The following is a 55,589-nucleotide window of genomic DNA, read 5'->3' as shown; positions in this document are numbered from 1 at the left end:
GCCGCGGAGTCCGGCGGCGCGCCGGGCCCCTGGTCGCCCTACGCGGTCCGCCTCGGCGGCGGCGACCCCGGCCGGCTGCCGTCGGTGCGCTCGGGTGCCGCGGCGGTGCAGGACGAGGGCTCTCAGCTCGCGGCGCTGCTGCTGACCCGCGCGCCGCTCGAGGGGCCCGACGGTGCGTGGCTGGACATGTGCGCCGGCCCCGGCGGCAAGTCCGGGCTGCTGGCTGCCGTCCGCCCGGCCGGGGTGCGGCTGACCGCCGCCGACCGGGCGCCGCACCGCGCCGAGCTGGTGCGCCAGGCGCTGCGCGGCGAGGACGACGTCGAGGTGCTCGTGGCCGACGGCCGCGAGCCGCCGTGGGCCGCGGGCTCGTTCGACCGGGTGCTGCTGGACGCGCCGTGCACCGGGCTGGGCGCCCTGCGCCGCCGGCCGGAGGTGCGCTGGCGGCGCGGGCCGGAGGACGTCGCCCCGCTGGCCGACCTGCAGCGGCAGCTGCTCGCGTCGGCTCTCGCGTCGGTGCGCCCCGGGGGAGTGGTCGCCTACGTGACGTGCTCGCCCCACACGGCGGAGACGGTCGACGTCGTGGCCGACGCGGCGGCGCGCGACGACGTCGAGGTGCTGCCGGTCGCGCCCCTGTTCCCCGGCGTCCCCGGCGTCGAGCGCGGGCAGTTCGGGCAGCTGTGGCCGCACCGGCACGGCACCGACGCGATGTTCCTGTCGCTGCTGCGCCGCACCCCCTGACGCTTGCGCGTCGGGTTCGAGCTGTGGCGCGCGGGTCTCCTGCGCTCCTACGGTCCTTGACGCACGCCGTCTGCCCCCGCGGACGGTGTCCGTGGGGGTGGGCGGCGGTGCTGTCGGGGTGCCCGGTCCGGCTCCAGGGTCAGACGGGGGTGAGGAGGTCGTCCGCGGCCAGGAGGGGGTCGCGGTCGAGGAGGATCTCGGTGCCGTCGGGGCGGTAGGTGTGCCAGCGCCCGTCGGCGTCGCGTTCGATGCGGTAGCCGTGATGGACCTTGCCGTGATGGCGCTCGCAGAGCAGGCCCAGATTCTCCGGGGTGGTCTCTCCGCCGAAGGCCCAGTGGATGCGGTGGTGGGCCTCGCACCACCAGTGCGGGGCGTCGCAGCCGGCGAACACGCAGCCCCGGTCCCGCAGGTCCAGCAGCTGGCGGAGCGGGGCGGGCACGATGCGGACCTCGCGGCCGCGGTGGATCGGTTCCCCGTCCGGGCCCATGATCACGCGGGCCACCACCGAGTCGCAGGCCAGCCAGCGGGCGCGGGCGGCGGAGATGGTGGCGCCGAAGCCCAGCTCCGCGGCGGTCTTGCCGATCGCGGGGTCGACCAGGTCGTCCAGGTCCAGCACGGCGGCGATGCCGGGCCGGCGGGTGCGCTGGATGGGCACCGCTCCGGCGGCGAGGGTGTTGTCGGCCCACTGCACCAGCACGTCCCCGCGGAGCTGGGCGGGGGTGCGCTCGTCCCCGGCGCAGCGGGAGGTCGCCGCCATCGGCTCGATCACGGCCTTCACCTTCTCCCCGCCCACCGCGTCCAGCTCCGCGATCACGGTGACCGTGCCGTCGGGATGCGTGATCATCCGCAGCGACCGCTGGGTGATCGGCTCCGGTTCGGGTCCGTCGGGATCCAGCCGGGTCAGGTACTGCTGAACGGCCTCGGCGAGGGTCTGGAAGGTCTGCCCGACGGCGATCGTGGCCAGCGCCTGGTCGACCTGGGCCAGGTCGATGCCCTGCTCGGCCGCCATCACCGCGTGCCTGGGCGCCACCACCGTGCTGATCTCGGTGACGTGCTCGACCCCGATCGCGCCCGAGCTGAACGCCGCGGCGGTGGCCGGCAGCAGCTGCAGCGCCCGCCCGCGGTGCACCAGCGCCGCGGCGGCGGTGCCCTTCATCCCGGTGTGGGTGCGCAGCCAGGACTGCATCGTCTTCACCCCGTCGTGCTCACACGCCAGCCGCGCATCGGCGACCCGCACCGCGGCGGTCAACCGGGCCGCCACCCGGTTCTGCTCTGCCACCAGTTCAGCGACCTCGGTGAGCAGCTCGCCGTCGTCCATCGCGTGCAGCCGGTCTGAGTCGACGGCCACATCAGTGGTCGAACACATGTACGGATCCTACCGGCTCGGCACCTCGCGGGCCGAATGAATCCCCAGGTCAGAAGCCTGTCCACAGATGGGGCTGGCCCGTTGTGCATCACCGCCGGAGACGTCCGCCGACCATGCGGCCACCGCCCGTGGGCCGCCGCCACTACGGTGCCGCCCGTGTCCTGGCTCCCCGACGACTTCGTCCACCCGCTGCGCGCCGACCTGCCCACCGGGCAGCACCTGCGCCCCATCCGCGAGGCCGACACCGCGATCGACTTCCCGGCCGTGATGGCCGACCAGGAGCGCCTGTGGGCGGTCTACGGCGAGGCGTGGGGGTGGCCGCCGGCCACCATGACCGAGGAGCAGGACCGCGCGGACCTCGCGCGGCACGAGCGCGAGATCGAGGCGCACGAGAGCTTCAACTACGCGCTGTTCGACGACGACGAGGCCGAGCTGCTCGGCTGCGTGTACGTCGACCCGCCGGAGAAGGCCGGCGACGCCGACGCCGAGGTCTCGTGGTGGGTGGTCGAGCGGCTCGCCGGCACCGAGGTGGAGGCGGCGCTGGACGCGTTCGTGCCGCGGTGGCTGGCCGAGCGGTGGCCGCTGCGCCGTCCCCGCTTCGTCGGCCGCGACCTGAGCTGGGCCGACTGGATCGCCCTGCCCGGCCGCCACTGAGTCAGCCCGGGCCGATCGTGTCCCCGGTCCGCAGTACGGAGGCCTGCGAGCGGTACCGCCAGTAGGTGGCGGTCACGCAGGCGTCGGCCCGGCCGAGGTCCCGCGGCGGCAGGTCCGGCATGCGGGACCGGTCGGCCCACGTCGTGTCCTCGGCCGAGTCGGCGTACCGGTCCAGCCGCAACGCCAGCCGCCGCCGGTGCCACCGGCCCGAGGCCACGTTCGCCCGGACGACGTCGTGGAGGGTGAGCCGGCGGTCGTGCAGCCAGCTGTCCAGCGGGCGGTCGGTCTCGGCGAGGACCGTGGCCAGCAGCTCGTCGGCGGGGGCGAAGCCGGTGGGCGTGGCGTCGAGCTCGACCGCGCTCGCCGTCTGGGTGATCCGGCCGGCGAGGGCGAGGTCGAGCAGCAGCCGCGCGGGCACCGCGGCGGAGCAGATGAGCAGCGGCGAGGGCCGGCCCCGGCTGTCCAGGCACAGCGCGGGGACCCGGACGGCCACCCCGCCGGCCAGGTCGTCGGACCACATCCCCGCAGGTTGGGGAACCGGGGCGGCTCGCGTCGCCGGAGATCGCCCGGAAGTGGCACCGCGCCGCTGCCTAGACTCGACCCCCGTGCCCCGGACGCCGCTGATAGCCCCGAGCCTGCTCTCGGCCGACTTCGCCCGCCTCGGCGAGGAGGCCCGGCGGGTGGCCGACGCCGACTGGCTGCACGTCGACGTCATGGACGCCCACTTCGTGCCGAACCTGACCCTCGGCCGGCCGGTGGTCGAGGCGATCCAGGCGGTGAGCCCGATCCCGCTGGACTGCCACCTCATGATCGAGGCGCCGGAGCGCTGGGCTCCCGGCTACGCCGAGCTCGGCGCCCGCAACGTCACCGTGCACGCCGAGGCCTGCACCGGCGACCCCCGCGCCGTCGCCCGCGACCTGCGCGCCGCCGGGGCGCTGGCCGGCCTCGCGATCAAGCCCGGCACCCCGCTGGACGACTACGTCGAGGTCCTCCGCGACTTCGACACCCTGCTGGTCATGACGGTCGAGCCGGGCTTCGGGGGGCAGGCGTTCATCGCCGAGGTGCTGCCCAAGGTCCGCCGCGCCCGTGAGCTGGTCGACACCGGCCACCTGCAGGTGCTCGTCGAGGTCGACGGCGGGATCAACGCCGACACCATCGAGCAGGCCGCGGCGGCCGGCGCCGACGTCTTCGTGGCCGGCTCGGCGGTCTACGGCGCCGACGACCCGGCGCGCGCCATCGCCGCCCTGCGCGCCCAGGCCGCCGCGGCGCTGTCCGGGTGACCGCCCCGACTGCCGTGACCAGCCCCTGGGCCGAGCGCATCGCGATGGCGCGGGCACTCGCCCTCGGCGCGTCGGTCCTCGGCGCGACCAGCCCCAACCCGCCGGTCGGGGCCGTCGTCCTCTCCGCCGACGGCACGCCGGTGGGGGAGGGCGCCACCGCCCCGCCCGGGGGCCCGCACGCCGAGGTCGCCGCGCTCACCGAGGCCGGCGAGCGCGCCCGCGGCGGCACCGCCGTGGTCACCCTCGAGCCGTGCGCGCACACCGGCCGCACCGGGCCGTGCGCCGACGCGCTGATCGCGGCCGGGATCGCCCGCGTCGTCGTCGCCGTCCCCGAGCCGACCACGCTGGCCGCCGGGGGCGCGCAGCGGCTGCGCGACGCCGGTGTCGACGTGGAGATCGGCCTGGAGCGGGCGGCCGCCGAGCAGGGCGCGCTCGCGTCGTGGCTGACCGCCGCCCGCGAGCGCCGTCCGCACGTGGTGTGGAAGGTGGCCGCCACCCTCGACGGCCGGGTCGCCGCCGCCGACGGCAGCAGCCGGTGGATCACCGGCGCCGAGGCCCGCGAGGCGGTGCACCGGCTGCGCGCGACGTGTGACGCGGTCGTCATCGGCTCCGGCACCGCCCTCGCCGACGACCCCCAGCTGACCGTCCGCCGCCCCGACGGGACGGACGCCGAGCGGCAGCCGCTGCGGGTCGTGGTCGACCGGCGCGGCCGGCTGCCCGGCACCGCCCGGGTGCTCGACGACGCCGCTCCCACCCTGGTCAGCGTCGCGCCCACCGCCGCGGGCCTGCTGGCGGAGCTGTACGACCGCGACGTCCGCAGGCTGCTGCTCGAGGGCGGCCCCACCCTCGCCGCGGCCTTCCTCCGGGAGGGTCTGGTCGACGAGGCGGTGCTGCACCTGGCGCCCCGGCTGCTCGGCGCGGGCGCCCCGCTGGTGGGCGACCTGGGAATCACCTCCCTCGGCGGGGCGCTGTCCCTCGCGGTCACCGACGTCACCCGCCGGGGACAGGACGTCGAGATCCGGCTGCGCCCGGACGGGAGGAGCTGACCGTGTTCACCGGCATCGTCGAGGAGGTCGGCACGCTCGTCGCCCGCGACGAGCAGAACGACGCCGCGACCCTGGCCATCCGCGCCCGCACCGTGCTCGGCGGGGTCGCCCTCGGCGACTCGATCGCCGTCAACGGCGTCTGCCTCACCGTCACCGGCGTCGACCCCGCGGACGACGGCACCGGCGTCTGGCACACCGACGTCATGGCCGAGACGCTGCGCCGCAGCAGCCTCGGCGGCCTGGCCGCCGGCGACCCGGTCAACCTGGAGCGCGCCGTCACCCCGCAGACCCGCCTCGGGGGGCACCTCGTGCAGGGCCACGTCGACGGGGTCGGCTCGGTGCTGCACCGCACGCCGGGGGAACACTGGGAGGTCGTGCGGATCGCCCTGCCGGCGGCGCTGGCCCCCTACGTGGTGGAGAAGGGGTCGGTCGCCGTCGACGGCGTCTCGCTGACCGTCAGCGCGGTGAGCGGGGTGCGCGACCCCGAGCCGTGGTTCGAGGTCAGCCTCATCCCGACCACCCTGCGCGAGACGACGCTGGGCACCCGAGCCGTGGGCAGCCCGGTCAACCTGGAGGTCGACGTGGTCGCCAAGTACGTGGAGCGGCTGCTGGAGGCGCGACGATGAGCGAGCAGGACCGGGTGCGGCTGGACGGCGTCGAGGACGCCATCGCCGCGATCAAGGCAGGCAGGGCGGTCGTCGTGGTGGACGACGAGGACCGCGAGAACGAGGGCGACCTGATCTTCGCCGCGGAGCTGGCGACGCCGGAGCTGGTGGCGTTCATGGTCCGCTGGACGTCCGGCTACGTCTGCGTCGCCGTCACCGAGGACGACGCCGACCGGCTGGACCTCCCCCCGATGTACCGGGTCAACCAAGACCGGCACGGCACCGCCTACGCCGTCACCGTCGACGCCCGCGAGGGGGTGGGCACCGGCATCTCCGCCGCCGACCGGGCGCACACCATCCGGCTGCTGGCCGACCGGTCGACCACTCCCACCGAGCTGTCCCGGCCCGGGCACGTCGTCCCGCTGCGGGCCAAGGACGGCGGCGTGCTGCGCCGGCCCGGGCACACCGAGGCCGCCGTCGACCTCGCGCTGCTGGCCGGGCTGCGGCCGGCCGGCGTGCTCTGCGAGCTGGTCAGCGAGGCCGAGCCGACCCGGATGGCGCGTGCCGGCGAGCTGCGCGCCTTCGCCGACACCCACGACCTGGTCATGGTGTCGATCGCCGACCTCATCGCCTACCGCAAGCGCTTCGACAAGCTGGTCGAGCGCGTCGCCGAGGCCGTCGTCCCGCTGCCGCCGGGCACCTTCACCGCCGTCGGCTACCGCAGCTCCTACGACGAGCGCGAGCACGTCGCGTTCGTGACGGGCGACATCGGCGACGGTCACGACGTGCTGGTCCGGGTGCACTCCGAGTGCCTGACCGGCGACGTCTTCGGCTCGCTGCGCTGCGACTGCGGCCCCCAGCTGCAGGCCGCGCTCGCGGCGGTGGCCGAGGAGGGCCGCGGCGTCGTGCTCTACATCCGCGGGCACGAGGGCCGGGGGATCGGCCTGCTGCACAAGCTGCAGGCCTACCAGCTGCAGGACGCCGGCGCCGACACCGTCGACGCCAACCTCGACCTCGGCCTGCCGGCCGACGCCCGCGACTACGGCACCGGCGCGCAGATCCTGGTCGACCTCGGCATCCGCACCATGCGGCTGCTCACCAACAACCCGGCCAAGCGCGCCGGCCTGGAGGGCTACGGGCTCAAGGTGCTCGGCCGGGTGTCGCTGCCCAGCCACGTCACCGCCGAGAACCTCGCCTACCTGCGCACCAAGCGCGACCGGATGGGCCACCTGCTGGACATCCTGGAGCCCGAGACCGAGTCCGGCCCCGACGACGTCCCCACGGTGCCGGGCACCGACGTGCCCCTCGGGCAGACGGAGCAGCGGCTGTGAGCGGGCGGGGGGCGCCGGAGGCGGCGCCGGTGGACGCCGCCGGGCTCTCCCTCGGCGTCGTCGCGACGACCTGGCACGAGGAGATCACCGGCGCGCTGCTCGAGCGGGCCGTCGCGGCCGCCGCGGCCTGCGGGATCCCGCAGCCGACCGTCGTCCGGGTGCCCGGGGCGGTGGAGCTGCCGGTGGTCGCCCAGGCGCTGGCCGAGCGGCACGACGCCGTCGTGGCCCTCGGCGTGGTCATCCGCGGCGGGACCCCGCACTTCGAGTACGTCTGCGACGCGGTGACCGCCGGGCTCACCCGGGTGTCGCTCGATGCCGGCCGGCCCGTCGGCAACGGCGTCCTCACCTGTGACACCGAGGAGCAGGCCCGCGACCGGGCCGGGCTGCCCGGCTCCGCCGAGGACAAGGGCTGGGAGGCCGCGGTCGCGGCGCTGGCCACGGCACTGACCCTGCGCGCCCTGCGCGCACCGCAGCGCACCACCGGGTTCACCGCGAGCCCGGCACCGGGAGGACGAGCGTGAAGACCTTCGACCAGCTGTTCGCCGAGCTCTCGGACAAGGTCGCCGCCGGCGACCCGGCGTCCGGCACGGTCGCGGCCGTGCGCGACGGCGTGCACGCGGCCGGCAAGAAGGTGGTCGAGGAGGCCGCCGAGTCGTGGATGGCCGCCGAGCACGAGGACGAGCAGCGGACCGCGGAGGAGATCAGCCAGCTCCTCTACCGGGTGCAGGTCCTCATGCTGGCGCGGGGGTTGTCGCTGGACGACGTCTACGCTCACCTGTGATCACCGCCGTGATCGCCCCCGTGACCGAGGAGTCCTGACCGTGCTGCGCGTCGCCGTCCCGAACAAGGGAGCCCTGAGCGAACCGGCCGCCGAGATGCTGGCCGAGAGCGGCTACCGGCAGCGGCGCACCACCAAGGACCTCGCCGTCTACGACCCCGACAGCGACACCGAGTTCTTCTACCTGCGGCCCCGCGACATCGCGGTCTACGTGGCCGCCGGCACCCTCGACGTCGGCATCACCGGCCGCGACATGCTGCTGGAGACCGCGCCGGCCGAGGGCGACGGGCACTCCGCCGTGGAGGTCATGCCGCTGGGCTTCGGGCGCTCGTCGTTCCGCTTCGCCAGCCCGGTGGAGTCCGGCATCGAGAAGCCCGAGCAGCTGGCCGGCAAGCGGATCGCCACCGCCTACCCCGTGCTGCTGCAGCGCTACCTGGACGACAACGGCATCGACGCCGGCGTGGTGAAGCTCGACGGCGCGGTGGAGACCGCCTGCCGGCTGGGCGTGGCCGACGCCGTCTGCGACGTCGTGGAGACCGGGACGACGCTGCGGGCCGCGGGCCTGCACATCATCGGCGAGCCGGTGCTGGCCAGCGAGGCCGTGCTCGTGCGGCGGGGCGGCGCCGAGGAGAACCCGGCCATCGAGCAGCTGCGCCGGCGGCTGCGCGGGGTGCTGGTGGCCCGGCAGTACGTGCTGCTCGACTACGACTGCCCCAACTCGCTGCTCGACCGGGCCACCGCGATCACGCCGGGGCTCGAGGGGCCCACGGTCAGCCCGCTGCAGACCGAGGGCTGGTCGGCCGTCCGGGCCATGGTCCGCCAGACCGAGACCAACCGGCTGATGGACGAGCTGTGGGAGCTCGGCGCCCGCGCCATCCTCGTCACCAGCATCCACGCCTGCCGGATCTGAGCGAGGACCCCCGTGCCCCCCGTCGCTCGCAGGCTCGCGGCGGGTCCCTGCACGAGGGCCAGGCAGCTGGTGGTGCTCGTCGCGCTGGCGGCGCTGGCCGGCTGCGCCGACCGGCCGGACGGCGGCGACGCCGGCTCCCCGGCGACCGGTGCCGCGCCCGCCGACGAGCTCACCGTCGCGATCGACCGCGGTGACGGCAGCCCGGCCGAGGAGTACACGCTGAGTTGCGCCGGCGGCCCCCGGGGGACGCTGCCCGACCCGCGGGCCGCCTGCGAGCACCTCGCGGCGCTGGACGCCCCGTTCGCGCCGCTGCCCGCCGACGTCGTCTGCACCGAGCAGTACGGCGGCCCGCAGACCGCGCGGGTCACCGGCCGGTGGGCGGGGGAGGACGTCGACCTGGCGCTGTCCCGCACCGACGGCTGCCGGATCGCCCAGTGGGACTCGCTGGGGCCGCTGCTGCCCGGCCCGGTCGGCGTCCTCGACTGACTCAGGCCGGCTTGGTCGCCCGGCCGTCCAGCCAGAGGGTGGCGGACTCGTCGCGGTGCGGGCCGCTGCTGCCGACGTGCTTGCCGCTGATCCCCGGCCCGTTCTTGATCACGTGGACGAGCGCCATGCCGTGCCCGCGTCCGAGCCCGTGCTCCTCGGCCAGCCAGGCCAGCACCGGGCCCGCCTTGGTCGCGGGGCCGTCGAACCCGCGCTCGCGGGCCTGGTCGACCAGCTGGCGGGGGGTGAGCCCGGTCTTCTCCTCGATCGCGTCGAGGTAGGCCTGGAAGGACATCGCGGCTCCTGGGGGTCGTGGTCCGGGGCGGGCGGCCGGACGTCGTCGGCAGGGGAGACGCCGGGGCGTCGCCGGACTCATCGGTGGGTGCTCGAGCCCGGGCCGCGCGGCCGACCGATGTCCCCCCGGCGGCCACGTCCGGGACCCGGGTGGCCGCACCCGGGGCGACGCCCGGCCCGGGCGGCGCCCGGACGCGCCGCGAGCCCCCACCCGGGCCGGGTGGGGGCTCGCGGCGACGGGATCAGCGCGGGCGCGTGGTGCGGTCGACCAGGTCGATCGCGGTGCACAGGCCCAGGGCGAGGGCGCGGCCGCTGGTGGAGCCGGTGGCCATCAGCCCGGCGATCGCCGGGCCGAGCGGGCGCTCGCCGACCAGGCCGTGCAGGACGGCGGCGTACTCCCCGCTGACCCGGCCGGCCGTGGCGTGCCGCAGCAGCGCCCGGGACAGCTCCGTGGTGCGGCCGGCGGCCAGGGCGTAGACGCCCGCGGCGAATCGGTCGGCGGCCGGGTGGCCGAGCAGCACGAGGCCGGCCATCGTGCCGGCCATGACGTCGTCGCCGGCCGGGGTGAGGCCGGGGCCGAGGCCGATCAGCCGGGTGGCCGTGCGGAGGGCGGCGTCGAGGTCGGCGCGGCGGACCGCGCCCCGCAGCGCGGCGAGCGGACCGCCGGGGCCGCCGGGCAGCCCCGGCAGGTTGAACGCGCTGTGCGGGCCGTCGCCGTAGAGCGCGGTGCGCAGCTGGCGGACCCCCTCGGGCAGCAGGGCCGGGCGGGCGCTGGGCAGCTTGGGCCGCGGGTCCCACCACGCCGCGGCGCTGACGGCGAGGTCGCCGACGACGATGCGGCCGCCGCCGACCTCGGCCGGCGCGCCGGCGGGCAGCGCGACCAGCGGGCGGCCGTTGCTGGGGCGGAAGAGGACGCAGCCCAGCGGCAGCCGGGCGGCGTCGCTGGTGAGCACGCCGACGACGTCGGTCCCGCGCTCGGTGGACACCTGCAGGTAGACCGCGGCGGGGAGGCTGGTGAGCACCCGCGCCTGGCGCACCGGGCCGCGCAGCAGCTCGGCGACGCCGGTGCTGGCCGACGCCGGGACCGCGGAGGCGGCGCGGGAGACGGGGGCGGTGCGCGCAGCGGCCTGCGCGGACTCGCGGGGGAGCGGGATGGTCGGCACACCGGCGCGTGCTGCCTGACCCCGGGTGGTGGCGGAGCCGGTCCCGGCCGGCGTGGTGTGGTCGATGGTTCTCATCGGAGGAGGCCCTTCCCCGTAGATCAGCGGGAACGCCCTGGCCGGTGCTCCCACCCGTCGCCTCCTCGCCCGCCGGGGGGCCGGGGCACCGGGGGAGCGGTGGCGCCTACCATCCAGCGAGCGGGGTGGATCCGGACTTCGAACCTATTCGGCGCGTCGCGGGCCGAAATATGGCGGATGTCGCCAAGAATGACCCCGGGCGGACGGGGACTCCTGACAGAATGACGCTATTGCTGGAGCAGCCACAGCAACAGCGAGCCAGTGAGCACTCACGTACGGTCAGGACACGCAGGGGAGGGCCACGCAACGTGATGACACGGCCGCGAACCGTGAGGGCAACGACGACGTCTGCCCCGGGCGGCGAGCAGTCAAACACGGCGCGCCGGAACGCGCGCGGGGGGACCCGGTGACCGACGTCCGGCGGCAGGAGACCAGCTGGCACGAGCGGTCCGGGCTCACCCTCGACGAGGCCCTGGAGCTCCCGGGCCTGGCGGGAACCGAGGTCGTCGCGGGCGCCGGGGGCCGGCAGCGGATGGTGCGGCACATGGTGGTCGACGACCCCGCCGACCCGCTGTCGGTGGCCGGCCCCGACGTCCTCGTCGTCCTCGGCGCCCGGCTGCCCCCGGCGGACGCGGCCAACTGCCGCGCCCTGGTGGAGCGGCTGGTCTCGATGGGCACCGCGGGCCTGGCGTTCCGCCACACCGAGGGCCCCGCGCCCGTGCCGCCGGAGGTGCTCGCCGAGGCCGATCGGCGCGACTTCCCCGTGCTGGCGGTGCCGGCGACCGCGCGGATGGACGAGGTCGTCTCCGACGTCCTGGGCGCCGTCGTCGCCAAGCAGGGCGAGGCGCTGGCGCTCTCGCTGCGCATGCACGACCAGTTCATCGACGTGGCGCTCAGCGGCGGCGGGCTGGCCGAGGTCACCGACCAGCTCGCCAACTACCTGGAGGGCGCCGCCGTCCTCGGCCTGGGCCCCGACCGCGAGATCGTCACCAGCGCCGGCCCGCCCGACGACGTCACCGAGATCAGCGACTGGCTGTGGCTGCTCGATGCCGCCGCCGACGACCTCATGGCCGAGATGGCCCCCGCGCGGCGCATCTCCGGCCAGCGCGCCGTGCAGGCCGTGGTCACCCCGGCCGAGGTGCTCGCCGACGCCGACCTCTCCCCGGCCGACGGCATCCTGCTCGTCCCCGGCCACCACCAGCTGCCCGGCGGGATCGGGGAGTACGCGGTCGCGCCGATCGTCGCCGGCGAGCAGCGGCAGGGCTGGCTGGTCGCGGTGCACCGCACCGGACCGCTGCTGTGGGGTGCCGGCGGCGTGCTCGAGCGCGCCGCCGTCGTCGCGGCCCTGTCGGTCATCCGGCAGCAGGCCGTGCACTCGGTCGAGCTGCGTTTCCAGGGCGACCTGGTCCGCCGGCTGGTCGCCGGGTCGCTGCGGCACACCGAGCGGGTGCTGGCCCAGACCCGCTCCTTCGGCTGGCGGCTGGACGGCCCGGTCGTCGTCCTGGTGACCGCGACCGAGACCGCCGCCGACCCCGCGGCCGACCCGACCCGGGCCCTCGACGTCCTCGACCGGCTCGCCGACGGCTGGCGGTCGGCGCTGGAGGGCGAGGTGGCCGGCGCGGCCGTGGCCGGGCTCTCCACCGAGATCGTCACCGTGCTGCCGCTGGACGGGCGCAACCCCGAGGAGATCAGCGCCCTGGTCGCCGCGGTCACGTCGCGGGTCAACGCCCGCGTGCGCCGGGTCGGCCGGGTGCTGGCCACCGGCATCGGCCGGCCGGCCGGGTCGCTGTCGGCCCTCGGCGAGGCCTACCAGCAGGCGCAGCGGGCCCTCGGCGTCGGCCAGGAGATCCACGGGCCCTCGGCGGTCACCCACTTCGACCAGCTCGGGGTGTTCCGGCTGCTGTCGCTGATCCCCGACAGCACGGAGCTGCGGTCCTACGTCGACGAGGTGCTCGGCGCGCTGGCCGACGCGACCGACCCCGACTCGGCGGACCTGCGCGAGACGCTGCGGGTGCTCCTGGAGACCAACCTCAACGTCGCCGAGTCCGCCCGCCGGCTGCACTTCCACTACAACACGATGCGCTACCGGATCGGCAAGCTCGAGCGCCTGCTCGGCCCGTTCACCACCGACCCGACGCTGCGGCTGAACCTGCTCCTGGCCCTGCACGCGGCGCGCATGCGGGGGCTGGACCAGCCGCACCGCCCACCGGTGGACGCCGGGCTGCTGCCGCCGGACGACGGCCTGGACGCCCTCATCTGAGCCGGAACGCCACTCGATGACCGAGGCCGTCGACGCGCTCGTGGCGCGGATGGAGGACCTGCTCGCGCCGATGGAGGCCGCCGGCGACCCGGCGCGCCACTTCCTCGGCACCTACCTGCGCACCACGCGGGCGGTCGGCGCGGCCATCGACGCCGGGGCGTTCGAGGACCCGGCGTGGGTCAGCGCCTGGGACGTCGACTTCGCCGGGCTCTACCTCGACGCGCTCGAGGCGCACCGCCGCGACCCCGCGACCGCGCCCGAGCCGTGGCGGCAGGCGTTCGGCACCCGCGCCGGCGCGCGCCCGGAGGCCCACGTGCTGCTCGGGATGAACGCGCACATCAACTGCGACCTGCCGCAGTCGCTGGTCCGGGTCATCCCGCCCGAGGAGTTCGCCGACCCCGCGCTGCTGGCGAGCCGGGAGCGCGACCACGAGCGGATCGACGCCGTCCTCGCCGGGCGGGTCGCCGCCGAGGACCTCGCGCTGCAGGCCGCCGGCAGCCGCCGCACGCTGGTCGACCGGCTGGCCGTCGGGCTCAACCGCGGCGCCGCGCGGGTGCTGCTGCGCGAGTCGCGGCGCAAGGTGTGGGCCAACGCGACCGCGCTGCACGCCGCCCGGCTGCGCGGCCCGCAGGCCCTGGCGGCCCGGGTCGCCGAGCTGGAGGCGCTGAGCGCGGCCCGGGTCGCCGACCTGCGCCGTCCCGGGCCGGTGCTGCTGCGCCTGGCGGTGTCCGGCTTCGGCGTCAGCCTCCCGCCGGGCTGACCGCTGCCGGCGCGGCCGGCCACGCGGCGATGCCCGCGTGCAGCCGGGCCCGCGTGGCCGCCGGCGCGAACGAGGCGTCGACCGCGGCGCGGGCCAGGTCGGCCAGGACGGCGTCGTCCCACCCGAAGGCCCTGCGCACCGCCGCGTACTCGCCGAGCAGGGCTGTCAGATCTCGCCGAGCCGGCTCAGTCGTGGAAGACCTCGATCGAGGCGCCCATCTCGACCAGCCGCTCGTAGAGGTGCTCGTAGCCGCGGGCGATGATGTCGACGTTGCGCAGCACCGACGTCCCCTTGGCCGCGAGCATGCCGAGCAGCAGGCAGACCGCGGGGCGCAGCGCCGGCGGGCAGACGACCTCCGCCCCGCGCCAGCGGGTGGGGCCGGAGACGAGCACCCGGTGCGGGTCCATCAGCCGGACGTCGGCGCCCAGGCGGGTCAGGTCGGACAGGTGGATGGCCCGGTTGTCGTAGACCCAGTCGTGGATCAGCGTCGAGCCCTCCGCGGCGGCCGCGATCACCGCGAAGAAGGGCAGGTGGTCGATGTTCAGCCCGGGGAAGGGCATCGGGTGGATCTTGTCGATCGGCGCCCGCAGGTCCGAGGGGTGGATCGTGACGTCGGCGAGCCGGGTGTGGCCGTTGGCCGCCCGGTACTCCGGCGACAGCGTGTAGCGCAGCCCCATCTCGGCGAGGACGGCGAGCTCGATCTCGAGGAACTCGACCGGCGCGCGGCGGACGGTGAGCTCCGAGCGGGTGACGATCCCGGCGGTGAGCAGGCTCATCGCCTCGACCGGGTCCTCGCTGATCGTGTAGTCGACGTCGGCGTCGAGCACCGGGCGGCCGCGGACGACGAGCGTCGTCGTCCCGAGGCCCTGGATCTCCACGCCGAGCAGCTGCAGGTACAGGACCAGGTCCTGGACCATGTAGTTCGAGCTGGCGTTGCGGATGGTCGTCGTGCCGTCGGTGCGCGCGGCGGCCAGCAGCGCGTTCTCGGTGACGGTGTCGCCGCGCTCGGTCAGCACGATGGTGCGGTCGGCGGTGCCGGCCGCCGTCACCGTGGCGTGGTACTCCCCGGCGTGCGCCTCCACCTCGAGCCCGAAGCGGCGCAGCGCGATCATGTGCGGCTCGACGGTCCGGGTGCCGAGGTCGCAGCCCCCGGCGTAGGGCAGCTGGAAGGTCTGGGCGCGGTGCAGCAGCGGCCCGAGGAACATGATGATGCTGCGGGTCCGGCGGGCGGCGTCGGCGTCGATGCCGGCCAGGTCCAGCTCGTCGGGGACGACCAGGGTGAGGTCGTGGCCGGCGGCGTCCCACACCGCGGAGACGCCGATGGACCGCAGCACGTCGAGGATCCGCTCCACCTCGACGATGCGGGCGACGTTGCGCAGCGTGGTGCGGCCGCGGTTGAGCAGGGCGGCGCACAGCAGCGCGACCGCGGCGTTCTTCGAGGACTTCACCGTCGCGCTGCCCTGCAGCGGGGTGCCGCCGGTGACCCGCAGGTGGGTCGGGCCGGTCGGGCCCAGGGTGATGAGCTCGCTGTCCAGCGCCTCGGAGAGCCGGCCCAGCAGCTCGAGGGTCAGGTTCTGCCCGCCCTGCTCGATGCGCGCGATCGCGCTCTGGCTGGTGCCCAGCCGCTCGGCCAGCTGGGCCTGGGTGAGGCCGCGGTGGCGCCGGGCGTCGCGGACCAGGGTCCCGACGCGGCGCATGGCGATGTCGAGGGGGAGCTCGGTGACCGTCACCCGGCCACGCTATCTCGCATGTGAGATAGCGCCGCGGCGGCGCGCCGGTGTACCGGACGGAACGGTCCGGCCAGACTGGCGCCGTGGACGTTCTCGTGACCGGGGCCACCGGACGGCTCGGCCCCTCCCTGGTGCAGGCGCTGCAGGACGGCGGGGACCGGCTGCGGCTGATGTCCCGCCGCGGCACCGGCCCCGGCGGCGTGCGCGGCGACCTCGCCACCGGCTTCGACCTGCCGCAGGCCGTGGCCGGCGCCGAGGTCGTCGTGCACGCGGCCACCGATCCGCGCAAGGCCTGGGAGGTCGACGTCGCCGGGACCCGCCGCCTGGTGCAGGCCGTCGACCGCGACCGCCTGCGGCACGTGGTGTTGGTGTCGTGCGTCGGCGTCGACCGGATCCCCTACGGCTACTACCGCGCCAAGTACGCCGCCGAGCAGGTGCTGCTCGCCTCGGGCCTGCCGGTGACCCTGGTGCGCGTCACCCCGTTCCACGGCTACGTCGACGAGTTGCTCGCCGGCGCCCGCAAGGGCCCGGTCCTGCCGGTGCCCATGGGCTGGCGGGTGCAGCCGGTCGACGTGGCCGACGTGGCCGGGTTCCTGGCGCGGGTGGCCCGGCAGGCCCCGACCGGCGGCGTCGTCGAGTACGGCGGGCCGGAGGAGCTGGCGGTGGCCGACATCGCCCGGGCGTGGGCCGCCGCCCGCGAACCCGGCGCGCACGTGGTCTCCACGCCCGTCCCCGGCCGGCTCAGCAGCGCCTTCCGGGACGGCGCGGCCCTGCCCGGCGGCGGCGAGCGCGGACGGCGGAGCTACGCCGACCACCTGCGCGGCTGACGGGGCACGCGGCGTCCGGGAACCGCCAGAGGGGTGTCCGGGCCGCCGTCTAGGGTCCGCGTCGTGCCAGGTCCCGCGGCGTCGGCCGCCCGTGCGTCCGCCGTCCCCGCCGCCGTCGTCGTCACGGTGTTCGCCTGGGCGTCGGCGTTCGTCGGCATCCGGGCCGTGGGGGAGGACCTCTCGCCCGGCGCGCTGGCGCTGGGCCGGCTGCTGGTCGGTACCGCCGTCCTCGCGCTGCTCGCCCTCGGCCGTGGCTGGGTGCGGCCGACCCGCCGCGAGTGGGGGCTGCTCGCCGTGTGCGGGGTCGGCTGGTTCGCCGTCTACAACGTGGCCCTCAACGCCGCCGAGCAGCACCTGGACGCCGGGACGACGTCGCTGCTGGCCAACGTCGGGCCCATCCTCATCGCCGTCTTCGCCGGGCTGTGGCTGGGCGAGGGGTTCCCGCGCTGGCTGCTGGCCGGCATCGCGGTCGCCTTCGCCGGGGTGCTGCTGATCGGGCTGTCCACCGGCAGCGGCGACGCCGACGTCGTCGGGGTGCTGTTCTGCCTGGTCGCGGCGGTCGGCTACGCGATCGGTGTGGTCGCGCAGAAAGTCGTGCTCCGCCGGCTGCCGGCGCTGCAGGTCACGCTGACCGCCTGCGCGATCGGGGCGGTGTGCTGCCTGCCGTGGGCGGGGGTGCTGGCCGGGGAGGTCACCGAGGCGCCGGTGTCCTCGGTGCTGGGCATGGTCTACCTCGGCGCGGTGCCGACGGCGATCGCGTTCAGCACCTGGGCCTACGCGCTGGCCCGCACCGACGCCGGCCGGCTGGGCGTGACCACCTACCTCGTGCCGCCGCTGGTCATCGGCTTCGCCTGGGTGCTGCTCGACGAGGTCCCGCCGGTGCTCGCCGTCGTCGGCGGCGTGGTGTGCCTGGCGGGTGTCGCCGTCTCCCGGCGCCGGGACCGGCGGCCCCCCGCGGTCGCGCCGCAGGAGGCCGCCGTCCCGGGGTGATCCCGGCGGGGCTCAGTCCTCCCGGCCGTGCGGCACGACGAGCACGGGCCGGTGGGCGCAGTGCAGCACCTCGCGGGCGACGCTGCCCAGCAGCAGCTCACGGCCGGTCGAGTGGCCGCGGCTGCCCACGGCCAGCACGCCGGCGCCGCGCTCGGCGGCGAACTGGGCCAGCGCGGCGGCGGTCGCCCGCTCGCTGCCCGGCCGGCCGTGCCGGGAGACGGTGATCAGCTCGGCGCCGTCGGGCGCCGTGGGGCCGGGGCCCTCCCCGGGCTCCTCCACGGCCACCAGCAGCCGCTCGCGGCCGGGGAACAGCCGGGTGACGGCCTCGGCGGTCCGCGCCGCCGCGGCCGACCCGTCGGTGCCGACGACGACCGGGCCGGACGCGGCCGCCGTCCACTCGACCGTGGTCAGCGGGTGGGGCACGACGAGTACCGGCACGGGGCTCACGTGCACGACCAGCTCCGAGACGCTGCCCAGCGCCGCCTTGAGCCCGGCCAGCCCCCGCGAGCCGACGACGACCAGGTCCATGCCCTTCTCCTCGGCGGTGCGCGCGAACTGGTACCCGTCGCCGCCGAAGGCGCGCAGCACCAGCGGCTCGGCGTCCCAGCCGGCCGCCCGGGCGAGCGCGACGCCGTTGCCGGCCAGCCGCTCGGCCTCGGCGCGGCCCTCCTGCTCGAGCAGCTCGCCGAGCTGCTCGAGGCCGGCGGCCCGGCCGGCCAGCCGCTGGCGCAGCGCCGGTGAGGTGAACGGCGGCTCCCACAGGTGCACGACCGTCGCCGTGGCGGAGGGGACCAGGCGCGCGGCCGCCTCGATGGCGGCCACCGCGCTCGGCGACCCGTCGTAGCCGACCAGCACCCGCAGCGTTCCCGGAGTCGTCATGGCGACATCCTCGCCGGTCGCCCGCACCCCGCGCGCGATGCCCCCCTGTGACGCCCCCCGCGAGGGGGTGCTCCTCAGAGGTAGGCGCGCGGGTCGACTGCGGGCGGGAGCTCGCCCGGCACGATCCGCCGCCCGGTGACCTCCTGCGGGATGAGCCGCAGCCAGTGGCCGTGCTCGCCGGGCGCCCACGGCTGCACGCCGGAGGCCACGGTGCGGGCGACGAGGTCCGCGCGGTGCTGCTCGCCGACCTCCTCGGCCAGCGCCCGCACCAGCACGCTCCACCCGCTGCGGGTGCGCCGGTCGACCTCGTCCACCTCGAAGGCGACGTTGGTGTGCTGCGCGGCGGCGAGCTTGCTGCCGGGCTGGGTGCGGATGACGATCGTCGTCCCGTCCATGGCGTAGTTGACCGGCACGATCATCGGGAAGTGCTCGGCGTTGACGCCCAGCCGGCCGAACTCGTGGCCGGCGAGCAGGCGGTAGCACTCGTCGACGGGGATGACGTGCATCGTCGCGGCGGACTCGTCGGCGCTCATGGGGTCATCCTGGCCGCGGCCGGGGGAGTGCCGCGACCGGCCGCTCAGGCGTCGCGCTGCCGCCGCGGGGTCGCCCAGGGGTCGTCGGGGTCGAAGTCGTCGGTGTCGCCGTCGGAGTCGGCGCCGCTGTCGGCGCGGCCGGCGGCGTGGCTGTCGGCGTCCGGCGCGCGCCCCTCGCCGACGGCGCGGGCCGCGGCGGCCGCCGCGGCCGCCTCGAGGGCGTCGTCGCGCTCCCGGGCCCGGCGGGCGCGCTCGGCGCGCTCGCGCTCCCGCTCCGCCCGCCGGCCGGTCGGTTCCCCGCCGTCGGCCGCGGGCCGGTCGGGGCGGTCGACCAGGCGCAGCAGGCCCGCGGCCGTGATCGCCAGGCCGATGGGCAGCGGGTAGGCCGCGGCGCGCTCGGTGCCGCCCTCGCCGAGGTAGCCGGTGACCGCGGCCAGGGAGAAGACGGTCATGGCGGTGGCGACGAGGCCGAGCAGCGCGAGCGCCGTCCCCAGCGCCTCCGAGCGGGCCCGCACCGAGTAGGCCAGGCCGACGAGCCCGATCCCGCCGCCGAGCAGGAAGAGGGCAACGCCGAACCGGTGCCAGGTCTCGTCGTCGCCGAGGGGGAGCAGGCCGACGATCACCACCCCGGCCGCGGCGGCGGCCAGCATCGCGGTCGCCACCTGGGCGCCGCGGCCGCGCAGCGCCGGCCGCAGCAGGACGAGCCCGCCGACGATCAGCAGCCCCTGGACCACGAACGAGGCGTTCATCAGCACACGGCCGGGGGAGACCGACGAGCCGAGCAGGCTGATGGTGTCGTCGACGCGCGAGTAACCGAGCTCGTACTGCGCCTGGACGACGGTCTCGACGACGAAGAACTGCAGGGTCAGCAGCCAGAGGAGGGCGCCGAGGCGCAGCCGGGCGGGTGTCACGCCGCCCATGGTCCCAGCCCCGGCCGGGCGGACGGCGGGAGCGCCAGCCGCGCCCGGACGACGGCGAGCTGTGCCGTGGACAGCCACGACGGGTTGCTGCCGGCCGGCATCCGCAGCACCTCCGCGCCGGAGGCGACGGGGTCGGCGAGCAGGTCGGCGCGCGGGACCGGCTCGGCCAGCAGCGTCAGGTCGAGCGCGACCTCGGGGCCGCCGGCGTCCTCGGTGACCTCGCCGGCCACGACGCCCACCGCGTGCACGCCCGGCGCGGTCCGGCCGCTCACCCACAGCAGGCAGGCCTGGCCGGGTCGCAGGAGGTCCAGCCGGTAGGAGCGGCGCAGGCACCGCGGGAGCCGGCGGGTCTCCCCGGCCGACCAGCCGGGCGCGAGCTCGCCGGGCGCGCGGCTGCTCTTGACCACCCAGCAGGCCACGTCGCCGGGCGAGAGGCGGGTCACCCGCCCAGCCAACCAGGCGGCCCCGGCCGCGGGGGACGATGGGGCCCGTGCCCGCCGCCGTCCCCGCACCCGGTCCCCGGGCCGCGGCGGCACCGGCCGGCGGGTTGCCGGAGGGGCACCGCGCCGGGTCGCGCGGCCAGCGCCGGGCGTCGCTCGCGGTCTTCCTCGCCGGGCTCGCCGTCTTCGCGATGCTCTACGAGCCGCAGGTGCTCCTCCCGGAGCTCACCCGCTCGTTCGGGGTGACCCCGGGCGCCGCCACGCTGGCGGTCTCGATCTCCACCGCCGGGCTGGCCCTGGGCCTGCTGGTGCTCGGGCCGCTGTCGGACCGGCGCGGCCGCACCACCATCCTGCGGGCCAGCCTCGCCGTCTCGGTGGCGCTCGCCGGGGTGCTGGCGGTCGTGCCGAGCTGGGAGTTGCTGCTCGTCGTCCGGGCGCTGCAGGGGTTCGCGCTCGCCGGGCTGCCGGCCGTGGGCGTCGCCTACCTGCGGGAGGAGCTGCACGCGTCGGTCGCCTCGCGGGGCATCAGCCTGTACGTCGGCGGCACGGCCATCGGCGGGCTGTCCGGCCGGGTGCTCGGCGGGCTGCTCGCCGACCTGGGCGGCTGGCGGACGACGATGGCCGGCATCGCGGTGCTCTCGGCCGCCTGCGCCGCCGCGGTGTGGGTGCTGCTGCCGCCGTCCCGCCGGTTCCGGCCGGTGCCGCGCACCGGGCGGCCGGTCCGGCAGCTGGCCGCGGCCTTCACCGACCCGGTGCTGGTGGGCCTGTACGCGGTGGCGGCGCTGCTGATGGGCGGGTTCGTGGCGGTCTACAACGCCGCGACCTTCCGGCTGGAGGACCCGCCGTACGCGCTGGCCCCGTCGGTCGCCGGGCTGGTCTTCCTCGCCTACCTGCTGGGCTCGGCCAGCTCGCCGGCCGCGGGCGCGCTGGCCGACCGGTGGAGCCCGCGGCTGGTGGTCCCGCTCGCCGCGGTCGTGATGCTCGGCGGGGTGCTGCTGACCCTGGCCGCGCCGCTGGCCCTGTTCGTCGTCGGGCTCTGCGTGCTCACGACGGGGTTCTTCGCCGCGCACGGGGTGGCCAGCTCGTGGGTGGCGACCCGCGCCGCCTACGGGGAGCGGGCGGTCGGCCAGGCCGCCTCGCTGTACTCGTTCTGGTACTACGTCGGCTCGTCGGTCGGCGGCACGCTGGCCGGGCGGGCCTGGTCGACCGGCGGGTGGCCGGCGGTGGTGTGGCTGGCCGGCGGGACGAGCGCCGCCGCGGTGGTGCTGACCGCGGTCCTGGGGCGCACCCGGGCGCTCGTCCCGCCGCCCGACCCCGCCGCCGGGGCCGGGCGCGAGCCCTAGTCGGTCGCGGAGTGGATCTGGTCGCCGGCCGGGTCCGCGTCGTCGGAGCCGACGGCCTGCCGCTCCTGCTCGGTGCGGTGCTGCAGTGCGTCGTCGTTGGGTCGGTCGTACCCGCCGGCGTGCTGGCTGCGGTCGCGCGGCGCCGACTCCTGGGTGTCCATGACGTCGTCGAGCGTCGGCTCGTCGGGCGTGCTCATGTCAGTCCTCCGCTCTCTCTGGTGGTGTCCGCTCCGGCCATAGCCCGGTGCCGCCCGCGGTAACCCCCGCAGCGGGGCGGCCGTCGTCTCAGCGCTGCTCGAGCGCCGCCGCGGGCAGCCAGGCCTCCATCAGCACCGAGCCCGCCGGCCCGGCGACGGTGAACGCCACCCGGCCGTGCCAGCCGTCGTCGGTCTGCCGCCACTCCACGAGCAGCCCCGGCCACACGCCGGGCGCCCCGGGCGGGTCGTGCACCCAGCAGTGCCGCCCCCGCCCGTCGGCCCGGCGGGTCACCGGCGGCGGGGCGGGCAGGTCCCGGACGTCGGGCGGCGGGGCGGGCGCCGCGGCCGCGGCCGCCTGGGGGAACGGGGCGTCCCAGTCCTCCTCCGCGGAGGGGACGCCGGACCGCGCCGCGCGCTCCCCGAGCGAGCGACCCGAACGCCCCCGCTGCATGCCCCCGGCCACGGGGAGAGTCTGGCACGGTGGTCGAACACGTGTTCGGTCGACACGGCGGTCGGCTGCCCCGTCGTGGGGCGCCCGGGTGCACGGGGGAGACGACGGACGCTCCGCCGGTGCCCCCGGGGGGTGGGCACCCGCCGAGCGTCCGGGAGGGGTGGGGTCCGGCCGTCAGGCGACGGGCGCGATCCGGCCCTCGCCGCCGACGGGGTAGTCCGCCGCGGTCACCACGCCGCCGAGGTCCTCGACCAGGTAGCGCTCGAAGGCCTCCTGGTAGGTGACCGGCAGGACCGCGAAGTCGACCCCGTCGAAGGGGTAGCCGTCCCCGCCACGCAGCAGGAAGTCGATCGTGGCGACCGAGATCGTCTCCAGCGCGCCGGTGGGGACGCCGTCCTCGACCAGGACGGTGCCGTCGTCGAGCACCAGGTCCACGATCCGCGAGCCGGTCGGCCGCGCCGGGTCGTAGCTCACCCGGTAGCCCGCCGCCTGGGCGAACGAGCCCGCGGGCTGGAGAACGCCGTCCACGACGGCGGCCGAGAGCCCGTGCTCGACGCCCGCGATGAAGGTGGCCACCGGCATCTCCGGGGCGACGGCGACGAAGTTGGCGAACGGCAGCACCGTGTAGGTGTCCAGCGCGGAGATCGTGCCGGCCGGCAGGACGGAGGCGTTGCGGATGCCGCCGCCGTTCTGCAGCGCCACGACGGGCGCCGCCACGCCCGCGGCCTCGGCCTCCCGCTGCCCGGCCGCCAGCAGGGCGTCGGTGGCGAGGTCGCCGAGGTTGGTCTCCCGGCTGCGGACGTCGTTGCGGATGCCGTTCAGCGGCACCTCGGAGGTGGCGACGACGGTCTGCTCCAGCGCCTGGGTGTAGGCCTGCACCGGCTGCACCACCTGGGCGTTGACCGCGGCGTCGGGCTGGACGGCGTCCGGGCCCTGCGCGGCCACGGGGATGGGGCGGGAGGCGGCCTCGTCGACCGTCAGCACCTCGCCCTCGTCGTCGAAGTTCACGACCAGCCGGCCGACGTAGGTGTAGAGCGCGTTCGTGGTGACGACCGGGACGATCTCGCCCTCGGCGTCCCGCGGCGTCAGCGGGTAGGGGCCGTAGGGCGTGACGCCGTTGGCGACCAGCGGGTCGCCGTCCGAGGCCAGGAGCTCGTGACCGCCGCCGCCGACGATCACGTCCACGCCGGAGAGCTGTCCGGCGAGGGCGACCTCGTTGTCGATGTCCTGCAGGTGCGAGACGAGGACGACCTTGTCGACCCCCGCCGCCTCGTACGCCGCGGCCTGCCGGTTCGCGATGGCGGCGAGGTCGGGGTCGACCGTCACGCCGCGGGAGCTGGTCAGCCGCGGGAGCTCGGGCGTGGTCAGGCCGATGACGCCGACCTGCTCGCCGCGGATCCGCTCCACGTGGCTGGTCACGATCGTGCCGTCCTCGACCCGGGCCAGCAGCGCGGGCTCGGCCGCGAAGCCCAGGTTGCCCGAGACGAACGTCGTCCCCTCGACGTCCTCGAGCCACTGCGCGAGGAACTCCGGGCCGAGGTCGAAGTCGTGGTTGCCGAGGATCGAGACGTCGAACCCGGCGGCGGTGAACGCGGTCGCGTCGTAGATCGGCTGCCCGCTGTCCTCGCTGGCGGCCAGCTGGGCGCCGGGCAGGAAGTTGTCGCCGGCGGAGATCGTGAGGACGCCGCGCTTGCCGGCCTGGCCCTGGCCGGGAGCGCCGGTGACGGCGGCGTGCTGCTGCTGCTGGACCAGCTCGACGAAGCGGTCGACGCCGCCGTAGGTGCCGCCGTCCGTGCCGGTGACCGGCAGCAGGGAGGACTCGAGGTCGTTGGCGTGCAGGATCGTCAGCGTGAAGTCCGGCCGGGCGGCGCCGGGGGACTCCGCCGGGGGCTTCGCGGAGGCGGTGCCGGCGAGGGCGCCGGTGGTGAGGGTCGCGGCGGCGACCGTGAGGACCACGGTGCCGCGGCGCAGTGCGCGGGAAGGCATGACGCTCCGGGTGTCGGGGGCTGAGCGTTACGGACGGTTCCGGGCCAATATGACCACGACGTGACGGCGTCATGAGTCTTGGGTGACCATTGTGATCACGCAAGGTCACCCCTCGTCACCTTCGGTTCATGTCGTGACCTTACGGTCTGAGTCGTTCCGTCGTCCCTCGGAAGGACAGCCCGTGCCCGTACCCCCGAGCTGCCGGCGCTCCCCGGCCCGCCGCACCGCCCTCGCCTCGACGGCCGCGGCGGCTGCGGTCGCCGCCGCCGTGGCGGCTCCCACGGCGGCCTCGGCCGCCCCGCCGGCCGCCCCGTACCTGGCCGAGATCCACTACGACAACGCGGGCACCGACGCCGGCGAGTTCGTCGAGGTCCACCTCCCGCCCGGCACCACCTCCGCCGGCCTGTCCGTCATCCTCTACAACGGCGGGACGCCGTACGACACCGATCCCGTCCCCACGGTCACCGCGCCGGCAGACGCCCCGGCCGCCGCGGTGGTCGCGTACGCGGCGAACGGCATCCAGAACGGCCCGGTGGACGGCGTCGCCCTCGTCCGGGGCACCGAGGTGCTGGAGTTCCTGTCCTACGAGGGCGTCGTCACCGCCACCGGCGGCTCGGCCGCCGGGCTGACCAGCACCGACATCGGTGTGAGCGAGACCGGCAGCGAGCCGCCCGGGCAGTCGCTGTCCCGCACGTACGACGCCGCGGCGGACGCCCTGGTGTGGTCCGGCCCCGCCGCCGCGACGCCGGGCACGGTGGGCCCGGCGGCACCCGGCGGCGAGGAGCCGCCGCCCGGCGGGGCGCTGTGCGACGCCGAGCCGACCCACGAGGTCGGGGCGGTCCAGGGCAGCGGCGCGGCCACCCCGCTCGGGGGCCGGGAGGTGACGGTGTCCGGGGTCGTCGTCGCCGATCTCGAGGGCTTCGACGGCTTCCACCTGCAGGACCCCGACGGCGACGGCGCGGCGGCCACCTCGGACGGTGTCTTCGTGTTCAGCCCCGACGCCGCGGTCGACCTCGGCGACACGGTCACCGTCCGCGGCGTGGCGAGCGACCGGTTCGGGCAGACACAGGTGTCGGCGGGGGCCGCGGTCGCCGTCTGCGCCGAGGGCAGCGCCGCCGACCTGCCGGAGGCCGCGGCGCTGGACCTGCCGGCCGACGACGCGGCCCGCGAGCGGCTCGAGGGCATGCTCGTCGCACCGGTCGACCCCCTGACCGTCAGCGAGGTCTTCGACCTGACGAGCTTCGGCGAGCTCACCCTCTCCGCGGGCGGGCTGCTCGTGCAGCCGACGGAGCTCGCCCGGCCGGGCACCGCGGAGGCCGCGGCGATCGCCGAGGCCAACCGGCTGCGGCGGATCGTCCTGGACGACGGCGTCAGCGCGCGGGTCGGCACGACGACCGCCCCGTACCTCTCGCCGGCCACCCCGGTGCGGGTCGGCGACGAGCTCACCTTCACCGAGCCGCTGGTGCTCGGCTACGGCTTCGACCAGTGGCGGCTGCAGCCGGCCGACGGGACGGCGGACGGCGTGTTCGCCCCGCAGGACACCCGGCCGGAGGCCCCCGAGGGCGTGGGCGGCGACCTGCAGGTCGGCGCGTTCAACGTGCTCAACTACTTCCTGACCACGAGCGGACCAGACGCCCGCGGCGCCCGCAGCCCGGAGCAGCGGGAGCTGCAGGCCGGCAAGATCGTCCCGGCGATCCTCGCCCTGGACGCCGAGGTCGTCACGCTGATGGAGGTCGAGGACACCGACTCCACCGGGTACAGCGCGGGCGACGCGGACCAGGCGCTGGCCGACCTGGTGGACCGGCTGAACGCCGCGACCGGCGGCGGGCAGCAGTGGGCCTACGTGCCGCTGCCCGCCGAGCTGTACGCCGTGGACCGCGACGTCATCCGCAACGGCATCGTCTACCGCGCCGACGTCGTCCAGCCCGTGGGGGCCCCGGTCGGCCACGTGGACGAGGCGGCGTTCGACAACGCGCGGGAGCCGGTCGCGCAGACCTTCGCCGCCGACGGCGACACGTTCACCGTGGTCGCCAACCACCTGAAGTCCAAGAGCCCCGGCGCCCCGACCGGTGACGACGTCGACGCCGGCGACGGACAGGGGGAGTGGAACGGCGACCGGGTGCGGCAGGCGCGATCGCTGGCGGGCTTCGTGCAGCGGCTGCGCGAGCAGACCGGTGATCCCGACGTGCTGCTGATGGGCGACTTCAACGCCTACACGCGGGAGGACCCGATCGAGGTGCTGCGGGCGGCCGGCCTCACCGACCTCGGCGAGCGGCTGGACCCGGGCCGGTACAGCTACGTGTTCGACGACATGTCCGGTTCGCTGGACCACGCGCTGGCCACCGCGGAGCTGACCGGCAAGGTCACCGACCTGACCCACTGGAACGTCAACGCGGTCGAGTCCTTCGCCTACCAGTACTACGGCGACCCGGATCTGTACGCGGCCGACCCGTACCGGTCCAGCGACCACGACCCGCTCGTCCTCGGCATCGACCTCGAGGAGCGTTGCCAGGGCCTGCTGCCCACGATCGTCGGCACCGACGGCGACGACACGCTGCGCGGCAGCAACGGGGTCGACGTGATCATGGGCCTGGGCGGGGACGACACGATCGTCGGCGGCACCGGCGACGACGTGGTGTGCGGTGGCCGCGGGGACGATGTCCTGAGCGGGGAGAACGGCGCCGACGCGCTCTCCGGCGGGTTCGGCGACGACCGGCTCGCCGGCGGCAACGGCGACGACCGGCTGGTCGGCGGCCCGGACGACGACGTCCTGGACCAGGGCCGGGGCGCCGGCACCACCGAGCAGGCCGGCGCCGAGTCCTGACCGCCCCCTGACCGCTCCCGGCGCGGGCACCGGCTCCCCGGTGCCCGCGCCGGACCGGCGTCAGGCGGGCTTCGCGGCGCCGTCGGCCAGCGTGCGGGCCACGGTCTGCAGCAGCTCGTGCCGCGGCAGGTCGTCCACGAGCACCGGCAGCGGCAGCGACCAGTTGGGGCGGTCGGTGGTGCCGGGCATGTTGGGTCGGCGCTCGTCGGCGACGGCGTCCTCCAGCGTGGCCGACAGCAGCAGCGACGGCGCGGAGGCCAGCGCCTCGTGCGCCGTCCGCACCGCGGCCTCCGGCGTCGCCTTCCGCTTCACGCCGCGCAGCCGGCCCAGCAGCTCGGTGCGGCCGCGCTCGAGCTCCTCGTCGGTGCCCGTGCCGTGCTCGCGCTGCTCGGCGAGGTCGGCGCCGGTCCACAGGCCCGCCACGGTGGGCAGGTCGTGGGTGGTGATCGCGGCCATGGCCTCGGCCGGCCAGTCCGCCGGGTCGTCGTCCTCGAACCACAGCAGCCGGTAGCTGAGCACGCCGTGCTCGGCCATCGCCTCGCGCACGCCCTCCTCGACGGTGCCGAGGTCCTCGCCGACGACCAGCGCCTGCGCGCGGTGGCTCTCCAGCGCGACGATCCCCAGCAGGTCCTCGGCGGGGTAGCGGACGTACGCGCCGTCCGCGGCGCTGCCGTCGGCCGGCACCCACCACAGCCGGAACAACCCCATCACGTGGTCGATGCGCAGGCCGCCGGCGCCGGCCATGGTGGCCCGGATCGACTGGACGAACGGCTCGTAGTCCGCGGCCCGCAGGCGCCAGGGCACCAGCGGCGGGGAGCCCCAGTCCTGGCCCTGGGAGTTGAAGGCGTCCGGCGGGGCGCCGACGCTGGCCCCCTGCGCCAGCACGTCCTGCCAGGTCCAGGCGTCGGCGCCGCCGCCGGCCACGCCGATGGGCAGGTCCTGGATGACCGTCATGCCCTCGGTGGCCCGCTCCAGCTGCAGGTGCAGCGCCCACTGCAGCCAGGCGTGGAAGGCGACGTCGCGCTCGTGCTCGGCGACGAACCGGCCGACGTCCTCGCTGCGCGGGTCGCGCAGCCCCGCCGGCCAGGTGTGCCAGTCGGGGCCGTGCTCGTCGGCGATCGCGCACCAGGTCGACCAGTCCTGCAGCTTCTGCCCCTGGTGCCACCACCAGTCGGGGAACGCCGGGTCGTCGCGGCCGGTCGCGTCGAACACCCGGCGCAGGACGGCGCGCTTGCGGGCCCAGATCGCGTCGCGGTCGATCAGCTCGGCGTCGGAGAGGGCGCGGCCGGCGTCCTCGTCGAGGTCGACGGCCTCCGCGCCGGGGACCTCGGGCACCCGCAGGTAAATCGGGTTGCGGAAGCGGCGGGTGGCCGGCAGGTAGGGGCTGGCCTCCTGCTGCGGCGTCGGCGCGACGGCGTGCAGCGGGTTGATCAGGACGAACCCCGCCCCCTGCTCCGCGGCCATCTCCCGGATCGCGCGCAGGTCGGCCAGGTCGCCGATGCCCCAGCTGCCGCGGCTGCGGGCGGCGTACAGCTGCACCGCCCAGCCCCAGGTCCGCTCGGGCAGCCAGCACCGGCCGGGCGTCACGATCAGCCGCCGCCGGTGCCCGCCGGGGACCTGCAGCCAGTGGTAGCCGAGCGGGAAGTCGTCGTCGAGCTCGCCGTCGACGGTGCGGGTGGAGCCGTCCTCGAGGGTCACCTCGGCCTCGTCGACCTCGAGCGCGTCGCCGGGGCGGGCCACGATCGGGGCGCGGTCCTCCAGGTCCTCGGGTGGCGTGCCGATCACCTCCCGCAGCCGGTCGATGGTGGCCTGCTCGACCTGGTGCTCCTCGTCGAGGGCGTCGAGCCAGCTGGCGTCGATGCCCCACTCGTCGGTCGTCGGGGTGCGCGTCACGCCCCCGATACTCCCCAGCGCCCCCGGCCTCCGCAGCGCAAGCCGGGCGTGGTGCCGGTCTCCTCCCGGCGCGACACCCGCCGTCGTCCCGCCGGCGGACGGGCCCGCGGCCTGGCCGACGGCCGGGTCGGGCCGCGCACCGGGAGGTGGCGACCGACGCCGCGCGGGTGGCCGACCTGGTCGCCGCGGTGCTCACCCCTTGAGGTGAGCGCACCCCGCTGGGGCTCGGGCGGTGGGCCCGCGCTGCCGAAGGGGAGGGGTGACGCTCCCGACGGAAGGCCGACCCGTGGACCCCGCTCCCCCCCGACCCGACCGCCCCCGCGACCCCGCCGTCCCGGTGGCGTGGGGTGCCGCGGCGGTGCTCGCGGGTGCGCAGGGCGTCGTCGCGGCCGGGACCGCGGGGCCCGGCGCCGTCCTGGCCCACCTCGCCCTGGCGCTGGGGACCGCCGCCGCCGCGGGGACCGCCGCCGCCCGCTCGGCGCGGGCCCGGCAGCGGCGCAGCGAGGCCGAGCTGGCCGCGCTGGCGTTCTCCGACGGGCTGACGGGGCTGGCCAACCGGGCGCTGTTCACCGACCGGCTCGAGCAGGGGCTGCGCCGCACCGCGCGCAGCGGGGGAGAGGTCGCCGTCGTCTTCCTGGACCTGGACGGCTTCAAGAACGTCAACGACAGCCTGGGCCACCAGGCCGGGGACCAGCTCATCCAGCGCGTCGCCGCGATCCTGCAGGGGGCGGTGCGCACCGAGGACACGCTGGCCCGGCTCGGCGGTGACGAGTTCGCGATCCTGGTCGAGCACGGGGCCGGGCAGAGCGTCCCCGAGGCCACGCGGATCGCCGAGCGCGTGCTCGCCGCGCTCGAGGAGCAGGTCGACCTCGACGGCCGCCGGGTCGCCGTCTCGGCCAGCATCGGCATCGCCACCGGGGACAACTCCCTGGGGGAGGTCACCGCCACGGCGGACTCGCTGCTGCGCGACGCCGACAACGCCATGTACTGGGCCAAGGGCGCCGGCCGGGGCCGCTACGTCGTCTTCGACCCGCAGATGCGCTCGGCCGCCGCCGAGCGGCTGCGGCTGGAGCAGGACCTGTGGGCCGCGCTGCCCGGCGAGCAGTTCCGGCTGGTCTACCAGCCGGTCGTGGACCTGGGCAGCGAACGGGTGGTCGGGTTCGAGGCGCTGATCCGCTGGGACCACCCGTCGCTCGGCGTCGTCCTGCCCGAGCGGTTCCTGCCGGTGGCCGAGGACATCGGCCTGATCGGGGACGTCGGCCGGTGGGTGCTGCGGGAGGCCTGCACCGCCGCGGCGCGGTGGCAGCGGGAGCACCCGCAGGCGGGCGGGCTGTCGATGGCCGTGAACGTCTCGCCGTCGCAGCTGGCGTCGCCGGGGTTGGTGGAGGCGGTCGCCGACGCGCTGGCGGACAGCGGGCTGGCACCGTCGTCCCTGGTGCTGGAGCTGACCGAGTCGGTGCTGGTCCGCGACCCGGTGCTGGCCGCCGAGCGGCTGCGCGAGCTGCGGGCGCTGGGGGTGAAGCTGGCCCTGGACGACTTCGGCACCGGCTACTCGTCGCTGTCGCACCTGCGCCAGTTCGCCGTCGACATCCTCAAGATCGACCGGTCGTTCGTCAGCACCATCGACGACGCCGAGGCCCTGCCGGCCATCCTGCGCGGGCTGATCAACCTCGGGCACACACTGGACCTGGAGATCGTCGCCGAGGGGATCGAGCAGGAGCGGCAGCGCACCCACCTGCGCGACGGCCGCGTCGGGCTGGCGCAGGGCTTCCTCTTCGCCGCGCCGCTGGAGTCCACCGACGCGGAGCTGCTGCTGCTCGGCCAGTCGGGCGGGACGCCGCCGGCCGGGGACGGCGTGCCCGCACCGCGGCGCAGCGGCACCGGCGCCGCCGGCCGGGACGCCGCCCCGGCCTGAGCCGCCCTGGGCCGAGGCGTTGGCCCGACAGCGGCCGTGACCGGCCTCAGGACGGCCGGTCACGGGACACCGCCCTCTGGTCGCGCGCGGAACCCGACCTGTCCGGTGGCCGGGCCCCCGCCGGTCGGGTAGGCACGGCCGCATGCCGGTCATCGGGTTCCACAACTCGCACGAGCAGGTCCACCCGCGCGAGCTCCTGGTCGCGGTCCAGCACGCGGAGGAGGTCGGCTTCACCGCGGCCATGTGCTCGGACCACCTCACGCCCTGGAACCCGCGCCAGGGCGAGTCGGGGTTCGCCTGGTCGTGGCTGGGCGCCGCGATGGCGACCACGAGCCTGCCCTTCGGGGCGGTCAACGCCCCCGGCCAGCGCTACCACCCGGTCATCGTCGCCCAGGCGATCGCCACCCTCGGCGCCATGTTCCCGGGCCGGTTCTGGGTGGCGCTGGGCAGCGGCGAGGCGATGAACGAGCACGTCACCGGCGACCCCTGGCCGCGCAAGGAGCTGCGCGACGCCCGGCTGCGCGAGTGCGTCGACGTCATCCGGGCGCTGCTGGCCGGCGAGGAGGTCAGCCACGACGGCCTGGTCCGCGTGGACCGGGCGAAGGTCTACACGCTCGCCGACCCGCAGCCGGCCCTCATCTGCCCGGCGGTCAGCGTCGAGACCGCCCGCCGCGGGGCCGACTGGGCCGACGGGCTGGTCACCATCAACCAGCCGCACGACAAGCTGCGGCAGATGATCGCCGCCTACCGGGACGCCGGCGGCCGCGGCAAGCTCGTCCTGCAGGTGCACGTCTCCTGGGACCCCGACCCCGACCGGGCCCTCGGCATCGCCCACGACCAGTGGCGCAGCAACGTCTTCCCGCCGCCGCTGTGCTGGGACCTCGACAGCCCCGAGGCCTTCGAGCAGGCCAGCGCGCACGTCACGCCCCAGGGCGTCACCGACGCCGTCAAGGTGTCGGCCGACCTCGACCAGCACGCCGCCTGGCTCGCCGATTACCTCGACCTCGGCTTCGAGGAGATCTACCTGCACCACGTCGGCAAGGAGCAGACGGCGTTCCTCGACGCCTTCGGCGCGCACGTGCTGCCCCAGCTCGGCGTCACCGCGCCGGCCCCGGTGCAGGCGATCGACCCGCCCGGCCCGGACGGTCCCTGGCGGCCGCGGCAGGATCCGGTCCGGTCCTCGATGGCCTGACCGCCCGGCGTCCGCTGCCGGCGGACGCCCTCGCCGGCCGCACGACCGTCATCCCCAGCTGATCGACCGCCCGGAGGGCGGCGCGGACAGGGCGGGCGACGACGCGGGGCCCGCCGCTCGGCTGGCGGACCCGCGCGTCCCCGGCCAGGGTCGGCAGCAACCCCGAGCCCGAGGGAGCCCACGCATGCGGATCACCGACACGAGCGACCTCTGGTGGAAGACCGCGGTCGTCTACTGCCTGGACGTCGAGACCTACATGGACTGGGACGGCGACGGCTGCGGCGACTTCGCCGGCCTGGCCCAGCGGATCGACCACCTGGCCGACCTCGGCGTCACCTGCCTGTGGCTGATGCCCTTCTACCCGACCGCCGAGCGCGACGACGGCTACGACATCACCGACTTCTACGGCGTCGACCCGCGGCTGGGCACCCACGGCGACCTGGTCGAGTTCGTCCGCACCGCCAACGACCGCGGCATGCGTGTGATCGTCGACCTCGTCGTCAACCACACCTCGAGCCGGCACCCGTGGTTCGAGCAGGGACGGCAGGCCCGCGACGCGCCGTTCCACGACTTCTACGTCTGGCGCGACGACGAGCCGCCGGACACCTCCGACCAGGTCGTCTTCCCCGACCAGGAGGACTCGATCTGGACGCGCAACGAGCCGACGGGGGAGTGGTACCTGCACCGCTTCTACAAGGAGCAGCCCGACCTCGACGTGACCAACCCGCGGGTCCGCGACGAGGTCGCCAAGGTGATGGGCTTCTGGTTACAGCTCGGCCTCGACGGCTTCCGGGTGGACGCCGTGCCCTTCTTCCTCGAGACCCAGGGCGGCGCCGACGCCGAGGGCTTCGCCGATCCCCACGCCTACCTGCAGGCGCTGCGCAAGGTGGTCAACCGGCGCACCGGCAGCGGCGTCCTGCTCGGCGAGGTGAACCTGCCGCACGAGGAGCAGGCGCGGTTCCTCGGCGGCACCGAGGGCGACGAGCTCACGATGGCCTTCGACTTCATCGCCATGCAGGCCATGTACCTGTCCCTGGCCCGCGCCGACGCCGGCCCGCTCACGCGGGCGCTGACCGGCCGTCCCGCCGTCCACCCGGACAGCCAGTGGGCCACGTTCGTGCGCAACCACGACGAGCTGACCCTCGACAAGCTGAGCGAGGACGAGCGCAAGGAGGTCTTCGCCGCCTTCGGCCCCGAGGAGCGGATGCAGGTCTACGGCCGTGGCCTGCGCCGGCGGCTGCCGCCGATGCTGGACGGCGACCCCCGGCGGATCCGCATGGTCTACAGCCTGCTGTTCAGCCTCCCCGGCACCCCGGTGCTCTTCTACGGCGAGGAGATCGGCATGGGGGAGGACCTGGACGCCGAAGGGCGCCTCGCCGTCCGCACGCCGATGCAGTGGACCGCCGGGCACAACGGCGGCTTCTCGACCGCCGACCCCGACCGGCTGCCCGGCCCCGTGGTGACCGGCGGCTTCGCGCCCGAGTTCGTCAACGTCGCCGACCAGCGGCGCGACCCCGACTCGCTGCTGTCGTTCACGAAGCTGCTCATCCGGCGCTACCGCGAGTGCCCGGAGCTCGGGTGGGGCGAGTTCGCGGTCCTCGACCAGCCGCATCCGGAGGTGCTGGCGCACACCTGCACCTGGGACGACGGCACGCTCGTCGCCCTGCACAACCTGGGCGCCGAGCCGCGCACGGTGCCCCTGGTGCTGGCCGGCTGCGACTCCACCCACCGGCTGGAGGACCTGCTGGTCACGCAGTCGACGGCGATCGCCGACGACGGCTCCGTCGAGCTCACCCTCGACGGCTACGGCTACCGCTGGCTGCGCGTCGTCGCCCAGGAGAGCCGCCGCCTGCTCTGACCCGGTCCGGCGGGGCGGCGGTGGCCGGCCACGGTGCTGAGCACGAAGACCCGGCCGTCGTGCACCCACACCTGCTGGGCGCACTCCGGCGGCCCGGCCAGCGCCTCCTCCATCGCCGGGCCGGTGACCGCGACCGGGTCGACGCTGGTGTGCACCCGCTCCGGCCCGGCGGCCAGGCCCGTGCCCGCGCACTTCAGCGCCGCCTCCTTCAGCGTCCAGGCGCGCAGGAACAGCCCGGACAGCTCGGTGGCCGGCGCCGCCAGCAGCCGGGCGGTCTCGGTCGGCGTCAGCGCCGGCCCGAGCACCGGCTGCCCGTCGAGCTGCTCGAGGTCCACCCCGACGGCCCGCGAGTGCGCCAGCGCGGCCACCACGACCCCGTCGGCGTGCGCGACGCTGACCTCCGGCCCGTCGGCCACGACCGGCCGGTCGGTGGCGGTGCGCTCGATCCGCCACTCGGACGGCGCGCGGGAGGGGTCGTCGGCGCTGAGCAGCAGCCGCAGCAGCGCGCGGCCGGCGAGGTAGGAGTCGCGCCGGCGCGGCGCGGTCATCGCCGCGGCGGCCGCCCGCTCCTCCGGGCTCAGCAGCGCCAGCAGCTCCGGCAGCCGCCGGCGGCAGGCCTCGACGGTGGCGACCTCCAGCCGCACGCCCGGCGGCGGCGGCCCCGGGACCGGGCCGGCCCGCACGGCGTCGAGCAGCTCCCGGACCGGGGCGGCCGCCGGCAGCGGCCGGGCCGGGTTGCCGGCCCACCGCTCGCCGGCGCCCACCTCCTCGCCCTTCATCAGGAACGAGTCGGCCTCGATCACGGCGCCGGCGCCCACCGTCGTCCCGTAGTGCACGTAGGCGCCGACGCCGAGGGTCGCCCCGGCCCCGACCGTCACGACGTCGGACTTGAAGACGCCGTCCTCCAGGGAGTGGCTCTGCAGGGTGGTGTCCTGGTTGAGCGTCACGTCGTCGCCGATGGCCACCAGGTTCCGCTCGGTCAGCCAGGCGCCGTCGTCGAACACCCGCCGGCCGATCCGCACCCGCAGCATCCGCCAGACCAGCGGCTTGAACGGCGTCCCCGTGTACATCTGCACGAAGACCATGCCGGCGACCTTCCAGTACCGCTCGTGCGCCCAGAACTCCCGGTCGTAGATCGAGCAGAGCAGCGGGCGGCGGGGCCGGAAGCAGCGGTCGACCAGGGTGAAGTACGCGGTGGAGAAGACGACCACGCCGAGCAGGCCCAGCCACACGACCTCCACGCCGTGCCGGCCGTGGTGGTCGAGGGTCACGACGGTGATCAGCGTGGTGGCGACGAAGTACACCCACCGGACCAGCAGGAACAGCAGCGCCGTGACGGTGTTGTGCCGGTTCTTGGCCCGCAGGGCGGCCCGCCGGACGGCGGGGTCGTCGAAGCGGGTGTCGTCGTGGTCGCGCTCCACCGAGCGCGGGATCTCGAACGGCGGTGACCCGAGCAGCCCGACGTCGTGCCGCACCGGCCCGTCCACCGGCACGTGCACCTTGCTGGCCAGCAGCACGTTGGCGCCGATCCGGCCGTCCGGCGGGATGCTCAGCGCGTTGCCCAGGTAGTTCCGCTCGCCGACCACGGTCTCGCGCAGCCGGAAGGACGTCGCCGAGAACTCGGCGTTCATCATCGAGACGTTGTCCGAGGCCATCGTCCCGGTGCCCACCCGGCACAGCGCGGGCACCTCGTGGACGACGGTCATCCCGAAGTTGGAGCCGGTCTGCTCCAGCCGCCCGAGGTCCCAGCCCAGCGCCCGCAGCCAGTGCGGGATGGCCGAGCTGTCGCCGAACAGGCCGGCGTAGAAGGGCAGGTTGGTGAACCGGACGACGCTGCGCTGCGCCGACCAGCGCCAGCCGTAGAGCCGGAACACCCGGTCCGGCGGCAGCGCCGGCCGCAGCAGCCGGGCCAGTGCGACGACGAGCACCAGGCCGCCGGCCACCGCGCCCCAGAAGAGGGCCGACGCCTGCAGCGCGTGCACGGCGTAGAACCCGGGATCGCCCAGCCCCAGCCGGCCGAGCTCGTCGAACTCCGGCAGCAGGAAGCCCAGCGCGGCGAACAGCAGCGGCGTCCAGATCAGCGTCCCGCCGGCCACCTGCAGGGCGGCGTAGGCCGCCCGCCGCGGCCGCCCGCACCGGGCCGCGGGCACCGGCGACGGCGGCGTCGCCGACGGCTCGGCCGGCGAGCCGAGCCACCGCTGCCCGGGCGGGATGCTCTGCCCGGGGTGCAGCGCGGAGGCGTGCGCCAGCTCCGCGCCGTCGCCGACGGCGGTGCGGATCTCCAGCACCGTCATCTCGCCCACGACCGCCCCCGCGCCGACGGACACCGGGCCCAGCTCGACCACGCCGTCGACCACGCGGTAGCCGTAGAGGTGCGACTCCTTGCGGATCACGGCGCCGGCGCCGATGGTCACCAGGTCGGTGCACACCGGCAGGTGGTTGGTGAGCACCAGGGCGCCGGGGCCGACCCGCGCCCCCATCGCCCGCAGGTTGAGCGCGGCCAGCGGCGAGCCGTGGAACAGCGCCAGCGGGCTGGTGCGCATCAGCGCCTTGACCACCCACAGCCGCAGGTAGCGCAGCCCCCACACCGGGAACCGGTCGCCGGCCCGCCACCGGCCCACCAGCAGCCACTTGGCCGCGATCGGCAGCAGGCACAGGGCCAGGAACGACACGGTGCCGGCGACCGCGGAGCGGGCGTAGGTGTCGAGGGCGCCGTCGGCGGTGGTGATCCACTCGTGCCCGACCACCACGGCGGCGGCCGCGCCGTAGCAGTAGCCCAGGAAGAGCAGCGCCTGCGCCGCCCCGCACGCCACGTGCCGGTACCGGGGCGCCGGCGGCAGCGCGTCCTGGGCGGGGGCGGGCGCCGCGGCGGCCGCGGGGGCACGTCCGGCCAGCGCGCCGGCCAGCTCGCGGACGGTGGGGTGCTGGTAGACGTCCTTGATGCCGACCGTCGGCAGGTCCGGCCGCTCCCGCACCCGCGCGCAGACGTGGGCCAGCAGCAGCGAGTTCGCGCCCAGGTCGTCCAGCAGGTGGCTGGTCACCGACACCGGCCCCGTCTGCAGGACCGCGCCGACGATGCCCGCCAGCTCCCGCTCCAGGTCGGTCTCCGGCGCGACGTGCGGCCCGGAGACCGCCAGGCTGCGCGGGCCGCGCGGCGGCGGCAGGGCCTTCCGGTCGGCCTTGTCGCTGCTCGTCATCGGGATGACCGGCAGCTCCTCGAGGTAGGCCGGGACCATGTAGGCGGGCAGCCGGGCGCGCAGGTGCGCGTAGACGGCGGCCGGGTCGAGCGGGCCGGCGCCCGGGCGGGGCACGACGTAGGCGACCAGCTCCGTGCCGGCCGGCGCCTCGTGCGGGGCCACGACCGCCTGCGCGACGTCGGGCACCTGCAGCAGCACCGACTCGATCTCGGTCAGCTCGATCCGGTAGCCGCGGATCTTGACCTGCAGGTCGATCCGGCCGTGGTACTCGACCTCGCCGTCGACGATCCGGGCGAGGTCGCCGGTGCGGTAGACCAGGCCGGACGGGTTGCCCGGCAGCCCGACCGGGTCGGGCACGAACGCGCGGGCGGTGAGGTCCGGCCGGCCCAGGTAGCCCTGCGCCAGCCCGGTCCCGCCGATCACCAGCTCGCCGAGCGCGCCGGCCGGCAGCGGCGTGTCGCCGTCGGGGTCGAGCACGGCGACGGCGTATCCCGGCAGCGGCCCGCCGAGGGTCACCGGCCGGTCGGGGGCCACCGTCGTCCAGGTGGCGGTCACCGTGGTCTCGGTCGGGCCGTAGACGTTGAGGAACCGGCGGCCCGGCCGGTGCCAGCGAGCGACCAGGTCCTGCGGGCACGCCTCGCCGGAGACCAGGAGGAAGCGCAGCGCGGGCAGGTCGTCGGGGACGGTGGCCAGCAGGGTCGGCACGCAGCACAGCGCGGTCACCCGCCGCGCGGTGAGGAACTCGTGCAGCTCGGCGCCGAGCAGCTGGCCGCCGGGCGGTCGCGGCACCAGCGTGGCGCCGGCCGCCCACGCCACCCAGATCTCCTCCACCGAGAAGTCGAAGGCGATGGTCAGCCCCTGGTAGACGCGGTCGTCCGGGCGGACGCCGTAGACCTCGGCCGCCACCCGCACGAAGTGGCAGATCGCCGAGTGCGGCACCGCCACGCCCTTGGGCCGGCCCGTGGTGCCCGAGGTGTAGACGACGTAGCAGAGCGGGTCGTCGGGGGCGGCCGGGTCCGGGGCGGGGCGGGCCGGGTCCTCGGCGGCCAGCGCGTCGGCGGAGGCGTCGAGGTCGAGGACGGGCACGCCGACGGCGCCCAGGCGGGCCCGGGCCCCCGCCGTCGTCACCACGAGGTCGACCCCGGCGTCCTCGAGCACGTAGCCGATGCGGTCGGCGGGGAAGGCGACGTCCAGCGGCACGTACGCCGCGCCGGCCTTGAGCGCGCCCAGCAGCGCGGTGTAGGTGGCGACCGGGTCGTCGCTGAGCAGGGCGACCCGCGCGCCGGCGCCCACGCCGCGCCGCCGCAGGTGCGCGGCCAGCCGGTTGGCGCGGGCGTCCAGCGCGGCGTAGCTGAGCGTGAGCTCCCCGGCGTCCACGGCCGGTGCGTCCGGCCGCGCGTCGCAGGTCTCCTCGAACACGTGCTCCAGCCGCCGTCCCGGCGCCCAGCGCACGCCGGCGGGCCCGAGGTCCCCGACGAGGACGGCGGGGCCGGCGGTCGCCGGGGCGGGGGAGGGGGCGTCCATGCCGTCGTCCCGCGGCCGGTCAGCCGGCCAGCGGGAGGGACCTCCGGCCCGGCGACGGCACCGCGTCGGTGAGGGCGCCGATCAGGATCTCGCAGGCGGTGGCGACGACCTCCGAGGTCACGTTCAGCGGCGGCAGCATGCGCACGACGCAGTCGTCGCGCCCGCCGCACTCCAGCACCAGCCCCCGGCGCAGCGCGCGGCCCTGCACGGCGCGGGCGAGCTCGCCGGCCGGGCGGCCGGTGACCGGGTCGGCCAGCTCGACGCCCCACATCAGCCCGATGCCGCGGACGTCGCGGACCCAGGGCAGGTCCCGCAGCGGGGCCAGCAGCCCGGCGATCTGCTCGCCGCGGGCGCGCACGTTGCCCAGCACGTCGTCCCTCCGGACGATGCGCACCGCCTCGGCGCCGGCGGCGAAGGCCAGCTGGTTGCCGCGGAACGTGCCGGTGTGCGCGCCGGGGGCCCAGGTGTCCAGCCGCTGGTCGTAGAGGATCACCGCGACCGGCTGGCCGATGCCGCTGAGCGCCTTGGACGCCACGATCACGTCCGGCTCGATGTCGTACTGCTCGAAGGCGAACCACGTGCCGGTGCGGCCGCAGCCGGTCTGCACCTCGTCGACGACCAGCGGCACGTCGAGCTCGCGGGTCAGCGCCCGCACCCGCCGGACGAACTCCCGGGTGGCCGGCACGACGCCGCCCTCGCCCTGCACCAGCTCGAGGATGACGGCGGCCGGGCGGGCCACCCCGCCGTTGCTGTCGGTCAGGGTGCGCTCCAGGTAGGCCGCGCAGTTGGTGGTGCACTGGTCGGGCCGCAGGTCCAGGGCGCAGCGGCCGCAGTAGGAGAACGGGAAGAAGTGCACGCCCGGCACGCCGTTGGGCACCGGGCTCTTCTGCTCGACCAGGCCGGTCACCGCCATCGCCGCGTGGCTGCTGCCGTGGAACCCGCCCGAGAAGGAGACGACGTCGCCGCGCCCGGTCGCGGTCTTGCACAGCTTCAGCGCCGCGTCGACCGCGTTGGCTCCGGTCGGGCCGCAGAAGTGGATCCGCATCCGGTCGCGCATCCCCGCCGGCAGCATCGACAGCTGGGCCTGCACGAACGCGTCCTTGGCCGGGGTGGGGAAGTCCAGACCGTGGGTGTGCCGGGCCAGCTGCGCGGCCGCCACCCGCACCAGCTCGGGGTGGTTGTGGCCCAGGGAGAGCACGCCGGCGCCGGCGAGGAAGTCGATGAACACGTTGCCGTCCACGTCGCGCACGAAGCAGCCCGCGGCCTCGTCGATCGCCACCGGCAGGTGCCGCGGGTAGGTGCGGGCGTTGGACTCCCAGCGCTGCTGGTGGGCCAGCAGCTCGCGGGAGCGGGGGCCGGGCAGGTCACCGACCACGCGGGGCCGGGCGTGCGCGAGGTCGCCGGGCCCGGCCGCCACCGGCGGCGGGGGCAGCAGCACCTGGGTCCCGGGGGTGGGGCCCGGGTCCGGCCGGGCCGTGCCGTTCGGCGCGCTGGGATCGAGGTCGGCGCGGGGGTCGGTCGTCGCGGTCATGAGCGTGGTCCCGTCTGCTCGGGGCGTCGGCAGGGGGGAGGACGTCGGTGCGGCGCGCGGGCCGGTGCCGGCTCGCCCGCCGGCGGGGCACCGGGGCCCTCGGGCCGGGCACGCACCGCTCCTCCCATGTCCTTGTCACGGACGCCGGTCGCAGCCGGTTCACAGCCGGTTCACAGGCATCCGAAACAATTCCGAAACCCCACGGGTCGTGACACTCCGCGTCCGGACCGCTGCGGACAGGCGGCCCGGGCCGAGCGGGGTCCTCTCGATGAGTCACCTCGTCGATACGGTGAGGTGACGACACGGCGAGATGTCGACACACGGGCCGGAGGTCCCGGGAGCGTCGGTGGGCGGGCCTAGCGTCGCCGCCGATGTCCGAGCCCACCGCACCCCCCGTCCCGGCCGGCCCGTCGAACGAGACCGGCCCCATCCCGCCGTACTTCGGTCCTCTGGGCCGAGCGGACCGGACGCCGCAGCCGCGGCCCGCCGAGGGCGCGCTGCCCGAGGACGGCCCGCCGGCGCACGGCGCCACCGCGGTCGGCGCGGAGCCGACGACCGCCGAGGCGCCCACGGTCGTGGAGCCGGCCGTCGCGGGGGCGTCGGCCGAGCCGGTGCCGGGACAGCCGGTCCCGGCCGTCCCCGGTCCGGCGGGCGGGCCCGTGGCCGCGTGGGCGCTGACCGGTGACGCCGGCGCGAACGGCCCCGACGCCGCGCCGCCGGCCCCGCCCGGCACCTTCCCGACGACGCCGGTCACCAGCCGGCCCACCGTCCGCGCCCGCCGGCGTGCCCCGCTGACCCGGATGGGCCCGTGGGCGCCGGCCGCCGGGGCACTGCTGGGGCTGGCCGCCGGGCTCGTCGCCGTCGCGTTCCTGGCCGACCGCGCCGACGCCTTCGGTGAGGGGCTGGCGCTGGTCTTCCTGGTGATCGGCCTGACCATGCTCGGCGCGGCCGGGGCGCTGCTGGCCGACGAGGTGCGCCTGGTGCGCCGCGGAGCCCGGGAGGCAGCCGTCCGCCCGGCCTGGGTGGAGGCGACCGCCGGGCTGCTCAACGGCCTCACCCCGGCGCGGCTGCTGCTGGGCGCCGCCGCGTTCGTGCTCTTCCTGGCCGCGTACGTGGGGCGCTGAGCCCCCCGGGGGCGTCAGTCCTGCAGCGCGGCGGGGTCCAGGCGGCCGGCGACGACGTCGGCCGCGACGTCGTCGACCACCCGGTCCGTGGCGAACGCGTGCGCCCGCAGCACCGTGAGCGCGGCGACGACGTCCGTGCCGAGCACGACCGACACGATCCCCGTGGCCTGCCAGACGGCGACGCGGCGGCGGGCGTCGGGGGCGTCCCACCAGCGCGGGGCGCTGTCGCTGGTGTCGCTGGCCCGGACCAGCTCCTCGGTGAGGCAGAGCAGGACCGTCTCGACGTCGTCGCGCGGCACCCGGGTCAGCTGCTCCCGCTCGGTCGTGTAGAGGTCGAGCACGACGGTCGGGCCCATCGGCGGGGCCAGCGGCAGCGACAGGACGGCGGCGAACGGCGTCTCGCCGATCAGCGCGGCGTGCAGCGCCGGCCAGTTGCGGGCGATGTCGTCGAGGTCGAAGGCGATGCCCTGGCCGGTGTCGTGCGCCCGGAGGCAGGGCCCGTCGCCGTGGGTGAACTGCAGCCGCTCGGCCAGCGCGGCCGACGGGTCGCTGGCGCCCACCGGCGTCCGCAGGCCCGCGCCCTCGTGGATGCTCAGCCCGGCGCCGTCCACGGGCAGCGCCTGCGCCGCGGCGCGGGCCAGCCGGGTGGGCAGCATGTCCGGCCCGGCGAGGTCGTCGGGCACCGGCTCCTGCAGCGCCTCGAGGAAGCGGGACCCGGGGTCCTCGGTGCTGGTCATGCCGTCCCCTCCGTCGCACCCGGCGCCGCTTCCGCTCGGCGCGCCGCAGGACAGCCTGCTGCCTCGCGGCGGTGGCCACCACTCAGCCGAAGGCCTCGACCGCCAGGTAGACCGCCAGGCCGATCCCGGCGACGGCGATGACCCGGCGCAGCGCGGCCGGCGGGCTGCGCCGCACCACCCGCGGGCCGATCAGCCCGCCGCCGAGGAGCCCGATGGCGAGCGGGAGCGCGGCCGACCAGGCGACGTCGGTGAGGACGACGTAGGCCAGCGCCGCCACCCCGTTGGCGACCGCCAGGACGGCGTTCTTCATCGCGTTGCTGCGCGGCAGGCCCTCCCCGGTCGAGAGCAGGAGCGTGGCCAGCATGAGCACGCCGGCCGCCGCGCCGAAGTAGCCGCCGTAGACGCCGATCCCGGCGATCGCGGCGGGCAGCCAGCGCGGGTCACCGGGGTGCCCGGCGTGCGCGGCGACGCCCTCGGCGGCCAGCTCACGGGGCGGGCGCTGCACGAGGATGGCCACCGACGCCGCGGCGATCAGGAACGGCACGATCCGCTCGAACGACTCGGCGGGCGTCACCAGCAGCAGCGCCGCCCCCACGGCCCCGCCCAGGACGGCGGCGGCCAGCAGCGGGACCAGCCGGCGGCCCTGGCCGCGCAGCTCCGGCCGGGAGGCGCTGACCGACCCGACGCCGGTCATCACCAGCGCCACGGTGTTGGTCACGTTGGCGGTCACCGGCGGGATGCCGGTGGCCAGCAGCGCCGGGTAGCTGATCAGCGAGGCGAGCCCGGCGATGCTGCCGGTGAGCCCCGCGCCGACGCCGGCCAGGACGAGGAAGGCGAACTCCCCGGCGCTCATCGGGTCACCAGCACCACGATGGCGACGCAGCCCAACACGACGATCGCCGTCCGCAGCACGACCGGCGGCAGCAGCCGGCCGAACCGCCCGCCGAGGTAGCCACCGACCGTCGAGCCCGCGGCGACCAGGGCGGCCCCGGTCCAGTCGACCCGGTCGGTGGCGACGACGACGTAGGCCAGCGCCGCGACCGCGTTGACCGCGGAGGTCAGCACGTTCTTCAGCGCGTTCAGCCGCTGCAGGGGCTCGGGCAGCAGCAGGCCGAAGACGCCGATCTGCAGGATGCCCTGGCTGGCCGAGAAGTAGCCGCCGTAGGTGCCGGTGGCGTAGGCGCCGGCCAGCAGCCCGGCCCGCCGCCCCGGCCCGAGCCGCACCGGGCCTTCCTGCCCGGCCGCGGCGCGGCGCCGGGCCAGCGCCCGCTGCAGCGCCGGCTGCACGGCCACGAGGACGACGGCGAGGCCGACCAGGACCGGCACGATCGCCTCGAACGCCGCCGCCGGCAGGTGCAGCAGCAGGAAGGCGCCGGTGACCGCCCCCAGCACCGAGCCGGGCAGCAGCAGGAGCACCAGCCGGCGCTGCCCGGTCAGCTCCCGGCGGTAGCCGATGGCGCCGGCGACGTTGCCCGGGACCAGGCCCAGGCTGTTGGTGATGCTGGCGGTGACCGGCGGCAGCCCCGCGGCGAGCAGCGCCGGGAAGGTCACCAGCGTGCCCGAGCCGACGACGGCGTTGATGCCGCCGGCCGCGAGCCCGGCCGCGGCCACCGCGACCATCTCCCACGGCGTCACCGCGCCACGGTGTCACAGCGCCCCAGGTGATCGAGCACACCCCGGTCGACCGGGACCGGCCACCCTTCAGGGGCCCGCGCCGAGCTGGCGAGGCGTGGGGGGAAGGGTGGTCCTTCTTCAGTCGCGGCGGCCGGCGTCCACGACCCGCAGGACCAGCGCGCCCTCCTCGTCCGAGGCGGCCAGGTCGACCTCGGCGTCGATGCCCCAGTCGTGGTCGCCGGCCGGGTCGTCGAGGATCTGCCGCACCCGCCAGACGCCCGGCGTCCCCTTGTCCCAGATGAGCAGCGCCGGGCCGCGCGCGTCGGCGCCGGTGCCGACCTCCGCGTGCTCGGCGAAGTACGCCTGCACCACCTCGCCCCACCGGTCGGCGTCCCAGCCGGAGCCGCCGTCGAGCTCGCCGAGGTCGTACCAGCGGCGCCGGGCCCACAGCTGCACGCGGTGGAACAGGGCGTTGCGGACCATCGCGGTGAACGCCCGCTCGTTCCCGGTGAGCGGCCGCGGCCGGGCGGGGACGGCGACCGGCTGGTCCAGCGGCTGGTCGGGATCGGTGAGCGCCTCCCACTCGTCCAGCAGCGAGGAGTCGACCTGGCGCACCAGCTCGCCGAGCCACTCGGCGAGGTCGGTGACCTCCTCGGTGCGGGCGGCCGCGGGGACGCCGGAGCGCAGCGCCTTGAACGCGTCGGAGAGGTAGCGCAGCACGGCGCCCTCGGAGCGGGTCAGCCCGTAGGCGTTGACCAGCTCCCGGAAGGTCATCGCCCGCTCCCACATGTCGCGGACCACCGACTTCGGCGACGGGTGCGCGTCGCGTGCCCACGGGTTGCTGCGGGTGTAGACCTCGAACGCGTGCTCCAGCAGCTCCGCCAGCGGCTTCGGGTAGCTGATCTCCTCGAGGAGCTCCATCCGCTCCTCGTACTCGATGCCCTCGGCCTTCATCTGCGCGACGGCCTCGCCCCGGGCCTTGTTCAGCTGCGCGGCCAGGACCTGGCGGGGGTCGTCGAGGGTCGCCTCGATGATGCTGACGACGTCGAGGGCGTACGTGTCGCCGTCGGGGTCGAGCAGCTCGATCGCCGCGAGCGCGAAGGTGGACAGCGGCTGGTTGAGCGCGAAGTCCTCGGGCAGGTCGACGGTGAGGTCGTAGCGGCGCCCGTCGGGCTCGGGCTCGGGCAGCCGCTCCAGCACCCCGGCCTGCAGCAGGGAGCGGGCGATCCCGACCGCCTCGCGGATCAGCCGGAGCTGCCGCTTGCGCGGCTCGTGGTTGTCGGTCAGGAGCCGGCGCATGGCGGCGAACGGGTCGCCGGGCCGGTCGACCACGTCGAGCACCATCGCCGTCGTCACGCGCATGTGGCTCGTCAGCGGCTCGGGGTCGGCGGCGACCAGCCGGTCCATCGTGGCGTGCGACCACGGCACCATGCCCTCGGGCGCCTTCTTGCGCACCAGCTTGCGGCGCTTCTTCGGGTCGTCGGACACCTTGGCGAACTGCTTGAGGTTCTCCACCTCGTGCTCGGGCGCCTGCACGACGACCGTGCCGGCGGTGTCGTACCCGGCGCGGCCGGCGCGGCCGGCGATCTGGTGGAACTCGCGGGCGTTGAGCAGCCGCATCCGGGTGCCGTCGTACTTGCTCAGCGCGGAGAACACGACGGTGCGGATGGGCACGTTGATGCCGACGCCGAGGGTGTCGGTGCCGCAGATGACCTTGAGCAGCCCGGCCTGGGCCAGCTGCTCCACCAGCCGCCGGTACTTGGGCAGCATCCCGGCGTGGTGCACGCCGATGCCGTGGCGGACCAGCCGCGACAGCGTCGTCCCGAAGGCGGAGGTGAAGCGGAAGCCGCCGATCATGTCGGCGATCGCGGCCTTCTCCTCCCGGGTGGAGACGTTGACGCTCATCAGCGCCTGCGCCCGCTCCAGCGCCGAGGCCTGGGTGAAGTGGACGACGTAGACCGGCGCCTGCCGGGTGTCCAGCAGCTCCTGGATCGTCTCGTGCATCGGCGTGGTCGCGTAGTAGTGGTGCAGCGGCACCGGCCGCTGGGCGCTGGCCACCAGCGCGGTGGGCCGGCCGGTGCGGCGGGAGAGGTCCTCGCGCAGGTCGGTGGTGTCGCCGAGGGTGGCGCTCATCAGCAGGAACTGCGCCCGCGGCAGCTCCAGCAGCGGCACCTGCCAGGCCCAGCCGCGGTCGGGGTCGCCGTAGAAGTGGAACTCGTCCATGACCACCAGGCCGACGTCGGCGTCGGCGCCCTCGCGCAGCGCGATGTTGGCCAGGATCTCGGCGGTGCAGGCGATGATCGGCGCGTCCCGGTTCACCGCGGCGTCGCCGGTGAGCATGCCGACGTTGGCCGCGCCGAACACGCCGCACAGGGCGAAGAACTTCTCGCTGACCAGCGCCTTGATCGGGGCGGTGTAGTAGCTGCGGCGGCCGGCGGCCAGGGCGGCGTACTGCGCCCCGGTGGCCACCAGCGACTTGCCCGAGCCGGTCGGCGTCGCGAGGACGACGTTGGCGCCGCTGAGCAGCTCGATCAGCGCCTCCTCCTGCGCCGGGTAGAGCGTCGTCCCGCCGGCCTCGGCCCAGGCCGCGAAGGCGGTGAACAGCTCGTCCGGGTCGGCGCCGCGGGCCCGCAGCGACGTGAGGTCGGCCGGGTCGTCGAGCAGGGGAGGGGCGGTGGGAGCGGTCATCGTGCCCCCCAGCGTGCCCGACGGCCCTCGGCCCGCCGCGCAGGCGCCCGCTCCGTCACGACTCGGTAACGGAACCTCCCCCGGGGTGTGCGGTGAACCGATTAGGGTCAGAAGGTGAACAACAGGTGAACGAGAGGTGGCGCGGCGATGCGCGTTGAGGAACGACCGTTGGTCAGGTGGGTGCCCGTCGTCGACAAGGCGGGGCACCGGCACATGGAGATGCGCTGGGAGCTGCCCACCGCGGTCCGGCCGCAGGCGGTGCGCGCGGCCTGACCGCGGCACGCACACGGGAACCGGCCGGGCACGAGCCCGGCCGGTTCCGTGCTGTCCGGGCCGGGTAGGCGGGGCGAGGCAGCGGGGGAGAAGCGCCCCGCGTCGCGAGCCGCAGGAGGAACCCGTGTCGTCACCCCGCCCCGAGTCACAGCCCGAGCAGCAGCAGACCCCGCCCGGGACGCTGGGCGAGATGGACCCGAAGCCCGACCACGGCGAGGAGAGCTACACCGGCTCCGGGAGGCTGACGGGCAAGGCCGCCGTCATCACCGGCGGGGACAGCGGCATCGGCCGCGCCGTGGCCATCGCCTTCGCCCGCGAGGGCGCCGACGTCCTCATCTCCTACCTCTCCGAGCACGAGGACGCGCAGGACACCGCCCGCCTCGTGGAGGAGGCGGGCCGGAAGTGCGTGCTGGTGTCCGGGGACCTGTCCGACCGGGCGCACGCGAAGACGATCATCCCGAAGGCGGTCGAGGCCTTCGGCAAGGTCGACGTCCTGGTGAACAACGCGGCGTTCCAGATGACGCACGAGACGCTGGAGGAGGTCCCGGACGAGGAGTGGGACCACACCCTGGCCACCAACCTCACCGCGATGTTCGTGCTGTGCAAGGACGTCATCCCGCACATGCCGGCCGGCGGGTCGATCATCAACTCGTCATCGGTGAACTCCGACATGCCCAGCCCGCAGCTGGCGCCCTACGCCATGACGAAGGCGGGGATCGCCAACTTCACGGCGAGCCTGGCGCAGATGTACGCGGACAAGGGCATCCGGGCCAACAGCGTGGCGCCCGGGCCGGTGTGGACGCCGCTGATCCCCTCCACCATGCCGCCGGAGAAGGTGGAGAGCTTCGGCCAGCAGGTGCCGATGGGCCGCGCCGGGCAGCCGGCCGAGCTCGCGCCCGTCTACGTGCTGCTGGCCAGTGACGAGGCGTCCTACGTCTCGGGCGCCCGCGTCGCGGTGACCGGCGGCAACCCGATCCTCTGACCCCCGCGACGATCAGCTCCCCTGATCATCGGGCGTCCTCCCTCACGTCCCACCGTGAGGGAGGACGCCGCACGATCAGGGGAGCTGATCATGGCCGAGCGTCGCGGCGATCGACCGGATCCCCGCCGGGCCGACGCGGCAGCAGCCGCCGACCAGGCGGGCGCCCGCGGCCAGCCAGCCGGGGACGTCGGCGGCGTCCAGGCCGCCCGCCCCTGTCCAGCGGCGGGCCGCGGCGTCCCAGCCCTCGCCGCTGTTGGGATAGGCGACCAGCGGCTTCCCGCTGACGGCGGCCGCGGCCAGGGACGGGCCGACGGCGGACGGCGCGGTGCAGTTCACGCCGACCGCGACGACCTCCGCCACGCCCGCGGCGAGCGCGAACACGTCCCCGGCCGGCTCGCCGCGGCGGGTGCGCGGCGCCCCGTCGGCGTCCAGCACCGTCGTCAGGGACAGCCACACCGGGACGCCGAGCGACCGCGCCTCCTCCAGCAGCGCCTCCGCCTCCGCGGCCGCCGGCACCGTCTCGCAGGCCAGGACGTCGGCGCCGGCCGCGGCGAGCGCCTCCATCCGCGGGCGGTGGAAGGCGCGCAGCCGGCGGACGCCGACCTCCCCGGCGTAGGCCCCGGTGTACTCCGACCCGTCGGCGAGCGCCGCGCCGTACGGGCCGACCGATCCGGCGACCCAGGCCCCGGGGGCGCCGGCCCGCGCGAGGCCGACCGACCGGACGATCAGGTCGAGGGCGCGCCGCCCGTCCACGCCGGCGGTCGCGAAGCCCTCGACGCTCGCCTGGTAGCTCGCCGTGGTCGCCACCTGGGCGCCGGCCGCGGCGAACGCGGCGTGCGCCGCCACGATCGCGCCCGGGTCGTCGAGCAGCAGCCGCGCCGACCACAGCGCCGAGGAGACGTCGTGTCCGCGGGCCTCGAGCTCGGTCGACAGCCCGCCGTCGAGCACCAGCGGCCCGGCGGCCAGCGCGGCGGCGAGGGTCTGCGCGGGCACGCCGTCCATCCTCCCGCGCTGCGCCGGCCGCTGACCGCCCCGAGGATCGGGCCATGGTCTTCATCTGGAGCAGCGGCCCCCGGCGCCGGCGGCGCGGCTACGGCCCCCCGCCCGGCTACGGCGGCTACGGCCCGGGCTACGGGCGGGGCTACGGGCGGGGCTACGGGCGCGGGTACGGGCGGGGGTACGGCCCGCCGCCGGGCCACGGGTACCGCCGCGGCGGCAACGACTCGTGCCTGCGGGACCTGCTGTTCCTGAACACCGGCTGCTGCCTGGCCAACGCGATCGGCTGCGGCGTCGACCTGCTCGCCGTCGCCCCCACGACGGCGCGGCACGTGCACCGGGCCGGCACCGGCCCGCGCGGCGGCCGGCCGGCCGAGAGGCTGGTCGCCGCCGTCCGCGTGTACCAGCGCGAGGTCAGCCCGCGGCGCCCGCCGTGCTGCCGGTTCAGCCCGACCTGCTCGGCGTACGCCGTGGAGGCGCTGGAGACCCACGGGGCGGCCCGGGGGGCGTGGCTGACCGTGCGCCGGCTGGCCCGCTGCCGGCCCGGGGCCCGCGGCGGGGCCGACCCGGTGCCGGCCGCCGCCTGAGAACCCGGTTGCCGACGGCCGCAGACTGTCCGGGTGCCCGCCTCCTCCGACGACGCCGCCGCCGACCTCCCGGTCACCGGCTCCCTCGTCGTCCCCGCGGCCGAGCTGCGGTGGCGCTTCTCACGGTCGTCGGGGCCCGGCGGGCAGGGCGTGAACACGGCCGACTCGCGGGTCGAGCTCTCGGTCGCCCCGCTGGAGCTGCCCGGGCTGAGCGAGCCGCAGCGGGCCCGGCTGGCCGAGCGGCTCCGCGGGCGGCTGGTCGACGGCGTGCTCACCGTCGCGGCCTCCGAGCACCGCCAGCAGCTGCGCAACCGGCAGGCCGCCCGCGAGCGGATGGCCGCCGTCCTGCGGGCCGCGCTCGCCCCGCCACCGCCGGTCCGCCGCCGCACCAAGCCCACCCGCGGTTCGCAGGAGCGGCGGATCCAGGCCAAGAAGCAGCGCGGGGAGCTCAAGCGGCGGCGCCGCTCCTGGGAGTGAGCTGCGCGGCTCCGGCGGGTCAGGCGCCGGGAGCGTAGTCGGTGACGACGTAGCAGGACTCGTCGTCGATGCCCTGCTCCACGGGGTCGACGGCCACGGACGTCGGGTGCCCGTCGGCCGGGTCCGTCCTGACGGCGACCTCGCCCGCCCGGGGGTCGCCGTCGGCAGCCCGGGCCTCGTCCAGCAGGTCCCCGAGGGTCGGCAGCTGCCGCAGGTCGTCGGGCCCCAGGACGACGGTCGCGCCGGTGAGCCGGTCGTCGTGGTCGGCCGCCACCACCTCACCGCCCCGCACGGTCACCCGGTACACCCCGAGGACGTTGCGCTCGCCGCACGACGACTCGAGCGTGAACCGATAGTCGGCGGGCTCCTCCCACGCGGTCCAGGACGGCGCCGACGACGCCGCGGCGGAGGTGGTGCCGGCGGGACCCGCCGACCCGCCGGCGGCCGCGCAGCCGGACGCCACGACGGCCAGCAGGAGCGCCGCACCGGTCCCGGGCCTGCCCATGGCGCCTCCCGTCCGGCCGTCGCGGTCACGGCGGGAACGCCCGGCGACCGGGTCCGGTTCCGACGCGGGCGGTAGCAGCCGTCGGCAGCGGGGTCGGCGGGTTGTCGCCGTCCGGCGACGGGAGGACGCTCAGGGGATGGACGGGTCCGAGGAGCGGGCCGCCAGGGGCGCGCCCGAGGAACAGGGAGCCGGCCGCCCACCTGCCCTGCAGCCCTCCGAGCGGCTCCGGCGGGACGTGCACCGGCTCCAGGAGCGGCTGAGCCAGGGGGCCGCGGCGGTGGCCGCGACCGAGCAGAGCATCGCGAGCACGCACCTCACCCTCGCCGAGCGGGCCCTCGAGCGGGGGCGGCTCGAGGAGGCGCGCCAGTTGCTGAGCGAGGCGGCGCTGGCGCTGCGGGGCGTCGAGCACGAGCGCGGCCGGGCGGACCGGTGGCCGGTGCCCCCGTCCGGGGACCCGGCCGCCGGACACCGGCGGGACGCGGCCGACCGGGTGCACGAGGACGCGGCGCGCCGGCGCGACTCGGCGGCCCGGCGGAGGGACGGGGCGGCGCTGCTCCGTGAGCAGGCGGCACGGCAGCGCGACGACATGGCCGCCGAGCGCGACCGCCGCGCCGCGGATCGGGTCGCGGCCGCCGAGCGGCGGGAGGCGGACGCCGAGGTGCGCCGCAGCGACCAGGTTCGTCAGGGCCGGCGCGCGACCGTGCCCGGTGGCGGAGCGCCGCCCGAGGGGCACGAGGAGCAACGGGCCATCGACGACGAGGTCGCGGGCAGCTACCGGGCACTCGCCCAGGACGACCGGGACCGGGCCACCGCCGACCGGGCCGCCGACGCCGCCGACCGGCGGGCCGCGGAGGAGGACCGGCTCGCCGCGGCCCGCGACCGCGAGGACGCCCGCGTCGACCGCGAGCGGGCCGCCCGCGACCGCACCGCGGCCGGGGCGGACCGCGGCGGCACCGTCCACCGGGAGCCCCGGCGGCGCTGACGGGTGGGGAGCGAGCCCGTTCCCGCCGGTCAGCGCAGCGTGAGCACCTCGACGCCGTCGCCGGTGATCGCGATGGTGTGCTCGCTGTGCGCCGTCCGGCAGCCCGTCGCGCTGCGCAGGGTCCAGCCGTCGGCGTCCGTCACGAGCTCGGCGGTGTCGGCCATCACCCACGGCTCGAGCGCCAGCAGGAGGCCGGGGCGCAGCCGGTGGCCGCGGCCGGGGCGGCCGCTGTTGGGCACGTGCGGGTCCTGGTGCATCGTCGAGCCCACGCCGTGGCCGCCGAACTCGGTGTTCACCCGGTATCCCGCCTCGCCGAGGACCGCGCCGATGGCGTGCGAGACGTCCCCGAGCCGCGCCCCCGGTCCGGCCGCGGCGATCCCCGCGGCGAGGGCCCGCTCGGTGGCCTCGATCAGCGCGAGGCTCTCCGCGGGGCGGGCCTCGCCGACGACGAAGCTGACGGCGGAGTCGGCGACGATGCCGCCCAGCGAGACGGCCAGGTCCAGGGAGAGCAGGTCGCCGTCGGCCAGCGCGCGGTCGTGCGGCAGCCCGTGCAGCACCGCGTCGTTCACCGACGTGCAGATGTGGTGGCCGAACGGCCCGCGGCCGAAGGACGGCGCGTAGTCGACGTAGCAGGACTGCGCGCCGGCCTGGACGATCATCTCCCGCGCCCAGCGGTCGACGTCGAGCAGGTTGGTGCCCACCTCGCAGCGGCTCTCCAGCGTCCGCAGGATCTCGGCGACCAGGGCGCCGGCCTCCCGGGCCCGGGGCAGCTCCGCGGCCGTGAAGAGCTCGATCATCCGGCACCTCCCGTACGTGGGATTCCTATCCCGGTAAGGGTATCCCGGTATTAGAATCGGCGTCATGGTCCGAGTGCCGCTCACGCCCGCCGAGGTCGAGCGGGGGCAGCGCCTGGGCGCCCTGCTGCGCCGGGCCCGCGGGGAGCGCTCCATGCTCGGCACCGCGCTGGCGGCGGGGCTCTCGCCGGAGACGCTGCGCAAGATCGAGTCCGGGCGGGTCGCCACGCCCGCGTTCACCACGGTCGCCGCGGTCGCCCACGTGCTGGGCCTGTCGCTGGACGCGCTGTGGGCCGAGGTGAACCGGTCCGACGGCGGGGCGCACCTGGACGCGACGGCGTCCTAGAGGTCGCCCAGCCGGCGGCGGACGGCGAAGTGCGTCGTCGCCGTCGTGCCGGCGTCCACCGGGAGCAGGACGCCGGTGATCCACCGCGACTCGTCGCAGGCGAGGAACAGCGCGGCCCAGGCGGCGTCCCAGGCGTCGCCCTCGGTGGCGAGCAGCCCCGACTCGAGCCGGACCCGCCGCGTGCGCGCCGACCCCTGGAAGCCCATCGGCGTGTGCAGGTGGCCGGGCACGATGCAGTTGACCCGGACCCCGTCGGGGCCGTGCGAGTACGCCATGTCGGCGGTCAGCGCCTGCACGCCGCCCTTGGCCGCGGCGTACGCCGCGGTGCCCAGCCCGCGGGTGCCGGCGATCGAGGACACGTGCACGATCGACCCGCCGCCGCCCCGGACCATGTGCGGGATCGCCGCCCGGCTCATCCGCATGACGCCGCCGAGGTTGACCCGCAGCAGGCGCTCCCACTCCTCCTCGTCGATGTCGACGACCGTGCCGCCGCCCGACAGCGCCGCGTTGTTCACCAGCACGTCCAACCGCCCGTACCGGTCGGCCATGTCGTCGGCCGCGCGGGCGCAGGAGGCGGTGTCGGTCACGTCGGCCTCGGCGACGACGGCGTCCCCGCCGAGCGCGGCGATCCGCTCCCGGGTGCACTCCGCCCGCTCCCGGGAGACGTCGACGACCGCGACCCGCGCGCCCTGCGCGGCGAACAAGATCGCCGTCGCGGCGCCGACGCCCAGGAACTCGCCCTCCGAGCCGCCCCCGGTCACGACCGCGACGCGGCCGGCCAGCCGGCTCCCGCGGGCGGCGTCGGGCAGGGCGTACCGGGCGTCCTCGTCGATGGCCACGGGCGCGGACGCTAACCACCCGCCGGGCGCGGGGGCGCCCGCCGGGCGCCGGTGCCGGCCCGGCGGCCCGCGGGCGGGTCCGCCATGAGCTCAGCCGCTGGAGCCGGGCGCGGTGGAGGTGACGTCGAGGGGGCTGCTCATGCCCCTCCCGACCGCGGCGGCGCGGCGGACTCGTCGCGGCGGCGGCGCAGGAACGTGCGCTCCGCGGCGTTGGCGGCCAGTGCGAGCGCCTCGTCGTAGGCGGCGACCGCGTCGGCGGGCCGGCCCAGCCGGCGCAGCAGGTCGGCGCGGACGGCGGGCAGCAGGTGCGACCGCGGCAGGTCGACGCCCTCGAGCGCGGCCAGCCCCGCGGCGGGGCCGTCGACCTCGGCCACCGCGACGGCGCGGTTGAGCGCGACCACCGGGGAGGGCGTCAGCGCCATCAGGTGGTCGTAGAGGGCGACGACCTGCCGCCAGTCGGTGGCCCCGGCGGTCGGGGCGTCGGCGTGCACCGCCTGGATCGCCGCCTGCACCTGGTAGGGGCCCGGGGCGTTGCGGCGCAGGCAGCGGCGGACCAGGTCCTGCCCCTCGGCGACGAGCGCGGCGTCCCAGCGGGTGCGGTCCTGCTCGGCCAGCGGGACGAGGTCGCCGGCGGGGGAGACCCGGGCCGGCCGGCGGGCCTCGGTGAGCAGCATCAGCGCGAGCAGGCCCAGCGCCTCCGGCTCGTCGGGCATGAGCTCGACCAGGGCGCGGCCCAGCCGGATCGCCTCGGCGCACAGGTCGGTGCGCACCAGCGCGTCGCCGGAGCTGGCGGTGTGCCCCTCGGTGAAGACGAGGTAGACCACGGCGAGCACGCCGGCGAGCCGGTCGGGCAGGTCGGCCTGGCGGGGCACCCGGTAGGGGATCCGCGCGTCCCGGATCTTGGCCTTGGCGCGCACCAGCCGCTGCGCCATGGTCGCCTCGGGCACGAGGAAGGCGTGTGCGATCTCGGGGGTGGTCAGCCCGCCGACCAGCCGCAGGGTCAGGGCGACCCGGGCGGCCGGCGCCAGCGCCGGGTGGCAGCAGGTGAACAGCATGCGGAGCCGGTCGTCGCGCACGGCCCCCTCCTCGGGGAGCGGTCCGGGGTCGGCCAGCAGCGCCGCCTGCGCGTGGCGGGCGTCGCGGGTGGCCTCCCGGCGGATCCGGTCGATGGCCCGGTTGCGGGCGGTGGTCACGATCCAGCCGGCCGGGCTCGGGGGCACGCCCTCGGCCGGCCAGCGCTGCAGGGCCGTCACGAAGGCGTCCTGGACCGCCTCCTCGGCGGCGTCGATGTCGCCGAGGAGGCGGGTCAGGACGGCGACCGCGCGGCCGTACGCCTCGCGGAAGACCGCCTCGACGCCGGTCACGTCAGGGGCGGCCGGCGCCGTCGTGGAACGGCCGCACCTCGATCGGCAGCGTGGTGGCGGCGACGAGGCGGCGGCCCCACTCCAGCGCGGCGTCGAGGTCGGGGACGTCGATCACGGAGAACCCCCCGACGTGCTCCTTGGCCTCGACGAAGGGGCCGTCGACGACCAGCACGTCGCCGTCCCGGGGGCGGAGCGTGGTCGCGGCCGCCGGCGGGTGCAGGCCGCCGCCGAACACCCAGCAGCCGGCGTCGACCATCGCTCGGTGCACCGCGTCCGTGTCGCGCATGATCGGCTCGAGGACCTCCGGCGGGGGCGGCGTCCCGTCGCCGGGCTGGACCACGGTGAGCAGGTAGTGCGGCATGGGGCCTCCTCCGGTGCGGCGGGCGGCTCCTCCGCCCGCTCACCTCCTGGACGAACGGGATCAGCCCGGATCGACACCCGGCGGCGACGGATCCGGCGGGCGCTCCAGCACCCACACCGGCAGCTCGTCGTCGACCGTGTGCAGGGCGGCGGTGACCTCGAACCCGGAGCCGCGCAGGAAGCGGACGCCGGCCCACGTGTACACGGCGGTGGCGGCCGGCACGCCGTCGGCGTCGCAGCGGGCCAGCGCCGGCGCGAGCACGGCGCGGCCCAGGCCCTGCCGGCGCGCCGACGGGCGCGTGCCCAGGTGGGCCAGCCACCAGTGCGGCCCGGCCGGGCGGGCGGCGTCCACGAGCTCGCGGGTGCGGGCGACCCGGTCGGCGTGCGGCCCGGACAGCACCGGCAGCTCCCGGGCCAGGGCCGCGGCGACGTCGGCCGGCACGGGGGTGGTGCCCGCCGCGCTGGGCGGGGCCTCCCAGGTGGCGACGGTGCCGACGTCCTCGGTCACCCAGGCGCTGCCGGTGGCGACGCCGCGGTGCCCGGCCGCCAATTCGTGCCAGCGGGTCAGCCGCTGCATCCGGCCGTCCTCGGGCAGCGCCCAGCGGGTCCAGCGGGAGTCGGCCAGGGCGACGGTGAGGGTGGCGGCGATCCGCGGGACGTCGCGCTGCTCGGCGCGGCGCACCGAGGGCACGCCCACGCGCACGACCGTCGGGACGTCGCTCACCCCGGCATCAGACCACGACGCCGGACCGCCCCGGGCGGGGCGGTCCGGCGTCGGGACGATCGGATCAGGCGCGCCGGGTGTCCGGGTCGGCGTCGAGCTCGATCTGCTCCTTGCGGACGGTGTCGCTGACCGTCTCGGTGTCGGTGACGGTCTGCTTGTCCAGGCGGACCCGCTCCACCGGCACGGCCTCCTTGGCGACCACGGGGCGCTCGGCGTGCAGCGTC

Annotated in this window: 53 protein-coding genes (1 of these 53 running past the window's edge); 25 read left to right on the top strand and 28 right to left on the bottom strand. The window is 76.4% G+C overall.

Annotation, left to right across the window (positions count from 1 at the left end):
• Positions 1 to 738, top strand: partial view of an RsmB/NOP family class I SAM-dependent RNA methyltransferase gene (locus ACI79F_RS17875; RefSeq protein WP_456546698.1) — the 3' portion only. Its footprint begins 681 nt before the window's first position; only the last 738 of its 1,419 coding nucleotides appear in the window; its start codon lies off the left edge, out of view; the stop codon is at positions 736 to 738.
• Positions 739 to 877: 139 nt separating this feature from the next.
• On the opposite strand, the gene ACI79F_RS17870 is transcribed toward ACI79F_RS17875, so the two are convergent.
• Positions 878 to 2,104 (bottom strand): DUF222 domain-containing protein, encoded by a 1,227-nt coding sequence (locus tag ACI79F_RS17870; RefSeq protein WP_456546699.1) that lies wholly within the window; start codon positions 2,102 to 2,104, stop codon positions 878 to 880.
• Between the two features lie 156 nt (positions 2,105 to 2,260).
• On the opposite strand from ACI79F_RS17870, the gene ACI79F_RS17865 reads away from it, so the two are divergent.
• Positions 2,261 to 2,758, top strand: a complete 498-nt coding sequence (locus ACI79F_RS17865; RefSeq protein WP_456546700.1) for a GNAT family N-acetyltransferase — start codon at positions 2,261 to 2,263, stop codon at positions 2,756 to 2,758.
• A 1-nt stretch (position 2,759) separates the two neighbouring features.
• Here the strand turns inward: ACI79F_RS17865 and ACI79F_RS17860 are convergent, their stop codons facing one another.
• A complete protein-coding gene (locus ACI79F_RS17860; protein ID WP_456546701.1) occupies positions 2,760 to 3,278 on the bottom strand; it encodes a hypothetical protein in 519 nt (172 codons plus the stop codon).
• A gap of 85 nt (positions 3,279 to 3,363) precedes the next feature.
• Here ACI79F_RS17860 and rpe point away from each other — a divergent pair, with 85 nt between their 5' ends.
• From rpe to ACI79F_RS17820, 8 genes are all read left to right on the top strand, one after another.
• A complete protein-coding gene (gene rpe / locus ACI79F_RS17855) occupies positions 3,364 to 4,038 on the top strand; it encodes a ribulose-phosphate 3-epimerase (RefSeq protein ID WP_456546702.1) in 675 nt (224 codons plus the stop codon).
• Positions 4,035 to 5,084: a bifunctional diaminohydroxyphosphoribosylaminopyrimidine deaminase/5-amino-6-(5-phosphoribosylamino)uracil reductase RibD gene (ribD, locus tag ACI79F_RS17850; RefSeq protein WP_456546703.1), complete on the top strand. Its 1,050-nt coding sequence runs from the start codon at positions 4,035 to 4,037 to the stop codon at positions 5,082 to 5,084. Before rpe ends, ribD begins: the two co-directional genes overlap by 4 nt.
• A gap of 2 nt (positions 5,085 to 5,086) precedes the next feature.
• Positions 5,087 to 5,710 carry a riboflavin synthase gene (locus ACI79F_RS17845; RefSeq protein WP_456546704.1) on the top strand — a complete coding sequence of 208 codons (624 nt, stop codon included), beginning with the start codon at positions 5,087 to 5,089 and terminating at the stop codon, positions 5,708 to 5,710.
• The gene (locus ACI79F_RS17840; protein ID WP_456546705.1) at positions 5,707 to 7,020 is read left to right on the top strand and encodes a bifunctional 3,4-dihydroxy-2-butanone-4-phosphate synthase/GTP cyclohydrolase II; all 1,314 of its coding nucleotides are present in this window, start codon (positions 5,707 to 5,709) and stop codon (positions 7,018 to 7,020) included. Before ACI79F_RS17845 ends, ACI79F_RS17840 begins: the two co-directional genes overlap by 4 nt.
• Complete coding sequence (gene ribH / locus ACI79F_RS17835; RefSeq protein WP_456546706.1) at positions 7,017 to 7,541, top strand: 6,7-dimethyl-8-ribityllumazine synthase; 525 nt, start codon at positions 7,017 to 7,019, stop codon at positions 7,539 to 7,541. The genes ACI79F_RS17840 and ribH overlap by 4 nt, the downstream gene beginning before the upstream one ends.
• Positions 7,538 to 7,801 carry a phosphoribosyl-ATP diphosphatase gene (locus tag ACI79F_RS17830; protein WP_456546707.1) on the top strand — a complete coding sequence of 88 codons (264 nt, stop codon included), beginning with the start codon at positions 7,538 to 7,540 and terminating at the stop codon, positions 7,799 to 7,801. Before ribH ends, ACI79F_RS17830 begins: the two co-directional genes overlap by 4 nt.
• 40 nt (positions 7,802 to 7,841) lie before the next feature.
• Positions 7,842 to 8,708, top strand: a complete 867-nt coding sequence (gene hisG / locus ACI79F_RS17825) for an ATP phosphoribosyltransferase (RefSeq protein ID WP_456546708.1) — start codon at positions 7,842 to 7,844, stop codon at positions 8,706 to 8,708.
• A 69-nt stretch (positions 8,709 to 8,777) separates the two neighbouring features.
• On the top strand, positions 8,778 to 9,194 hold the full coding sequence (locus ACI79F_RS17820; protein ID WP_456546709.1) for an SSI family serine proteinase inhibitor: 417 nt from the start codon (positions 8,778 to 8,780) through the stop codon (positions 9,192 to 9,194).
• Position 9,195: 1 nt separating this feature from the next.
• Here the strand turns inward: ACI79F_RS17820 and ACI79F_RS17815 are convergent, their stop codons facing one another.
• Together ACI79F_RS17815 and ACI79F_RS17810 are read right to left on the bottom strand one after the other, a co-directional pair.
• Positions 9,196 to 9,486, bottom strand: coding sequence for a DUF4287 domain-containing protein (locus ACI79F_RS17815; RefSeq protein ID WP_456546710.1), 291 nt, complete (start codon positions 9,484 to 9,486; stop codon positions 9,196 to 9,198).
• Between the two features lie 241 nt (positions 9,487 to 9,727).
• The gene (locus tag ACI79F_RS17810) at positions 9,728 to 10,723 is read right to left on the bottom strand and encodes a DUF2877 domain-containing protein (protein WP_456546711.1); all 996 of its coding nucleotides are present in this window, start codon (positions 10,721 to 10,723) and stop codon (positions 9,728 to 9,730) included.
• Positions 10,724 to 11,129: 406 nt separating this feature from the next.
• Between ACI79F_RS17810 and ACI79F_RS17805 the strand changes: the two genes are divergently transcribed.
• Together ACI79F_RS17805 and ACI79F_RS17800 are read left to right on the top strand one after the other, a co-directional pair.
• Entirely contained in the window at positions 11,130 to 12,983 is a 1,854-nt protein-coding gene (locus ACI79F_RS17805) for a PucR family transcriptional regulator (protein WP_456546712.1), read from the top strand.
• 16 nt (positions 12,984 to 12,999) lie between these two features.
• On the top strand, positions 13,000 to 13,743 hold the full coding sequence (locus ACI79F_RS17800; RefSeq protein WP_456546713.1) for a DUF5995 family protein: 744 nt from the start codon (positions 13,000 to 13,002) through the stop codon (positions 13,741 to 13,743).
• Here the strand turns inward: ACI79F_RS17800 and ACI79F_RS17795 are convergent.
• Both ACI79F_RS17795 and ACI79F_RS17790 read right to left on the bottom strand, forming a co-directional pair.
• Positions 13,724 to 13,882 (bottom strand): hypothetical protein, encoded by a 159-nt coding sequence (locus tag ACI79F_RS17795; RefSeq protein ID WP_456546714.1) that lies wholly within the window; start codon positions 13,880 to 13,882, stop codon positions 13,724 to 13,726. The two genes, ACI79F_RS17800 and ACI79F_RS17795, sit on opposite strands and share 20 nt — an antisense overlap.
• Positions 13,883 to 13,928: 46 nt before the next feature.
• Positions 13,929 to 15,473, bottom strand: a complete 1,545-nt coding sequence (locus ACI79F_RS17790; RefSeq protein WP_456546715.1) for a helix-turn-helix domain-containing protein — start codon at positions 15,471 to 15,473, stop codon at positions 13,929 to 13,931.
• A gap of 83 nt (positions 15,474 to 15,556) precedes the next feature.
• On the opposite strand from ACI79F_RS17790, the gene ACI79F_RS17785 reads away from it, so the two are divergent.
• Both ACI79F_RS17785 and ACI79F_RS17780 read left to right on the top strand, forming a co-directional pair.
• Entirely contained in the window at positions 15,557 to 16,300 is a 744-nt protein-coding gene (locus ACI79F_RS17785) for an SDR family oxidoreductase (RefSeq protein ID WP_456546716.1), read from the top strand.
• Positions 16,301 to 16,363: 63 nt separating this feature from the next.
• Complete coding sequence (locus tag ACI79F_RS17780) at positions 16,364 to 17,290, top strand: DMT family transporter (RefSeq protein ID WP_456546717.1); 927 nt, start codon at positions 16,364 to 16,366, stop codon at positions 17,288 to 17,290.
• A gap of 12 nt (positions 17,291 to 17,302) precedes the next feature.
• Here the strand turns inward: ACI79F_RS17780 and ACI79F_RS17775 are convergent, their stop codons facing one another.
• The 4 genes from ACI79F_RS17775 to ACI79F_RS17760 form a co-directional block, all read right to left on the bottom strand.
• The gene (locus ACI79F_RS17775) at positions 17,303 to 18,169 is read right to left on the bottom strand and encodes a universal stress protein (protein WP_456546718.1); all 867 of its coding nucleotides are present in this window, start codon (positions 18,167 to 18,169) and stop codon (positions 17,303 to 17,305) included.
• A gap of 74 nt (positions 18,170 to 18,243) precedes the next feature.
• The gene (locus tag ACI79F_RS17770) at positions 18,244 to 18,702 is read right to left on the bottom strand and encodes a pyridoxamine 5'-phosphate oxidase family protein (protein ID WP_456546719.1); all 459 of its coding nucleotides are present in this window, start codon (positions 18,700 to 18,702) and stop codon (positions 18,244 to 18,246) included.
• A 44-nt stretch (positions 18,703 to 18,746) separates the two neighbouring features.
• Positions 18,747 to 19,622, bottom strand: a complete 876-nt coding sequence (locus ACI79F_RS17765) for a DUF998 domain-containing protein (RefSeq protein WP_456546720.1) — start codon at positions 19,620 to 19,622, stop codon at positions 18,747 to 18,749.
• Entirely contained in the window at positions 19,610 to 20,065 is a 456-nt protein-coding gene (locus tag ACI79F_RS17760; protein WP_456546721.1) for a hypothetical protein, read from the bottom strand. The genes ACI79F_RS17765 and ACI79F_RS17760 overlap by 13 nt, the downstream gene beginning before the upstream one ends.
• Before the next feature lie 47 nt (positions 20,066 to 20,112).
• Here ACI79F_RS17760 and ACI79F_RS17755 point away from each other — a divergent pair, with 47 nt between their 5' ends.
• Complete coding sequence (locus ACI79F_RS17755; protein WP_456546722.1) at positions 20,113 to 21,405, top strand: MFS transporter; 1,293 nt, start codon at positions 20,113 to 20,115, stop codon at positions 21,403 to 21,405.
• Here ACI79F_RS17755 and ACI79F_RS17750 read toward each other — a convergent pair.
• The 3 genes from ACI79F_RS17750 to ACI79F_RS17740 all read right to left on the bottom strand — a co-directional run bounded on the left by ACI79F_RS17750 (position 21,402) and on the right by ACI79F_RS17740 (position 24,039).
• Positions 21,402 to 21,602, bottom strand: coding sequence for a hypothetical protein (locus ACI79F_RS17750; protein WP_456546723.1), 201 nt, complete (start codon positions 21,600 to 21,602; stop codon positions 21,402 to 21,404). The two genes, ACI79F_RS17755 and ACI79F_RS17750, sit on opposite strands and share 4 nt — an antisense overlap.
• 88 nt (positions 21,603 to 21,690) lie before the next feature.
• On the bottom strand, positions 21,691 to 22,065 hold the full coding sequence (locus ACI79F_RS17745) for a hypothetical protein (protein ID WP_456546724.1): 375 nt from the start codon (positions 22,063 to 22,065) through the stop codon (positions 21,691 to 21,693).
• 162 nt (positions 22,066 to 22,227) lie between these two features.
• A complete protein-coding gene (locus ACI79F_RS17740) occupies positions 22,228 to 24,039 on the bottom strand; it encodes a bifunctional metallophosphatase/5'-nucleotidase (RefSeq protein WP_456547460.1) in 1,812 nt (603 codons plus the stop codon).
• 181 nt (positions 24,040 to 24,220) lie between these two features.
• Between ACI79F_RS17740 and ACI79F_RS17735 the strand changes: the two genes are divergently transcribed.
• A complete protein-coding gene (locus tag ACI79F_RS17735; RefSeq protein WP_456547459.1) occupies positions 24,221 to 26,863 on the top strand; it encodes an ExeM/NucH family extracellular endonuclease in 2,643 nt (880 codons plus the stop codon).
• Positions 26,864 to 26,923: 60 nt separating this feature from the next.
• Here ACI79F_RS17735 and malQ read toward each other — a convergent pair whose 3' ends face one another.
• Complete coding sequence (gene malQ / locus ACI79F_RS17730) at positions 26,924 to 28,561, bottom strand: 4-alpha-glucanotransferase (protein ID WP_456547462.1); 1,638 nt, start codon at positions 28,559 to 28,561, stop codon at positions 26,924 to 26,926.
• Between the two features lie 481 nt (positions 28,562 to 29,042).
• Between malQ and ACI79F_RS17725 the strand changes: the two genes are divergently transcribed.
• The 3 genes from ACI79F_RS17725 to ACI79F_RS17715 all read left to right on the top strand — a co-directional run bounded on the left by ACI79F_RS17725 (position 29,043) and on the right by ACI79F_RS17715 (position 33,721).
• Positions 29,043 to 30,671, top strand: a complete 1,629-nt coding sequence (locus ACI79F_RS17725) for a putative bifunctional diguanylate cyclase/phosphodiesterase (protein ID WP_456547458.1) — start codon at positions 29,043 to 29,045, stop codon at positions 30,669 to 30,671.
• 142 nt (positions 30,672 to 30,813) lie between these two features.
• Positions 30,814 to 31,863, top strand: a complete 1,050-nt coding sequence (locus ACI79F_RS17720) for a TIGR03885 family FMN-dependent LLM class oxidoreductase (protein ID WP_456547457.1) — start codon at positions 30,814 to 30,816, stop codon at positions 31,861 to 31,863.
• A gap of 184 nt (positions 31,864 to 32,047) precedes the next feature.
• Positions 32,048 to 33,721 carry an alpha-amylase family protein gene (locus tag ACI79F_RS17715; protein ID WP_456547456.1) on the top strand — a complete coding sequence of 558 codons (1,674 nt, stop codon included), beginning with the start codon at positions 32,048 to 32,050 and terminating at the stop codon, positions 33,719 to 33,721.
• Here the strand turns inward: ACI79F_RS17715 and ACI79F_RS17710 are convergent.
• Positions 33,673 to 38,442 carry a Pls/PosA family non-ribosomal peptide synthetase gene (locus tag ACI79F_RS17710; protein WP_456547455.1) on the bottom strand — a complete coding sequence of 1,590 codons (4,770 nt, stop codon included), beginning with the start codon at positions 38,440 to 38,442 and terminating at the stop codon, positions 33,673 to 33,675. The genes ACI79F_RS17715 and ACI79F_RS17710 overlap by 49 nt on opposite strands.
• A 19-nt stretch (positions 38,443 to 38,461) precedes the next feature.
• Entirely contained in the window at positions 38,462 to 39,973 is a 1,512-nt protein-coding gene (locus ACI79F_RS17705; RefSeq protein WP_456547454.1) for an aspartate aminotransferase family protein, read from the bottom strand.
• A gap of 371 nt (positions 39,974 to 40,344) precedes the next feature.
• Here ACI79F_RS17705 and ACI79F_RS17700 point away from each other — a divergent pair, with 371 nt between their 5' ends.
• Positions 40,345 to 41,097 (top strand): hypothetical protein, encoded by a 753-nt coding sequence (locus ACI79F_RS17700; protein ID WP_456547453.1) that lies wholly within the window; start codon positions 40,345 to 40,347, stop codon positions 41,095 to 41,097.
• A 14-nt stretch (positions 41,098 to 41,111) separates the two neighbouring features.
• Here the strand turns inward: ACI79F_RS17700 and ACI79F_RS17695 are convergent, their stop codons facing one another.
• The 4 genes from ACI79F_RS17695 to ACI79F_RS17680 all read right to left on the bottom strand — a co-directional run bounded on the left by ACI79F_RS17695 (position 41,112) and on the right by ACI79F_RS17680 (position 46,136).
• Complete coding sequence (locus ACI79F_RS17695; RefSeq protein WP_456547452.1) at positions 41,112 to 41,834, bottom strand: hypothetical protein; 723 nt, start codon at positions 41,832 to 41,834, stop codon at positions 41,112 to 41,114.
• 82 nt (positions 41,835 to 41,916) lie between these two features.
• Positions 41,917 to 42,687 (bottom strand): sulfite exporter TauE/SafE family protein, encoded by a 771-nt coding sequence (locus ACI79F_RS17690; protein ID WP_456547451.1) that lies wholly within the window; start codon positions 42,685 to 42,687, stop codon positions 41,917 to 41,919.
• Entirely contained in the window at positions 42,684 to 43,469 is a 786-nt protein-coding gene (locus ACI79F_RS17685) for a sulfite exporter TauE/SafE family protein (RefSeq protein ID WP_456547450.1), read from the bottom strand. Before ACI79F_RS17685 ends, ACI79F_RS17690 begins: the two co-directional genes overlap by 4 nt.
• A 117-nt stretch (positions 43,470 to 43,586) precedes the next feature.
• The gene (locus ACI79F_RS17680) at positions 43,587 to 46,136 is read right to left on the bottom strand and encodes a DEAD/DEAH box helicase (RefSeq protein WP_456547449.1); all 2,550 of its coding nucleotides are present in this window, start codon (positions 46,134 to 46,136) and stop codon (positions 43,587 to 43,589) included.
• 397 nt (positions 46,137 to 46,533) lie between these two features.
• On the opposite strand from ACI79F_RS17680, the gene ACI79F_RS17675 reads away from it, so the two are divergent.
• Entirely contained in the window at positions 46,534 to 47,391 is an 858-nt protein-coding gene (locus tag ACI79F_RS17675) for an SDR family oxidoreductase (protein ID WP_456547448.1), read from the top strand.
• A gap of 75 nt (positions 47,392 to 47,466) precedes the next feature.
• Here ACI79F_RS17675 and mmuM read toward each other — a convergent pair whose 3' ends face one another.
• On the bottom strand, positions 47,467 to 48,393 hold the full coding sequence (gene mmuM, locus ACI79F_RS17670; protein ID WP_456547447.1) for a homocysteine S-methyltransferase: 927 nt from the start codon (positions 48,391 to 48,393) through the stop codon (positions 47,467 to 47,469).
• Positions 48,394 to 48,437: 44 nt separating this feature from the next.
• On the opposite strand from mmuM, the gene yidD reads away from it, so the two are divergent.
• Both yidD and arfB read left to right on the top strand, forming a co-directional pair.
• A complete protein-coding gene (yidD, locus tag ACI79F_RS17665) occupies positions 48,438 to 48,974 on the top strand; it encodes a membrane protein insertion efficiency factor YidD (RefSeq protein ID WP_456547446.1) in 537 nt (178 codons plus the stop codon).
• 33 nt (positions 48,975 to 49,007) lie between these two features.
• Positions 49,008 to 49,451, top strand: coding sequence for an alternative ribosome rescue aminoacyl-tRNA hydrolase ArfB (gene arfB, locus ACI79F_RS17660; RefSeq protein WP_456547445.1), 444 nt, complete (start codon positions 49,008 to 49,010; stop codon positions 49,449 to 49,451).
• 19 nt (positions 49,452 to 49,470) lie between these two features.
• Here arfB and ACI79F_RS17655 read toward each other — a convergent pair whose 3' ends face one another.
• Positions 49,471 to 49,956, bottom strand: coding sequence for a DUF6174 domain-containing protein (locus ACI79F_RS17655; protein WP_456547444.1), 486 nt, complete (start codon positions 49,954 to 49,956; stop codon positions 49,471 to 49,473).
• A gap of 136 nt (positions 49,957 to 50,092) precedes the next feature.
• Between ACI79F_RS17655 and ACI79F_RS17650 the strand changes: the two genes are divergently transcribed.
• Entirely contained in the window at positions 50,093 to 50,938 is an 846-nt protein-coding gene (locus ACI79F_RS17650) for a hypothetical protein (protein ID WP_456578925.1), read from the top strand.
• Positions 50,939 to 50,967: 29 nt separating this feature from the next.
• Here the strand turns inward: ACI79F_RS17650 and map are convergent, their stop codons facing one another.
• Entirely contained in the window at positions 50,968 to 51,735 is a 768-nt protein-coding gene (gene map, locus ACI79F_RS17645; RefSeq protein WP_456547442.1) for a type I methionyl aminopeptidase, read from the bottom strand.
• 64 nt (positions 51,736 to 51,799) lie between these two features.
• On the opposite strand from map, the gene ACI79F_RS17640 reads away from it, so the two are divergent.
• Positions 51,800 to 52,078, top strand: a complete 279-nt coding sequence (locus tag ACI79F_RS17640) for a helix-turn-helix domain-containing protein (RefSeq protein WP_456547441.1) — start codon at positions 51,800 to 51,802, stop codon at positions 52,076 to 52,078.
• Here ACI79F_RS17640 and ACI79F_RS17635 read toward each other — a convergent pair.
• The 5 genes from ACI79F_RS17635 to ACI79F_RS17615 form a co-directional block, all read right to left on the bottom strand.
• Entirely contained in the window at positions 52,075 to 52,917 is an 843-nt protein-coding gene (locus ACI79F_RS17635; protein ID WP_456547440.1) for an SDR family NAD(P)-dependent oxidoreductase, read from the bottom strand. The two genes, ACI79F_RS17640 and ACI79F_RS17635, sit on opposite strands and share 4 nt — an antisense overlap.
• Positions 52,918 to 53,054: 137 nt before the next feature.
• Entirely contained in the window at positions 53,055 to 54,281 is a 1,227-nt protein-coding gene (locus tag ACI79F_RS17630; RefSeq protein ID WP_456547439.1) for an RNA polymerase sigma factor, read from the bottom strand.
• Position 54,282: 1 nt separating this feature from the next.
• On the bottom strand, positions 54,283 to 54,642 hold the full coding sequence (locus ACI79F_RS17625) for a YciI family protein (protein WP_456547438.1): 360 nt from the start codon (positions 54,640 to 54,642) through the stop codon (positions 54,283 to 54,285).
• 60 nt (positions 54,643 to 54,702) lie between these two features.
• Positions 54,703 to 55,365, bottom strand: coding sequence for a GNAT family N-acetyltransferase (locus ACI79F_RS17620; RefSeq protein WP_456547437.1), 663 nt, complete (start codon positions 55,363 to 55,365; stop codon positions 54,703 to 54,705).
• Between the two features lie 64 nt (positions 55,366 to 55,429).
• Entirely contained in the window at positions 55,430 to 55,585 is a 156-nt protein-coding gene (locus ACI79F_RS17615; RefSeq protein ID WP_456547461.1) for a DUF2382 domain-containing protein, read from the bottom strand.
• Between the last annotated feature and the right edge of the window lie 4 nt (positions 55,586 to 55,589).

Source organism: Blastococcus sp. SYSU D00868 (genome assembly GCF_054050575.1).
The sequence above is the reverse complement of the archived record's forward strand: the minus strand, read 5'-3'. Positions and strand labels throughout refer to the sequence as shown.

What these genes read in the sequence shown, in the direction of transcription:
- ACI79F_RS17840 (WP_456546705.1), top strand. Translation starts at nt 5,707, where the DNA reads ATGAGCGAGCAGGACCGGGTGCGGCTGGACGGCGTCGAGGACGCCATC.
- ACI79F_RS17705 (WP_456547454.1), bottom strand. Translation starts at nt 39,973, where the DNA reads ATGACCGCGACGACCGACCCCCGCGCCGACCTCGATCCCAGCGCGCCG.
- ACI79F_RS17640 (WP_456547441.1), top strand. Translation starts at nt 51,800, where the DNA reads ATGGTCCGAGTGCCGCTCACGCCCGCCGAGGTCGAGCGGGGGCAGCGC.
- mmuM (WP_456547447.1), bottom strand. Translation starts at nt 48,393, where the DNA reads ATGGACGGCGTGCCCGCGCAGACCCTCGCCGCCGCGCTGGCCGCCGGG.
- ACI79F_RS17870 (WP_456546699.1), bottom strand. Translation starts at nt 2,104, where the DNA reads ATGTGTTCGACCACTGATGTGGCCGTCGACTCAGACCGGCTGCACGCG.
- ACI79F_RS17810 (WP_456546711.1), bottom strand. Translation starts at nt 10,723, where the DNA reads ATGAGAACCATCGACCACACCACGCCGGCCGGGACCGGCTCCGCCACC.
- ACI79F_RS17690 (WP_456547451.1), bottom strand. Translation starts at nt 42,687, where the DNA reads ATGAGCGCCGGGGAGTTCGCCTTCCTCGTCCTGGCCGGCGTCGGCGCG.
- ACI79F_RS17710 (WP_456547455.1), bottom strand. Translation starts at nt 38,442, where the DNA reads ATGGACGCCCCCTCCCCCGCCCCGGCGACCGCCGGCCCCGCCGTCCTC.
- yidD (WP_456547446.1), top strand. Translation starts at nt 48,438, where the DNA reads ATGGTCTTCATCTGGAGCAGCGGCCCCCGGCGCCGGCGGCGCGGCTAC.
- ACI79F_RS17765 (WP_456546720.1), bottom strand. Translation starts at nt 19,622, where the DNA reads ATGGGCGGCGTGACACCCGCCCGGCTGCGCCTCGGCGCCCTCCTCTGG.
- ACI79F_RS17740 (WP_456547460.1), bottom strand. Translation starts at nt 24,039, where the DNA reads ATGCCTTCCCGCGCACTGCGCCGCGGCACCGTGGTCCTCACGGTCGCC.
- ACI79F_RS17695 (WP_456547452.1), bottom strand. Translation starts at nt 41,834, where the DNA reads ATGACCAGCACCGAGGACCCCGGGTCCCGCTTCCTCGAGGCGCTGCAG.
- ACI79F_RS17655 (WP_456547444.1), bottom strand. Translation starts at nt 49,956, where the DNA reads ATGGGCAGGCCCGGGACCGGTGCGGCGCTCCTGCTGGCCGTCGTGGCG.
- ACI79F_RS17770 (WP_456546719.1), bottom strand. Translation starts at nt 18,702, where the DNA reads ATGAGCGCCGACGAGTCCGCCGCGACGATGCACGTCATCCCCGTCGAC.
- ACI79F_RS17800 (WP_456546713.1), top strand. Translation starts at nt 13,000, where the DNA reads ATGACCGAGGCCGTCGACGCGCTCGTGGCGCGGATGGAGGACCTGCTC.
- ACI79F_RS17860 (WP_456546701.1), bottom strand. Translation starts at nt 3,278, where the DNA reads ATGTGGTCCGACGACCTGGCCGGCGGGGTGGCCGTCCGGGTCCCCGCG.
- ACI79F_RS17750 (WP_456546723.1), bottom strand. Translation starts at nt 21,602, where the DNA reads ATGAGCACGCCCGACGAGCCGACGCTCGACGACGTCATGGACACCCAG.
- ACI79F_RS17625 (WP_456547438.1), bottom strand. Translation starts at nt 54,642, where the DNA reads ATGCCGCACTACCTGCTCACCGTGGTCCAGCCCGGCGACGGGACGCCG.
- ACI79F_RS17815 (WP_456546710.1), bottom strand. Translation starts at nt 9,486, where the DNA reads ATGTCCTTCCAGGCCTACCTCGACGCGATCGAGGAGAAGACCGGGCTC.
- ACI79F_RS17650 (WP_456578925.1), top strand. Translation starts at nt 50,093, where the DNA reads ATGGACGGGTCCGAGGAGCGGGCCGCCAGGGGCGCGCCCGAGGAACAG.
- map (WP_456547442.1), bottom strand. Translation starts at nt 51,735, where the DNA reads ATGATCGAGCTCTTCACGGCCGCGGAGCTGCCCCGGGCCCGGGAGGCC.
- ACI79F_RS17715 (WP_456547456.1), top strand. Translation starts at nt 32,048, where the DNA reads ATGCGGATCACCGACACGAGCGACCTCTGGTGGAAGACCGCGGTCGTC.
- ACI79F_RS17680 (WP_456547449.1), bottom strand. Translation starts at nt 46,136, where the DNA reads ATGACCGCTCCCACCGCCCCTCCCCTGCTCGACGACCCGGCCGACCTC.
- ACI79F_RS17700 (WP_456547453.1), top strand. Translation starts at nt 40,345, where the DNA reads ATGTCCGAGCCCACCGCACCCCCCGTCCCGGCCGGCCCGTCGAACGAG.
- ACI79F_RS17775 (WP_456546718.1), bottom strand. Translation starts at nt 18,169, where the DNA reads ATGACGACTCCGGGAACGCTGCGGGTGCTGGTCGGCTACGACGGGTCG.
- ACI79F_RS17720 (WP_456547457.1), top strand. Translation starts at nt 30,814, where the DNA reads ATGCCGGTCATCGGGTTCCACAACTCGCACGAGCAGGTCCACCCGCGC.